51 protein-coding genes and 1 tRNA gene (2 of these 52 only partly in view) are annotated in these 57,671 nt (G+C 72.7%); 39 read left to right on the forward strand and 13 right to left on the reverse strand.

Features of this window, described 5'->3' with window-relative positions; translation table 11 throughout:
- Window positions 1-399 carry the start of a RecB family exonuclease gene (locus EDF34_RS00525; protein WP_370450012.1) on the reverse strand. Its footprint begins 567 nt before the window's first position, so 399 of the gene's 966 nt are visible here — the first part of the coding sequence; the start codon lies at window positions 397-399; its stop codon lies off the left edge, out of view.
- 49 nt (window positions 400-448) lie between these two features.
- Between EDF34_RS00525 and EDF34_RS00530 the strand changes: the two genes are divergently transcribed.
- The 8 genes from EDF34_RS00530 (at window position 449) to pafA (ending at window position 9,351) form a co-directional block, all read left to right on the forward strand.
- Window positions 449-1,582, forward strand: coding sequence for a site-2 protease family protein (locus EDF34_RS00530; protein WP_123369449.1), 1,134 nt, complete (start codon window positions 449-451; stop codon window positions 1,580-1,582).
- A gap of 56 nt (window positions 1,583-1,638) precedes the next feature.
- The gene (locus EDF34_RS00535; protein ID WP_233575110.1) at window positions 1,639-2,670 is read left to right on the forward strand and encodes a tRNA (adenine-N1)-methyltransferase; all 1,032 of its coding nucleotides are present in this window, start codon (window positions 1,639-1,641) and stop codon (window positions 2,668-2,670) included.
- Window positions 2,671-2,763: 93 nt separating this feature from the next.
- Window positions 2,764-4,395, forward strand: a complete 1,632-nt coding sequence (gene arc / locus EDF34_RS00540; protein WP_123369450.1) for a proteasome ATPase — start codon at window positions 2,764-2,766, stop codon at window positions 4,393-4,395.
- A 77-nt stretch (window positions 4,396-4,472) separates the two neighbouring features.
- Window positions 4,473-6,080 (forward strand): depupylase/deamidase Dop, encoded by a 1,608-nt coding sequence (dop, locus tag EDF34_RS00545; protein WP_123370584.1) that lies wholly within the window; start codon window positions 4,473-4,475, stop codon window positions 6,078-6,080.
- A gap of 99 nt (window positions 6,081-6,179) precedes the next feature.
- Window positions 6,180-6,371, forward strand: a complete 192-nt coding sequence (locus EDF34_RS00550; protein ID WP_118768366.1) for a ubiquitin-like protein Pup — start codon at window positions 6,180-6,182, stop codon at window positions 6,369-6,371.
- A gap of 6 nt (window positions 6,372-6,377) precedes the next feature.
- On the forward strand, window positions 6,378-7,217 hold the full coding sequence (gene prcB / locus EDF34_RS00555) for a proteasome subunit beta (protein ID WP_123369451.1): 840 nt from the start codon (window positions 6,378-6,380) through the stop codon (window positions 7,215-7,217).
- Window positions 7,214-7,912 (forward strand): proteasome subunit alpha, encoded by a 699-nt coding sequence (prcA, locus tag EDF34_RS00560; RefSeq protein ID WP_123369452.1) that lies wholly within the window; start codon window positions 7,214-7,216, stop codon window positions 7,910-7,912. Before prcB ends, prcA begins: the two co-directional genes overlap by 4 nt.
- Window positions 7,913-7,989: 77 nt before the next feature.
- A complete protein-coding gene (pafA, locus tag EDF34_RS00565) occupies window positions 7,990-9,351 on the forward strand; it encodes a Pup--protein ligase (protein WP_123369453.1) in 1,362 nt (453 codons plus the stop codon).
- Between the two features lie 103 nt (window positions 9,352-9,454).
- On the opposite strand, the gene EDF34_RS17475 is transcribed toward pafA, so the two are convergent.
- Window positions 9,455-9,613, reverse strand: a complete 159-nt coding sequence (locus EDF34_RS17475; protein ID WP_158615023.1) for a hypothetical protein — start codon at window positions 9,611-9,613, stop codon at window positions 9,455-9,457.
- On the reverse strand, window positions 9,610-10,869 hold the full coding sequence (locus EDF34_RS00570) for an HNH endonuclease signature motif containing protein (RefSeq protein ID WP_148076543.1): 1,260 nt from the start codon (window positions 10,867-10,869) through the stop codon (window positions 9,610-9,612). Before EDF34_RS00570 ends, EDF34_RS17475 begins: the two co-directional genes overlap by 4 nt.
- 288 nt (window positions 10,870-11,157) lie before the next feature.
- Here EDF34_RS00570 and EDF34_RS00575 point away from each other — a divergent pair, with 288 nt between their 5' ends.
- Both EDF34_RS00575 and hisF read left to right on the forward strand, forming a co-directional pair.
- Window positions 11,158-12,036, forward strand: coding sequence for an FKBP-type peptidyl-prolyl cis-trans isomerase (locus EDF34_RS00575; RefSeq protein WP_233575111.1), 879 nt, complete (start codon window positions 11,158-11,160; stop codon window positions 12,034-12,036).
- The gene (hisF, locus tag EDF34_RS00580) at window positions 12,033-12,803 is read left to right on the forward strand and encodes an imidazole glycerol phosphate synthase subunit HisF (RefSeq protein WP_123369455.1); all 771 of its coding nucleotides are present in this window, start codon (window positions 12,033-12,035) and stop codon (window positions 12,801-12,803) included. Before EDF34_RS00575 ends, hisF begins: the two co-directional genes overlap by 4 nt.
- A 3-nt stretch (window positions 12,804-12,806) precedes the next feature.
- Here hisF and EDF34_RS00585 read toward each other — a convergent pair whose 3' ends face one another.
- A complete protein-coding gene (locus EDF34_RS00585; protein WP_123369456.1) occupies window positions 12,807-13,454 on the reverse strand; it encodes a TIGR03085 family metal-binding protein in 648 nt (215 codons plus the stop codon).
- A gap of 84 nt (window positions 13,455-13,538) precedes the next feature.
- On the opposite strand from EDF34_RS00585, the gene EDF34_RS00590 reads away from it, so the two are divergent.
- The 15 genes from EDF34_RS00590 to pyk all read left to right on the forward strand — a co-directional run bounded on the left by EDF34_RS00590 (window position 13,539) and on the right by pyk (window position 32,931).
- On the forward strand, window positions 13,539-15,413 hold the full coding sequence (locus EDF34_RS00590; protein ID WP_123369457.1) for an ABC transporter ATP-binding protein: 1,875 nt from the start codon (window positions 13,539-13,541) through the stop codon (window positions 15,411-15,413).
- Window positions 15,410-17,203 (forward strand): ABC transporter ATP-binding protein, encoded by a 1,794-nt coding sequence (locus tag EDF34_RS00595; protein ID WP_123369458.1) that lies wholly within the window; start codon window positions 15,410-15,412, stop codon window positions 17,201-17,203. Before EDF34_RS00590 ends, EDF34_RS00595 begins: the two co-directional genes overlap by 4 nt.
- A gap of 60 nt (window positions 17,204-17,263) precedes the next feature.
- Window positions 17,264-17,662 (forward strand): phosphoribosyl-AMP cyclohydrolase, encoded by a 399-nt coding sequence (gene hisI, locus EDF34_RS00600; protein WP_123369459.1) that lies wholly within the window; start codon window positions 17,264-17,266, stop codon window positions 17,660-17,662.
- Complete coding sequence (locus EDF34_RS00605) at window positions 17,659-19,221, forward strand: anthranilate synthase component I (RefSeq protein ID WP_123369460.1); 1,563 nt, start codon at window positions 17,659-17,661, stop codon at window positions 19,219-19,221. Before hisI ends, EDF34_RS00605 begins: the two co-directional genes overlap by 4 nt.
- The gene (locus EDF34_RS00610; protein WP_123369461.1) at window positions 19,218-19,829 is read left to right on the forward strand and encodes a Trp biosynthesis-associated membrane protein; all 612 of its coding nucleotides are present in this window, start codon (window positions 19,218-19,220) and stop codon (window positions 19,827-19,829) included. The genes EDF34_RS00605 and EDF34_RS00610 overlap by 4 nt, the downstream gene beginning before the upstream one ends.
- 67 nt (window positions 19,830-19,896) lie before the next feature.
- A complete protein-coding gene (locus tag EDF34_RS00615) occupies window positions 19,897-20,202 on the forward strand; it encodes an HGxxPAAW family protein (protein WP_123369462.1) in 306 nt (101 codons plus the stop codon).
- A 129-nt stretch (window positions 20,203-20,331) separates the two neighbouring features.
- Window positions 20,332-20,826 (forward strand): CD225/dispanin family protein, encoded by a 495-nt coding sequence (locus EDF34_RS00620; protein WP_123369463.1) that lies wholly within the window; start codon window positions 20,332-20,334, stop codon window positions 20,824-20,826.
- An 8-nt stretch (window positions 20,827-20,834) separates the two neighbouring features.
- On the forward strand, window positions 20,835-21,302 hold the full coding sequence (locus tag EDF34_RS00625; RefSeq protein ID WP_123369464.1) for a DUF2752 domain-containing protein: 468 nt from the start codon (window positions 20,835-20,837) through the stop codon (window positions 21,300-21,302).
- A gap of 127 nt (window positions 21,303-21,429) precedes the next feature.
- Window positions 21,430-22,242 carry an indole-3-glycerol phosphate synthase TrpC gene (gene trpC, locus EDF34_RS00630; RefSeq protein ID WP_123369465.1) on the forward strand — a complete coding sequence of 271 codons (813 nt, stop codon included), beginning with the start codon at window positions 21,430-21,432 and terminating at the stop codon, window positions 22,240-22,242.
- A complete protein-coding gene (gene trpB / locus EDF34_RS00635) occupies window positions 22,239-23,537 on the forward strand; it encodes a tryptophan synthase subunit beta (protein WP_123369466.1) in 1,299 nt (432 codons plus the stop codon). The genes trpC and trpB overlap by 4 nt, the downstream gene beginning before the upstream one ends.
- Window positions 23,534-24,361 (forward strand): tryptophan synthase subunit alpha, encoded by an 828-nt coding sequence (gene trpA, locus EDF34_RS00640; protein WP_123369467.1) that lies wholly within the window; start codon window positions 23,534-23,536, stop codon window positions 24,359-24,361. The genes trpB and trpA overlap by 4 nt, the downstream gene beginning before the upstream one ends.
- Window positions 24,358-25,239, forward strand: a complete 882-nt coding sequence (lgt, locus tag EDF34_RS00645) for a prolipoprotein diacylglyceryl transferase (RefSeq protein ID WP_123369468.1) — start codon at window positions 24,358-24,360, stop codon at window positions 25,237-25,239. Before trpA ends, lgt begins: the two co-directional genes overlap by 4 nt.
- 155 nt (window positions 25,240-25,394) lie before the next feature.
- Window positions 25,395-29,957 carry a glutamate synthase large subunit gene (gene gltB / locus EDF34_RS00650; protein ID WP_123369469.1) on the forward strand — a complete coding sequence of 1,521 codons (4,563 nt, stop codon included), beginning with the start codon at window positions 25,395-25,397 and terminating at the stop codon, window positions 29,955-29,957.
- The gene (locus tag EDF34_RS00655) at window positions 29,950-31,410 is read left to right on the forward strand and encodes a glutamate synthase subunit beta (protein WP_123369470.1); all 1,461 of its coding nucleotides are present in this window, start codon (window positions 29,950-29,952) and stop codon (window positions 31,408-31,410) included. Before gltB ends, EDF34_RS00655 begins: the two co-directional genes overlap by 8 nt.
- Before the next feature lie 90 nt (window positions 31,411-31,500).
- Window positions 31,501-32,931, forward strand: a complete 1,431-nt coding sequence (gene pyk, locus EDF34_RS00660; protein ID WP_118766620.1) for a pyruvate kinase — start codon at window positions 31,501-31,503, stop codon at window positions 32,929-32,931.
- A 59-nt stretch (window positions 32,932-32,990) separates the two neighbouring features.
- On the opposite strand, the gene EDF34_RS00665 is transcribed toward pyk, so the two are convergent.
- From EDF34_RS00665 to EDF34_RS00675, 3 genes are read right to left on the reverse strand one after another with little or no spacing between them, the layout of a single operon-like run.
- Window positions 32,991-33,887 carry an ABC transporter permease gene (locus EDF34_RS00665; RefSeq protein WP_123369471.1) on the reverse strand — a complete coding sequence of 299 codons (897 nt, stop codon included), beginning with the start codon at window positions 33,885-33,887 and terminating at the stop codon, window positions 32,991-32,993.
- Window positions 33,877-34,602 (reverse strand): ABC transporter ATP-binding protein, encoded by a 726-nt coding sequence (locus EDF34_RS00670; protein WP_233575231.1) that lies wholly within the window; start codon window positions 34,600-34,602, stop codon window positions 33,877-33,879. The genes EDF34_RS00665 and EDF34_RS00670 overlap by 11 nt, the downstream gene beginning before the upstream one ends.
- Window positions 34,603-34,661: 59 nt before the next feature.
- Window positions 34,662-35,771, reverse strand: a complete 1,110-nt coding sequence (locus EDF34_RS00675) for an ABC transporter substrate-binding protein (protein ID WP_123369473.1) — start codon at window positions 35,769-35,771, stop codon at window positions 34,662-34,664.
- 518 nt (window positions 35,772-36,289) lie between these two features.
- On the opposite strand from EDF34_RS00675, the gene EDF34_RS00680 reads away from it, so the two are divergent.
- Genes EDF34_RS00680 through EDF34_RS00690 form a run of 3 tightly spaced genes read left to right on the forward strand, consistent with a single transcriptional unit; the run spans window position 36,290 to window position 37,606 of the window.
- Window positions 36,290-36,706 (forward strand): DapH/DapD/GlmU-related protein, encoded by a 417-nt coding sequence (locus EDF34_RS00680; protein ID WP_233575112.1) that lies wholly within the window; start codon window positions 36,290-36,292, stop codon window positions 36,704-36,706.
- A gap of 37 nt (window positions 36,707-36,743) precedes the next feature.
- A complete protein-coding gene (locus EDF34_RS00685; RefSeq protein ID WP_123369475.1) occupies window positions 36,744-37,139 on the forward strand; it encodes a Fur family transcriptional regulator in 396 nt (131 codons plus the stop codon).
- Window positions 37,136-37,606: a GNAT family N-acetyltransferase gene (locus EDF34_RS00690; RefSeq protein WP_123370586.1), complete on the forward strand. Its 471-nt coding sequence runs from the start codon at window positions 37,136-37,138 to the stop codon at window positions 37,604-37,606. The genes EDF34_RS00685 and EDF34_RS00690 overlap by 4 nt, the downstream gene beginning before the upstream one ends.
- Here the strand turns inward: EDF34_RS00690 and EDF34_RS00695 are convergent.
- Window positions 37,595-38,530: a hypothetical protein gene (locus EDF34_RS00695; RefSeq protein WP_123369476.1), complete on the reverse strand. Its 936-nt coding sequence runs from the start codon at window positions 38,528-38,530 to the stop codon at window positions 37,595-37,597. The genes EDF34_RS00690 and EDF34_RS00695 overlap by 12 nt on opposite strands.
- A 182-nt stretch (window positions 38,531-38,712) precedes the next feature.
- On the opposite strand from EDF34_RS00695, the gene EDF34_RS00700 reads away from it, so the two are divergent.
- From EDF34_RS00700 to EDF34_RS00710, 3 genes are all read left to right on the forward strand, one after another.
- On the forward strand, window positions 38,713-40,875 hold the full coding sequence (locus EDF34_RS00700) for an Ig-like domain-containing protein (RefSeq protein WP_148076544.1): 2,163 nt from the start codon (window positions 38,713-38,715) through the stop codon (window positions 40,873-40,875).
- 145 nt (window positions 40,876-41,020) lie between these two features.
- Window positions 41,021-43,798 (forward strand): cation-transporting P-type ATPase, encoded by a 2,778-nt coding sequence (locus EDF34_RS00705; protein WP_123369478.1) that lies wholly within the window; start codon window positions 41,021-41,023, stop codon window positions 43,796-43,798.
- Between the two features lie 91 nt (window positions 43,799-43,889).
- Window positions 43,890-44,093, forward strand: coding sequence for a BldC family transcriptional regulator (locus EDF34_RS00710; RefSeq protein ID WP_123369479.1), 204 nt, complete (start codon window positions 43,890-43,892; stop codon window positions 44,091-44,093).
- A gap of 3 nt (window positions 44,094-44,096) precedes the next feature.
- Here EDF34_RS00710 and EDF34_RS00715 read toward each other — a convergent pair whose 3' ends face one another.
- Entirely contained in the window at window positions 44,097-45,023 is a 927-nt protein-coding gene (locus EDF34_RS00715; RefSeq protein WP_123369480.1) for an NADP-dependent oxidoreductase, read from the reverse strand.
- 61 nt (window positions 45,024-45,084) lie between these two features.
- Between EDF34_RS00715 and EDF34_RS00720 the strand changes: the two genes are divergently transcribed.
- The 5 genes from EDF34_RS00720 to EDF34_RS00740 are packed head-to-tail and all read left to right on the forward strand — an operon-like array spanning window position 45,085 to window position 49,520.
- On the forward strand, window positions 45,085-45,621 hold the full coding sequence (locus tag EDF34_RS00720) for a YqgE/AlgH family protein (RefSeq protein WP_123369481.1): 537 nt from the start codon (window positions 45,085-45,087) through the stop codon (window positions 45,619-45,621).
- A 27-nt stretch (window positions 45,622-45,648) separates the two neighbouring features.
- Window positions 45,649-46,002, forward strand: a complete 354-nt coding sequence (locus tag EDF34_RS00725; RefSeq protein WP_123369482.1) for a VOC family protein — start codon at window positions 45,649-45,651, stop codon at window positions 46,000-46,002.
- A gap of 58 nt (window positions 46,003-46,060) precedes the next feature.
- The gene (locus EDF34_RS00730; protein ID WP_233575113.1) at window positions 46,061-46,438 is read left to right on the forward strand and encodes a hypothetical protein; all 378 of its coding nucleotides are present in this window, start codon (window positions 46,061-46,063) and stop codon (window positions 46,436-46,438) included.
- Window positions 46,435-47,892, forward strand: coding sequence for a DUF2252 domain-containing protein (locus EDF34_RS00735; RefSeq protein ID WP_123369483.1), 1,458 nt, complete (start codon window positions 46,435-46,437; stop codon window positions 47,890-47,892). The genes EDF34_RS00730 and EDF34_RS00735 overlap by 4 nt, the downstream gene beginning before the upstream one ends.
- 5 nt (window positions 47,893-47,897) lie before the next feature.
- Window positions 47,898-49,520 carry an MFS transporter gene (locus EDF34_RS00740; RefSeq protein ID WP_123369484.1) on the forward strand — a complete coding sequence of 541 codons (1,623 nt, stop codon included), beginning with the start codon at window positions 47,898-47,900 and terminating at the stop codon, window positions 49,518-49,520.
- Window positions 49,521-49,528: 8 nt separating this feature from the next.
- Here the strand turns inward: EDF34_RS00740 and EDF34_RS00745 are convergent, their stop codons facing one another.
- Both EDF34_RS00745 and EDF34_RS00750 read right to left on the reverse strand, forming a co-directional pair.
- Window positions 49,529-51,967: a lysylphosphatidylglycerol synthase transmembrane domain-containing protein gene (locus EDF34_RS00745; protein ID WP_123369485.1), complete on the reverse strand. Its 2,439-nt coding sequence runs from the start codon at window positions 51,965-51,967 to the stop codon at window positions 49,529-49,531.
- A 113-nt stretch (window positions 51,968-52,080) separates the two neighbouring features.
- A tRNA-Leu gene (locus EDF34_RS00750) sits at window positions 52,081-52,154 on the reverse strand.
- A gap of 96 nt (window positions 52,155-52,250) precedes the next feature.
- On the opposite strand from EDF34_RS00750, the gene EDF34_RS00755 reads away from it, so the two are divergent.
- Window positions 52,251-52,925 (forward strand): ANTAR domain-containing response regulator, encoded by a 675-nt coding sequence (locus EDF34_RS00755; RefSeq protein ID WP_123370588.1) that lies wholly within the window; start codon window positions 52,251-52,253, stop codon window positions 52,923-52,925.
- A gap of 49 nt (window positions 52,926-52,974) precedes the next feature.
- Here the strand turns inward: EDF34_RS00755 and EDF34_RS00760 are convergent, their stop codons facing one another.
- On the reverse strand, window positions 52,975-53,733 hold the full coding sequence (locus EDF34_RS00760) for an endonuclease/exonuclease/phosphatase family protein (protein ID WP_123369486.1): 759 nt from the start codon (window positions 53,731-53,733) through the stop codon (window positions 52,975-52,977).
- Between the two features lie 233 nt (window positions 53,734-53,966).
- Here EDF34_RS00760 and EDF34_RS00765 point away from each other — a divergent pair, with 233 nt between their 5' ends.
- Entirely contained in the window at window positions 53,967-54,644 is a 678-nt protein-coding gene (locus EDF34_RS00765; protein WP_123369487.1) for a GNAT family N-acetyltransferase, read from the forward strand.
- Here the strand turns inward: EDF34_RS00765 and EDF34_RS00770 are convergent.
- A complete protein-coding gene (locus tag EDF34_RS00770; protein WP_123369488.1) occupies window positions 54,560-54,973 on the reverse strand; it encodes a PaaI family thioesterase in 414 nt (137 codons plus the stop codon). The two genes, EDF34_RS00765 and EDF34_RS00770, sit on opposite strands and share 85 nt — an antisense overlap.
- Here EDF34_RS00770 and polA point away from each other — a divergent pair.
- Window positions 54,972-57,671 carry the 5' portion of a DNA polymerase I gene (polA, locus tag EDF34_RS00775; protein WP_123369489.1) on the forward strand. Its footprint extends 30 nt past the window's final position, so 2,700 of the gene's 2,730 nt are visible here — the first part of the coding sequence; the start codon lies at window positions 54,972-54,974; its stop codon lies beyond the right edge, outside the window. The genes EDF34_RS00770 and polA overlap by 2 nt on opposite strands.

Genomic DNA, 57,671 nt, shown 5'->3' on the forward strand with positions numbered 1-57,671 from the left:
CGCGTCCGGGAACATCTCGGTGACCTGCGGCGAGTGCTCGCGCAGCTCGTCCCACTGGGACGGGACCAGGCCGTGCGCGGCCTCGAGCGTGCGCTCCGGGGCGGGGAGGTCGAACAGCCGCTCCAGCACCGAGTGGACCAGGGTCCCGCGAGCGGCGGCGGGGCTCGGCGGCTCGGGCAGCCGGTCGATGACGCGGAAGCGGAACATCTGCGGGCACTGCAGGAAGTCGTTCGCGCGGGACGGCGAGAGGCCCGGCTTCGACGGCGGACGGACCGGGGTCGCCTCCGCATCCACGGTCGCATCCACGGTCGCGTCCGCGATCGCGTCGTCGACGGCCTCCTCCACGACGTCGTCGACGGCGGTCTCGGCGACGGGGATCTCCTCCTGCTGCTGGCTCACACGACGAACAGTAGGCGGACCCACCCACACGGCCACCTACGCTGGGCCGATGAGCACCCCCCGACCCTCGCCGCCCCGCACGAGGGGCTGGGTGGTCGGCCACGTCGTCGGCGCTCCGATCATCCTGGCGCCGAGCTGGCTGGTCGCGGCCCTCGTCCTGACGCTCGTGTTCGCCCCGAGCGTGCGCGCGCGGTCGGGCGAGTCCGGTCCCGCGGTGTACCTGGTCGCGCTGGCGTTCGTCGTCCTGCTGTTCGGGTCGGTGCTCGTGCACGAGCTCGCCCACGGCCTGGTGGCTCGCGCACGGGGCCAGCAGCCGCACGAGTTCGTCCTGACCCTGTGGGGCGGGCACACCTCGTTCGGCGGTGCGGCGCCGACCCCCGCCACCAGCGCGCTCGTCGCGGCCGTGGGACCGCTGGCCAACCTCGTCCTCGCCGCAGGCTTCCTCGTCGCGGCGCGAGGCGTCGACGAGTGGTCGATCGGCGGCCTGCTGCTCTACTCGGGCGCCATCTCCAACGGCTTCGTCGCGGTGTTCAACCTCATCCCCGGCCTGCCCCTGGACGGCGGCCGCGTGCTCGAGGCGGCGGTGTGGGCCGTCACGAAGAACCGGCACACGGGCACCGTCGCCGCCGGGTGGAGCGGGCGCGTGGTCGCGGTCCTGCTGTTCGCGTGGGCGCTGGTGTGGCCGCTCGTGCAGGGCGTGCAGCCGGACCTGGTCAACGTCGTGTGGACCGTGTTCATCGCCGCGTTCCTCTGGGCCGGCGCGACCGCCTCGGTGCGCAGCGGGCGCACGCAACGCGCCGTGCACGGCCTGACGGTCCAGGCCGTCGCGAGCCCGGCCGTCGGCGTGCCCTACACGGACTCCGTCGCGCACGCGGGCGCGACGGCCGCTGCGGTCGGCGCGCACGAGGTCGTGCTGCTGTCGCCCGACGGGCGTCCCGCGGCGTACGTCGACCGAGCCGCTGCCGCGGCCGTGCCCGCCGAGGTCGCGGGCACGACGCCGGTGACGTCGGTCGCCGTCACGCTGCCGTTCGGAGCGGTCGTCGACGGCTCGCTGGCCGGCGGCCCGCTGATCGCGGCCCTGAGCGAGGCGACCCGCACGTCGCCGGTCGTCGCGGCGATGGTCGACGGACGCGTCGTCGGCCTCATCCGGGCGGCGGACGTCGTCGCCGCCATCCGCGCCTGACCTCACCGCGGTCCGAGGGCACCGGCCCACCTGGCCGGCGCCTAGACTCGTCGCCCGTGACCCACGACGAGACGCCCACGCCCGCCGGACCCACGGGACCGACGGGGGCCACCCGACGCCGCGGGCTCCTCCGCGTGGGTGACCGCGTGCAGCTGACTGACCCCCGCGGCCGGCTGAACACCATCACGCTGGCCGAGGGCGAGTCCTTCCACACCCACCGCGGCTACTTCCGCCACGACTACCTCATCGGGCAGCCCGAGGGCACGGTGGTGCGCAACTCCGGCGGCATCGAGTACCTGGCGCTGCGCCCGCTGCTCGCTGACTACGTGCTGTCCATGCCGCGCGGCGCCGCGGTGGTCTACCCCAAGGACGCCGGCCAGATCGTCACGATGGCCGACATCTACCCCGGCGCGCGCGTCATCGAGGCAGGCGTCGGGTCCGGCGCGCTGACGATGTCGCTCCTGCGGGCCGTCGGCGACGGTGGGTCGGTGCACTCCATCGAGCGGCGCGAGGACTTCGCGGCGATCGCGCGCGGCAACGTCGAGGACTTCTTCGGCGGCCCGCACCCGGCGTGGGAGCTGTCGATCGGCGACCTGGCCGACGTGCTGCCGACCGTGGCCGAGCCCGGCACGGTGGACCGCGTGGTGCTGGACATGCTCGCGCCGTGGGAGAACGTCGACGTCGTGGCCGGTGCGCTCGCGCCCGGCGGCGTGCTGGTCTGCTACGTCGCGACCACCACCCAGCTGTCCCGGCTGGCGGAGGACGTGCGCGCAGACGGCCGCTACACCGAGCCGCAGGCGTGGGAGTCGATGGTGCGCGGCTGGCACCTCGAGGGCCTTGCCGTGCGGCCCGAGCACCGGATGATCGGCCACACGGGCTTCCTGCTGACCACGCGCCGACTGGCCGACGGGGTCGACGCCCCGCTGCGTCGTCGTCGGCCCGCCAAGGGCGCGTACCCCGTGGCTCCCGACGGAGCGCCCGTGGACGACGCCGAGCTGTGGACGCCCGAGGCCCTCGGCGAGCGCGAGGTCTCCGACAAGAAGATCCGCAAGGTCCGGCGCGACATCGAGGCGCGCCCCGAGCTCTGACGTCACGGTCCGGACACAAACGCGTGCGGCACAGGTCCCATGTTTGACTTGCATGGTTAGGGTGCAAGACCTGCAACGGGACGGAGGCCTTCCATGACCGAATCCACGCCCGGCCGAGAGCTGCACCGCGAGCTCGCGGTGCTTGCTGCCAAGAACGAACGGCTCAGCGACGCGCTGCTGGCTGCGCGCGAGCAGATCGTCGAGCTCAAGCGGCAGGTCGACGACCTGGCCAAGCCCCCGGGGACCTACGCCACGTTCCTCACGTCGCGCGAGGACGGCTCGGTCGACATCGTCTCCGCGGGTCGCAAGATGCACGTCGGCGCGAGCCCGACGCTCGACGTCGCGCGGCTCCGCCCGGGCCAGGAGGTCATGCTCAACGAGGCCCTCACGGTCGTCGAGGCCGGCGGGTACGAGAAGGTCGGCGAGATCGTCACGGTCAAGGAGATGCTCGACGAGGACCGCGCGCTCGTCGTCGGGCGCGGGGACGAGGAGCGCGTCGTGCGCTTCGCCGGTCAGGTCCACGACCGTGGCGTGCGCGTCGGCGACGCGCTGACCATCGACTCGCGCAGCGGCTTCGTGTTCGAGGTCATCCCGCGCGCCGAGGTCGAGGACCTCGTGCTCGAAGAGGTGCCGGACATCCAGTACGAGGACATCGGTGGGCTCGGCCCGCAGATCGAGGCGATCCGCGACGCCGTCGAGCTGCCGTTCCTGCACCCGGAGCTGTTCCGCGAGCACGGGCTCAAGCCGCCGAAGGGCGTGCTGCTGTACGGCCCGCCGGGGTGCGGCAAGACGCTCATCGCCAAGGCCGTCGCGCACTCGCTCGCGGCCACCGCGGCCGCGGCCCGTGGCGACGACGCGGCCGACGTGCGCAGCTTCTTCCTCAACGTCAAGGGTCCCGAGCTGCTCAACAAGTACGTCGGCGAGACCGAGCGGCACATCCGCCTGATCTTCGCCCGTGCCCGCGAGAAGGCGTCGCAGGGGCACCCGGTCGTCGTGTTCTTCGACGAGATGGAGTCGCTGTTCCGCACGCGCGGGACCGGTGTCTCCAGCGACGTCGAGACGACCATCGTGCCGCAGCTGCTCGCCGAGATCGACGGCGTCGAGCGGCTCGAGAACGTCATCGTGATCGGCGCCTCGAACCGCGAGGACATGATCGACCCGGCCATCCTGCGGCCCGGCCGCCTGGACGTGAAGATCAAGATCGAGCGGCCGGACGCCGAGGGCGCGCGCGAGATCTTCGGCAAGTACCTCACGCCCGACCTGCCGATCCACGGCGACGACATCGCGGAGAACGGCGGCTCGGCGGTCGCGGCCGTCGAGGCGATGGTCACGCGGGTGGTCGAGCGGATGTACACCGAGAGCGAGGAGAACCGCTTCCTCGAGGTGACCTACGCGAGCGGCGACAAGGAGGTCCTGTACTTCAAGGACTTCAACTCGGGCGCGATGATCCAGAACGTCGTCGACCGGGCCAAGAAGTCCGCGATCAAGGACCTGCTCGCCACCGGCCAGCGCGGCATCCGCGTCGACCACCTGCTGACGGCGTGCGTGGACGAGTTCAAGGAGAACGAGGACCTGCCCAACACCACCAACCCCGACGACTGGGCGCGCATCTCCGGCAAGAAGGGGGAGCGCATCGTGTTCATCCGCACGATCGTCCAGGGCAAGAAGGGCACGGAGGGCTCGCGCACGATCGAGAACGTGACGAGCACGGGCCAGTACCTCTAGGTCTGTTTGCGACGAGCGGGCGTCCCGAGCACGGGACGCCCGCTCATCGCTTCCACGGCGCGGCCTAGGGTGTGGGCGTGACCGTGCGCCGCGTGATGGGGATCGAGACCGAGTACGGCATCCTCCAGCCCGGGCGGCCCATGGCGAACCCGATGCTGCTGTCGAGCCACGTGGTCGCCGTGCACGCCGCTGCGCGCGAGGGTGCGCGCGCGAAGGCGCGCTGGGACTACGACGACGAGGACCCGCTGCACGACGCGCGCGGATTCCACCTGCAGCGCGCGTCGGCCCACCCGTCCCTGCTGACCGACGACCCGGCGCGCCCGGCGCCGTCCGGCGACGGCCCGCAGGAGCTCGAGCGCCCCGCCGTCGAGGAGTACGAGGACCCGGGCGCCGCGAACGTCATCCTCACGAACGGCGCGCGGCTGTACGTCGACCACGCGCACCCCGAGTACTCCTCGCCGGAGGTCACCAACCCGCTCGACGCGGTGCGCTGGGACCGGGCGGGGGAGCAGGTCATGCTCGCGTCCGTGCGGACGCTGATGTCGAACCCCGCCCTGCCGGACGTGACGCTCTACAAGAACAACGTCGACGGCAAGGGCGCGACCTACGGGACGCACGAGAACTACCTCGTCGACCGTGCCGTGCCGTTCGGCGACCTCGCGGCGCGGATCATCCCGTTCTTCGTCACCCGCCAGGTGTTCACGGGTGCGGGCAGGGTCGGGATCGGGCAGCGGGGCGAGCACGCCGGCTTCCAGCTCTCGCAGCGGGCCGACTACGTCGAGGCGGAGATCGGCCTCGAGACGACCCTGCGCCGGCCGCTGGTCAACACGCGCGACGAGCCGCATGCCGACCCCACACGCTGGCGCCGGCTGCACGTGATCGTCGGCGACGCCACGATGCTCGAGGTCGCCACGTACCTGCGGCTCGGGACCGCGTCCCTCGTGCTCTGGCTCATCGAGCGCGCGGTCGCCGAGGGGGGAGCGGGCGGCGCGCTCGGCGCGATCGACCGGCTCACGCTGCGTGACCCGGTGCAGGCCACGCGGCAGGTCAGCCACGACCTCACGCTCACGACCCGGCTCGAGCTGGCCGACGGCCGGTTCATGACCGCGCTCGAGATCCAGCACGCGTACCTGGACGCGGTGCGGTCCGCGCTCACGCACGTCGGCGGCGCGCTCGACGAGCAGACGTCCGACGTGCTCGACCGCTGGGAGTCGCTGCTGGACCGGCTCGCGGTCGACCCCGCGTCGTGTGCGCGCGAGGTCGAGTGGCTGGCGAAGCTGCGCCTCCTGGAGGGCATGCGGCGGCGCGACCACCTCGCGTGGGACCACCCGCGCCTCGCGGCCGTCGACCTGCAGTGGTCGGACCTGCGTCCCGAGCGCGGCCTCTACCACCGGCTGGTCGCCGCCGGCGCGGTCGAGCTGCTCGTCACGCCCGAGGAGGTCGCCGAGGCCGTCGTGCACCCGCCGCGCGACACGCGTGCCTACTTCCGCGGCGAGGCGGTCGCGCGGTACGGGTCCGAGATCTCGGCGGCGTCGTGGGACTCGGTGGTCTTCGACGTCCCGGGTGCCGCGACGTTGCAGCGCGTCCCCATGCGCGACCCCCTGCGCGGGACGCACGCGCACGTCGGGGCGCTGCTGGAGGCGAGCCCGGACGCGGCGACGCTGCTCGAGGCGCTCGGCGCCTGAGGACCGGCTGTCCGCCTCGCGGGCACCTGACGTGGGACTGCCACCAGATGGGCCTAGGGTGGTGACCTGCAGGTCCGTGGGCGACATCAGGAGGTCGTGATGGCTGGTCAGGAACGTGTGCACTCGCGTCGGGACGACGAGGAGCCCGGGGACGACGCCGCTGCTCCGGTCGCGCCGGCGGCACAGGCTCGCGACGCCGAGGTCGACGCGCTCCTCGACGAGATCGACGACGTGCTGGAGTCCAACGCCGAGCAGTTCGTGCGCGGCTTCGTCCAGAAGGGCGGTCAGTGAGCGCCGATGACGCACGCTGATCCGACCGCTTCCGGGCGGCTCCCGCTGGCGTTCACCACGCCCGGCTCGTCGTCCTTCGTCGACTTCCTCGCCTCCCACGCGCCGTCGCTCCTGCCGGGCAACCGCCCGCTGCCGATCGGCGACGTCGTGGCGCCCCACGGCACCACGATCGTCTCGCTCGCGTTCGACGGCGGGATCGTCATGGCGGGGGACCGCCGCGCGACCATGGGCTCGATGATCGCGAGCCGCGAGATCGAGAAGGTCTTCCCGGCCGACGAGTACTCCGCGGTCGGGATCGCCGGCACGGCCGGGCTCGCCGTCGAGCTGGTGCGGCTGTTCCAGCTCGAGCTCGAGCACTACGAGAAGATCGAGGGCAGCCTGCTGTCGCTCGACGGCAAGGCCAACCGGCTCGCGACGATGATCCGCGGCAACCTCGGGCTCGCGATGCAGGGCCTCGCGGTCGTGCCGCTGTTCGGCGGCTTCGACCTCGACCGGCGCATCGGGCGGATCTTCTCCTACGACATCACCGGCGGACGCTACGAGGAGCACGACCACCACGCGGTCGGCTCGGGCTCGGTGTTCGCCCGGGGCTCGCTGAAGAAGCTGTGGCGCCCCGGGCTGGGCGCGGCCGACGCGGTGCGGGTGGCCGTCGAGGCACTCGTCGACGCCGCCGACGACGACTCGGCGACCGGTGGTCCCGACAGCACCCGGCGCATCTGGCCCGTCGTCGCGACGGTGACCGAGGCCGGCTACCTCCGGGTGCCCGACGACGAGCTCGCCGCAGTGGCCGCGGCCTCCGACGAGGTGCGTCGCGCGACGCACGCCGACCGCGGAGGTGCCCGATGAGCATGCCGTTCTACGTCTCGCCCGAGCAGCTGATGAAGGACCGGGCGGACTACGCCCGCAAGGGGATCGCCCGGGGCCGGTCGGTCGTGGTGCTGCAGTACGACGACGGCATCGCTTTCGCCACCGAGAACGCCTCCCGCGCGCTGCACAAGGTCTCGGAGATCTACGACCGGATCGCGTTCGCGGCCGTCGGCAAGTACAACGAGTTCGAGAACCTGCGGGTCGCCGGTGTCCGCTACGCCGACCTGCGGGGCTACTCCTACGACCGCGTCGACGTCACCGCCCGCGGCCTGGCCAACGCCTACGCCCAGACGCTCGGCACGGTGTTCACCACGGAGTCCAAGCCGCTCGAGGTCGAGATCGTCGTCGCCGAGGTCGGGCACGCACCCGAGGGCGACCAGATCTACCGGCTCGCGTACGACGGCTCGGTGACCGACGAGCACGGCTGGGTCGTCATGGGTGGCCAGGCGGAGCGGCTCGACGGCGTGGTGAGCGCGGGCTGGACTGCGGGGATGACCCTGCCGGCCGTGCTCGGGCTCGCGGTGCGCGCGCTTGGCAGCCCGGCCGACGACGGCGGCACGCAGCGCGAGATCCCCGCATCCCAGCTCGAGGTCGCGGTGCTGGACCGGACCCGCCCGAGGCGCACGTTCCGCCGGCTGTCGGGCCCGCTGCTGGAGGACCTGCTGGGGGCGTGACCCCGACGTCCCGGGAGGACGTCGCGACGGACGGCCGGGGGACCGGTGGGTCGACGAGGGAGAACGAGGCGAGAGACATGGACAAGCGGATCTTCGGGCTCGAGACCGAGTACGGCGTGACGTGCGCGGCCCAGGACGGCCGCGGGCTGTCGGCCGACGAGGTGGCGCGCTACCTGTTCCGCAAGGTCGTGGCCTGGGGCCGCTCGTCGAACGTGTTCCTGCGCAACGGCTCGCGGCTGTACCTCGACGTCGGCTCGCACCCCGAGTACGCGACCGCCGAGTGCGACGACGTGCGCCAGCTCATCACGCACGACCGGGCCGGCGAGCGGATCCTCGAGGGCCTCGTCGCCGACGCGCAGCAGCGCCTCGAGCACGAGGGTCTGCCCGGCAAGATCCACCTGTTCAAGAACAACACGGACTCCGCGGGCAACTCCTACGGCTGCCACGAGAACTACCTCGTGCGGCGCCAGGGCGACTTCACGCGCCTCTCGGACGTGCTCGTCCCCTTCCTCATCACGCGGCAGATCCTCACCGGCGCCGGCAAGGTCCTGACCACCCCGCGTGGCGCGGTCTACTGCCTCTCGCAGCGCGCGGACCACATCTGGGAGGCGGTCTCGAGCGCGACGACCCGCTCGCGCCCCATCATCAACACGCGCGACGAGCCGCACGCCGACGCCGAGCACTACCGGCGCCTGCACGTCATCGTCGGCGACTCCTCGATGGCGGAGCCGACGACCATGCTCAAGGTCGGCGCGACCGACCTGCTCCTGCGCATGATCGAGGCCGGTGTCCCGATGCGGGACATGACGCTCGAGAACCCGATCCGGGCGATCCGCGAGATCAGCCACGACATGACCGGCAAGCACCCGGTCACGATGGCCAACGGCCGCACGGCCACCGCGATCGAGCTGCAGGAGGAGTACCTCGGGCGGGTCGTCGACTTCGTCGACGCGCACGGCGGGCCGACGCCCGAGACCAAGCAGGTCCTCGACCTGTGGGAGCGCGGGCTGCTGGCCCTCTCGACCGACAACCTCTCGCTCGTCGACCGCGAGCTCGACTGGGTGATCAAGTACCGGCTCATCGAGCGGTACCGGGCCAAGCACGGCCTCGAGCTCGGGGACGTCCGGGTCCAGCGCCTCGACCTGGCCTACCACGACATCTCGCGGACCGAGGGCCTCTACAACCTGCTCGCCGCCAAGGGCCTCGTCGAGCGGCTGACCACCGACCTCGAGATCTTCGAGGCGACGGCGGTCCCGCCGCAGACGACCCGTGCCAAGCTGCGCGGCGACTTCGTGCGTGCCGCCCAGGACGCCCGGCGCGACTACACCGTCGACTGGGTGCACCTCAAGCTCAACGACCAAGCCCAGCGGACCGTGCTGTGCAAGGACCCGTTCCGCAGCGTCGACGACCGCGTGGATCGGCTCATCGAGTCGATGTGACGGCGCGTGCGCGCCAACGGCCCGACGGTCCGAGGCGCGCTGACAGCGGACCAGAAGGGTGGGTTCGGGGCGCAGGGTGGGTTCGAGGCGCGCTGACGGCGGCCTAGAAGGGTGGGTCGCCGTCGTAGTCGGGTGGTGGTTTGCGGTGCTTGGTGGGGTCGAACATCTTGGGGCTGATGTGGACCGGGATGGGTGAGCGGTAGTACGTGATCCCGAGCGGGCTGGTCCAGACGGTGTTCCCGGTGGCCCTGTCCCGTTTCACGTTCCAGATCTTCTTCGTCTTGGCCTGATGGTGTCTCTTGCACAACGCGTGCAGGTCGCCTCGGTGGTCTGCTGCTCGCCGGCCCGGGCAGTGTCGAACGGGATGATGTGGTCGATCTCGGTGCGCATGGCGGGTTGCCGGCAGCCGGGGTAGGTGCAGGTCACGTCTCTGGTCTGGATGGTGCGGGTGAGGTCGGCTCCGGGGCGGTAGGTGCGTGTCCCGCAGCCGAGGAATGCGTCGGTGGCGGGGTCGGTGAAGATCCGCCGCCAGGTCGCGTCCTGCGCCAGGACCCGCACGACCGATGCGGGGATGGGTCCGTATCCGGCGAGCTCACCGGGGAGTTCGTCCAACCCGAGCAGGGTGGTGGCGGCTGCGGTGACGTGCAACGCTGCCCGCTGCCCGTGGCGTTGCGGGACCAGGTCGCCGCCGGGGGTGTGCTGGGTGTCGATGATCGACCCGAAGACGTCAGCGAACGCGTCCGCGCGGCGCTGGTGGATGGTCCGTCCGGCGCAGGTGTCGTCGGTGGTGCCGGCGAGGGCGTCGATGACGGTGAACGCGGCGACGGCGTCCTCGGCGGGCAGGAACGCGATCAACCTCGCCATCGAGTCGTTCGCCCACGCCAGCTCGACACCGCGGTCCTCGCGGGCGGCCTTGCGTCGTTTCTCGGCGACCTGCGGGTCGATCATCAGCACGTGGCGCCGCAACCACCTCACCAGCTGGGTCGGGGTCAGCCCGCGCGCGACCTCGGTGGCCTCGGCGACGAGCCGGTCCCGGGCGTCGCCGAGGCCCAACGCGAGGGTGCCGTCGAGGATGACGTCGACCTTGCGGACATCGATGAACCCCGCGAGCAGGGCGTCGGCCAGGCAGGGGTGGGCGTGGATCCCCGCGGCGCGGCCGATCAGGACCTCGACCGACGCGGTCGTGGTGACCATCGCGCACGCCAGCTCGTCGGTGACGAAGTCACCCATCGGGGTCCGCCGGGCCATCACCTCCGAGATCGCGGCGGCCTGGTGCGCGGCGACCATCGACGCCGCCTGCTGCCAGCCAGTGACGACCTCGACGAGCTCGGCGGGTGTCAGCGCCGAGAGGTCGAGCGATTCCAAGAGGTCCGCGACCTGGGTCAAGGTGGCTGCCACGGGGAACGTCGGCACGACGTGGCCGTCGGTGACGGCGAGAGGCTCGGGCGTCACTGCGGGCAGCGACGAGCCCGCCGCCGCACTGCGGCTGGACTGCACGAACCCCCCGGGCAGTGCCACCGCGCCTCCCTCGTCGCCCGAACCTGACTCGAACAACTGTACGAGAGACCACCGACACGACCCGAACACCCTGTGGACGACGGCCGCCGGAGGGGACCCACGTGCGCCGACGAACGACTCGACGACCCGCCGCACGCCCACCGCGACGGACCCGCGCTGCACGGACTCGACCGACACCGGACCGGATGGACCCTGGGCCACGGCCTCAGCGCGGGGTCGTACAGTGTCCGGCGGACCGGCGCCGCCACCATGGCGCGGACGGCCGCAGGACGACGAGGAAGGGACGACGTGCGACGACTGCAGGGCGCCATCGCGCTCGCGCTGGCCGGCATCCTCGTCCTCGCGGGCTGCTCCGACGAGCCCGACCTGCCGCCGGACGTCACCGTCTCGGGCGAGCCCGGTGAGGCCCCGACGATCACCTACCTCACGCCGCTGTCGGTCAGCTCGACGTACCGCACGCAGATCTGGCCCGGCACGGGCGCGCGGGTGGTCGACGAGAAGCCGATCCTGGTCAACTTCTGGATCGAGGACGCCACCGACGCCTCCCTGGTCAAGGAGAGCTACTCGACGAGCCCGGTCGCCCGCTTCCTCACCGAGGCCGACCTGGGTCGGGACCTCTACCGGACCATCGCGGGCCAGAAGGCCGGCGCGCGGATGCTGCAGGTCAGCCCGGGAACCGATCAAGGTGCCTCCTCGGACCCCACCGTCACGGTCGTCGACGTCCTGCCGGTCCGTGCCTCGGGCGTGCCTGTCCCGGCCCGCAGCGACGTGCCCAAGGTGACCCTGAAGGCGAACGGCGCTCCCAAGATCAAGGCGACCGGCGAGGACCCGCCGACGGACCTCGTGACGAGGCCGCTGATCCGGGGGACCGGCAAGCAGGTCACCGCGACGGACACGATCACGGTGCAGTACACCGGCTTCTCGTGGAAGACCGGCGAGGCGTTCGACTCCACGTGGTCGCAGGGCGTGCCCGTCTCGTTCTCGCTGCAGGACGTGCCGACGTGGGCCGAAGGGCTCGTCGACCAGCCGGCCGGCAGCCAGGTGATGCTCGTCGTGCCTCCGACCTATGCGCTCGGTGCGACCGAGAGCAAGGCCCTCGAGGGCCAGACGGTCGTCTTCGTCATCGACATCCTCGCCACCGGAACCCCTCAGGGAGCGGACTCGTGACCCTCGCACTGCGCGTCATCCCGTGCCTCGACGTCGACGCCGGTCGTGTCGTCAAGGGCGTGAACTTCGAGAACCTGCGCGACGCGGGCGACCCGGTCGAGCTCGCCCACCGCTACGACGCGGAGGGCGCCGACGAGCTGACGTTCCTGGACGTGTCGGCGTCGTCGGGCAACCGGGCGACCACGTACGAGGTCGTCCGCCGCACCGCCGAGGAGGTCTTCGTCCCGCTCACGGTCGGCGGGGGCGTCCGCACGGCCGACGACGTGGACCTGCTGCTGCGCGCCGGCGCCGACAAGGTCGGAGTGAACACCGCGGCGATCGCCCGGCCCGAGCTGATCGAGGAGATCGCGCAGCGGTTCGGCAGCCAGGTGCTGGTGCTGTCGGTCGACGCGCGGCGCGTGACTGGCGAGACCCGCACGGACTCGGGCTACGAGGTCACCACGCACGGGGGTCGTCAGGGCACGGGGATCGACGCGGTCGAGTGGGCCGCGCGTGCCGCGCGGCTCGGCGCCGGCGAGATCCTGCTCAACTCCATGGACGCCGACGGCACCAAGGACGGCTTCGACCTCCAGATGCTGCGCGACGTGCGCGCCGAGGTCGCCGTCCCGCTCATCGCTAGCGGCGGAGCGGGCACGCCGGAGCACTTCGTCGAGGCAGCACGGGCCGGGGCGGACGCGGTCCTCGCGGCCAGCGTCTTCCACTTCGGCACGCTCACCGTCGGCGACGTGAAGGCCGCGCTGAGGGACGCCGGCATCACCGTCCGCTGACGCTCAGGCCACGGGCAGCCGTGCGCTGAGCAGGGCGACGTCCGCGGGGTCTCCCTCGAGCCGGACGTCCGCGGCAGGCCCGCGTCCGAGCGCCCACAGCACGATCTCGGGCACCGCGCCGCGGACCACGACGGTGCCGTGCGCACCGCGCGGCTTGCGGGCCTGGTGGCGGATCCCGTCGTCACGGACGAGGACGACGCCCACGGGCGCCCGGCGCAGCGAGAGCCCGCTGGCGCGCACCGTCTGGCGCCACAGCGCCTCGACCAGCTCCGGCTCCACCTCGGGCGGCGGGACCGGTCCGGACCCGCGTCGGACGTCCTCCGCGTGGACGAAGAACTCGACCACGTTGGCCGCCTCGCCCGCCCACGACATCGGGTGCCAGCGCGCCGGGTCCTCGCCGACGCGTGCGACGAGGTCGCGGTAGGCGCCCTCCGTGCGGGCGGTGTCCGCGAGCGTGTCGATCGCACTGTCCGCGCGCGACGACATGCCCGGCACGACGAGCCCCGCGCCGACGACGAGCGACGACTCCCGCAGCACGACGTGCGCCGCGAGGTGCCGCGCCTCCCAGCCCTCGCACAGCGTCGGGGCGTCGGGCGGCACCTCGAGCAGGACGTCGGTGAGCCGTGCGCGCAGGATCTGGTGCCAGGTCATCCCCGCATGCTCGCACGGCCGGGTGTCAGTGGCGCGTGAGACGATGTGGACTTCCCAGGAACCCGCTGTGCAGAAGGATTCGTCGTGCCCGCCACCGCCACGCAGTCCCGTCGACCCGCCGCGTTGCAGGGGTCTCCGGCGACCCGTGGCGTGCGGCTCGTCGGCCGCGCGCTGCGCGCGCACCCGTGGGTCTACACGGCTGCCATCAGCATCTCCGCGGTGTTCGGCATCGCGACCGTGGCGGTCAGCCGCGTGCTGGGCTGGGCGACCGACGAGGTCGTCGTCCCCGCGCTCGACGGCGACGAAGCCGCCCGGGACCGGATCTGGCTCGCAGGCCTGATCGTCGTCGCGGTCGCCGTCACGCTGGCCGTGGCCGTCGCGCTGCGCCGGGTCTTCGCGGGGCTCGGGTTCGCGCTCCTGCAGGAGGACCACCGCCTCGCGGTGACCCGCCAGTACCTGCGCCTGCCGCTGGCGTGGCACCGCCGCCACCCCGCGGGCCAGCTGCTGTCCAACGCGGGCGCGGACGTCGAGGCGTCGACCTCGGTGTTCAACCCGCTGCCCTTCGCGCTCGGCGTGCTCGCGATGATCCTCGTCGCGGCCGTGCAGCTGTTCCGCACGGACGTGTACCTCGCGATCGCCGCACTGGCCGCGCTCCCGCTGACCCTCGTCGCGAACGTGGTGTTCCAGCGCCACATGTCCCCGGCGATCACGCGCGCCCAGCAGCTGCGCGCCGAGGTGGCCGACGTCGCGCACGAGAGCTTCGAGGCCGCGGTGCTGGTCAAGTCGCTCGGCACCGAGGCGCGCGAGGAGGAGCGGTTCACCGCGAAGGCGGCCGAGCTCGCCGCCGCCAACGTCCGCGTGGGCACCGTCCGGGCGTTCTTCGACCCGGTCATCGACCTGCTGCCGAGCATCGGGACGCTCGCGGTCCTCGTCGTGGGGACGTCCCGCGTGCTGCACGGCGACATCGACACCGGCGACGTCGTCGCGGCCGCCTACCTGCTCACCCTGCTCGCATTCCCGGTCCGGGCCTTCGGCTGGGTGCTGGGCGAGATGCCCCGCGCGCTGGTCGGCTACGGCCGCGTGGCCCGGGTGCTCGACGCCCGCGCGGACCTCCCCCCGGGGGACCGGCCCTGGCGGCCGACGGCGTCCGGCGCGCGCGTGGAGCTCGACGGCGTGACGCGCACGGTCGCGACCCCGCAGGGCGACCTCGACCTCGTGCGCGACGTCCACCTCGACATCGCGGCGGGACGGACGGTCGCGATCGTGGGCTCGACCGGCGCCGGCAAGACGAGCCTCGTCGGTCTCGTCGCGCGGCTCGCCGACCCCAGCGCGGGCGCCGTGCGCGTCGACGGCCTCGACCTGCGCGACGTCGTCCCCGCCGACCTCAGCGCCCACATCGCGTTCGTCGCGCAGCAGGCCTTCGTGTTCGAGGACACCGTCCGCGGCAACGTCGCCCTCGCCGACCCCGGCGACCCGGGCGCCGCGAGCGACGACGAGGTCTGGGACGCCCTGCGCCTGGCGCGCGTCGACGACGTCGTCAGCGCCCTGCCCGACGGCCTCGACGCGCCCCTCGGCGAGCGGGGTGCCAACCTCTCCGGCGGCCAGCGCCAGCGCCTCGCCCTGGCTCGCGCGCTCGTGCGACGCCCCAAGGTGCTCGTGCTCGACGACGCGACCTCCGCGGTCGACCCGCGCATCGAGCAGGCGATCCTCACGGGCCTGCGCAGCGCGGGAGGATCGCCGACCGTCCTGCTCGTCGCCTACCGCATGTCCTCGGTCCTGCTGGCCGACGAGGTCGTGCACGTCGAGGGCGGCCGGGTCGTCGACCGTGGCACGCACGACGAGCTCCTCGCGCGCGACCCCGGGTACCGCGAGCTGGCCACGGCCTACGAGCAGGAGACCGAGCGGCGGCGCAGCGAGGCGGCCGACGAGGACGCCCTCGAGATCGAGGTGGCCCGATGAGCGACACCGACCACCGCATGGCCCCGGCGAGCACGCTCGGCGTGTTCGCCACCCTGCGCCGCGGCACGCAGGTCTCGCCGCAGCTCCTCGACGGGCTCGTCATCACGGTGCTGCTCGCCGTCGTCGCGGCCGTCGGGCGCGTGGTCGTCCCGATCGCCGTGCAGCAGACGGTCGACACCGGGATCCTCGCCCCCGGCGGCCCGCAGGTCGAGCGCGTCGTCTGGCTCGCCGCCGTGGCGACGCTCGTCCTGCTCGTCGGCGCGGTCTGCTCCGCCTACGTCAACGTGCGGCTGTTCCGCTCGAGCGAGGCGGGCCTGCTCGCGCTGCGCACGCGCGCGTTCCGGCACGTCCACGACCTGTCGGTCCTTACGCAGAACACCGAGCGGCGCGGCTCTCTCGTCTCCCGGGTCACCTCGGACGTCGACACGATCTCCCTGTTCGTCCAGTGGGGCGGCATCATGCTGCTCGTCTCCGGCCTGCAGATCGTGGTCGCGACCGTTCTGATGGCGTTCTACTCCTGGCAGCTCACGCTGCTCGTGTGGCTGTGCTTCGTCCCGCTGGTGGTCGTGCTCCAGCCGCTGCAGAAGCGGGTCAACGCTCGGTACACGGCGGTGCGTGAGCGGTACGGCGCGATGCTCGGCGCTGTCTCCGAGGCCGTCGTCGGCGCCGAGACGATCCGTGCGTACGGTGTCGCCGACCGGACGCAGCGCAAGATCGACGCCTCGATCGGCGGCACCCGACGCGCGATGGTGCGTGCGCAGAACCTCGTGGCGACGGTCTTCGCGTCGGGCGTGCTGGTCGCCAACCTCGTGCTCGCGGTCGTCGTGGTCGTCGGCACCCACCTCGGCGTCACGGGCGAGGTGACCGCCGGCCAGCTGCTCGCCTTCCTGTTCCTCGTCCAGCTGTTCACCGGCCCCGTGCAGATGGCCACCGAGGTGCTCAACGAGCTGCAGAACGCGATCGCCGGCTGGCGGCGCGTGCTCGGCGTCATCGAGACGCCCGTGACGGTCGTCGACCCGGGCGCGGACGGCGTCCCGTCGCCGCGCGGTCCGGCGCGCGTCGAGCTCGTCGGCGTCGACTTCTCCTACCCGGACGGGCCGCCCGTGCTGCAGGACGTGCACCTCGCCGTCCCCGCCGGGTCGTCGGTCGCGGTCGTCGGCGCGACCGGGTCCGGCAAGACGACGATCGCTCGGCTCGTCGCCCGCTTCATGGACCCCTCCGCGGGAACGGTTCTGCTCGACGGCGCCGACCTGCGCGACGTCGAGCTCGCGACCCTGCGCGAGCGCGTCGTGCTCGTCCCGCAGGAGGGCTTCCTGTTCGACGGCACCCTCGCGCAGAACATGGCGTACGGCCTGCGCGACGAGGGCGACGACGAGGCCCGCGTGCGCGAGGCAGTTGACGCGCTCGGGCTCGACACCTGGGTCGACGAGCTCGCGGCCGGCCTCGACACCCCGGTCGGCCAGCGCGGCGAGTCGTTGTCGGCGGGGGAGCGCCAGCTCGTCGCGCTCGTGCGCGCGCACCTCGCGTCGCCCGACCTGTTGCTGCTCGACGAGGCCACCTCGGCCGTCGACCCTGCGACCGAGGTGCGGATCGCCCGCGCGCTCGCCTCGCTCACCCAGGGCCGCAGCACGCTGACCATCGCGCACCGCCTGTCGACCGCCGAGGCCGCCGACGCGGTCGTCGTGGTCGAGGACGGGGTCGTCGTCGAGCACGGGCACCACCACGACCTCGTCGCGCTCGACGGCATCTACGCGGCGATGCACCGCGCGTGGGTGTCGCAGACCCGCTGACGTCGGACGTGCGCGCGGACCGGACCACGGAGGCACGCGCGCGCGTGGCAGGATCGGCACGTGCCTGAGCTCGACACCCCCCTGGACCCCGCCGTCGCCGCGCGTCTCAAGCGCGACGAGCACGGCCTCGTCGCCGCCGTCGTGCAGCAGCACGACTCGCGCGAGGTGCTCATGCTCGGCTGGATGGACGACGAGGCGCTGCGGCGCACCCTGACGTCGGGGCGCGTGACGTTCTGGAGCCGCTCGCGCCAGGAGTACTGGCGCAAGGGGGACACCTCGGGCCACCGGCAGCACGTGAGGTCCGTGAGCATCGACTGCGACGGCGACGCGCTGCTGGTCGAGGTCGACCAGGTCGGCGCGGCTTGCCACACGGGCGCCCGCACCTGCTTCGAGGCCGGGGGCGCGCTCCCCGCCGTCGTCGGCGACCGTTCCGAGACCACCCCCGGAGGACAGGCATGACCGCGCCCACCCAGCAGACCCCGCACGTCGAGGTCGCCTGGGGCGGCACGTGGCCGTCCGTCGAGGGGTTCCGCGAGCTCGCGACCGACCGGCGCGTCATCCCCGTGGTGCGCCGGCTCCTGGCCGACGACACGACGCCGGTCGGGCTCTACCGCGCGTTGTGCGCGGGCCGCCCGGGGACGTTCATCCTCGAGTCCGCCGAGAGCGACGGCACGTGGGGCCGGTACTCCTTCGTCGGTGTCCGCTCGCGCGCGACGCTGAGCGTGCGCGACGGGCAGGCGGCCTGGTCCGGCGACGTGCCCGTCGGGGTACCCGCGGAGGGCGACGTCCTCGACGTGCTCGCCCAGACCCTCGACGTGCTGCGCACTCCCGCGCTGCCCGGCCTGCCCCCGCTGACCGGCGGCCTGGTCGGAGCGCTCGGCTGGGACGTCGTGCACCACTGGGAGCCGACGCTGCCCCGGAAGGCTCCCGAGGAGCTGGACGTGCCCGAGCTCACGCTCCTGCTCGCGACCGACCTGGCCGTCGTCGACCACCACGACGGCTCGGTCTGGCTGATCGCCAACGCGATCAACTTCGACGGCACCGACGCGCACGTCGACGAGGCGCACGCCGACGCGGTGGCTCGCCTCGACGCGATGCAGGCGACGCTCGTGCGCCCCACGGACCCGGGCCTGGCCGTGCTGGTCGACGTCCCGGAGCCCGAGCTGCGGTTCCGCTCGACCCGCGAGGAGTTCGAGCAGCAGGTGCGGTTCGGCAAGGAGGCGATCCGTGACGGCGAGGTGTTCCAGGTCGTCATCTCCCAGCGCCTCGACCTCGACTGCCCGGCCGACCCGCTCGACGTGTACCGCGTGCTGCGCACGATCAACCCGAGCCCGTACATGTACTACGTGCAGCTGCAGGACCCGGACGGCCGTGACTTCGCGGTGGTCGGCTCGAGCCCCGAGACGCTGGTGAAGGTGAGCGACGGGCACGTCACGACGTTCCCCATCGCGGGTTCCCGCCCGCGCGGCGCCACGCCGGAGGAGGACAGGGCCCTGGCCGACGAGGTCCTCGCCGACCCCAAGGAGCGCGCCGAGCACATCATGCTCGTCGACCTGTCGCGCAACGACCTCGTCAAGGTCTGCGAGCCGAGCAGCGTCGAGGTCGTCGACTTCATGGCCATCAGCCGCTACTCGCACATCATGCACATCACCTCGACCGTCGTCGGCCGGCTCCGCCAGGGCGCGACGGCGCTGCAGACGCTCACCGCGACCTTCCCGGCCGGCACCCTCTCCGGCGCCCCGAAGCCGCGCGCGATCGCCCTGATCGACGAGGTCGAGCCCGCGCGCCGCGGCATCTACGGCGGCACGGTCGGCTACTTCGACTTCGCCGGCGACATGGACATGGCCATCGCGATCCGCACGGCCCTGATCCGCGACGGCCGGGCCAGCGTCCAGGCGGGCGGCGGGATCGTCGCCGACTCCGTCCCGGCGCTGGAGTACGAGGAGTCCCGGAACAAGGCTGCCGCCGCGGTGCGCGCGGTCCAGATCGCCTCGCGGCTGCGCCGGGCGGGCGCGTGACCGAGCCCGCCGCCGTCTCCGCCCCGTCCACCCGCCGGGCTGCGGGTCGAGGCCGCGCGGCCGGCGTCCTGCTGCTGCTCGCCGCCCTCACCGGCCTCGTCTCGCTGCCCACCTGGTTCACGACGACCGCCGCGACCGCCCTCGACCCGAGGGTCGTGGTCACGGCGAGCGGCGCGGACGTGGCACCCGCCGTGCCCGCGGCGGCGCTCGTCCTGCTGGCGTGCGCCGCGGCGATCGCGCTGGTCGGCCGCGTCGCGCGCTGGGTCGTCCTGGCGGTCGTGGCGGGTGCCGGCGTCCTGGTCGTGGCCGCCGCGCTCCAGGCGATCGGCGACCCGTGGGCATCGGGCCTGCACCAGCAGGTGGTCGACGCGACGAGCGTGGGGGAGGACCGGTCGCCCGTGACCGTCTCCGTGTGGCCGTACCTCGCGGTCGGCGTCGGCGCGGTCGTGGTCCTCGTGGCGCTCTGGCTCGCGCGCGCCTCGCGGTCCTGGGCCGGGCCCTCGCGCCGGCACGAGGGGACCACCGCGGCGACGACCGAGCCCCGTCCTCAGGTCGAGGACGAGCGCAGCGCGTGGGACGCCCTGTCCCGTGGCGACGACCCGTCGTGACGTGCGGGTCCGTCGCCCCGCGGTCCGCTAGGGTGAAGGTCGAACTTCGCACGAAGGGCACCACCTGATGGCTGACAACACCCTTGCGCACCGCGCGCAGCACGCGACCACGACCGAGGCCGTGCACCTGCCGCCCACCGCGGCGCCCACCAACCACGGCAAGACGCTCGCCGCCTGGGTCACCTCCTGGGTGATCGTCGCCGGTGGCACGGTCGCCGGCTTGGCCGTCGCGTTCGCCGTCGTGTGGCTCTTCTGGGTCGGTCTCGGCATCGTCGTCGCAGGTCTCGTCGCCGGCTGGGTGCTGAAGTCGATGGGCTACGGCCAGGGCGGTGCGGCGACGATCGCACGCCAGAAGGAGCATGGCGGGCACTGACCCGTCGGGCGCTCGGCCCGGACGGGCAGGCGCCACCCGCAGGACCGCACGACCGAGGTAACACCGCCGTTCCCACGACGACCACCCGGCCACGTCCCGGGGTGGCCGCACCGCGATCCAGGAGGACCGATGTCGACGCCGAACGAGCCCCAGAACCCCTACGGCGAGCAGCCGCAGAATCCCGAAGACCCGTTCCGCAAGGCCGACCCCAGCGGTCAGCCGCCGGCGGCGCCGCAGTACGGCGCGCCGGGCTACGGCGCACCCCAGGCGCCCCAGTACGGCGCGCCGCAGTACCCCGGCACGCCGCAGTACCCGGGCGGCCCGCAGTACCCGGCGGCACCGCCCTACCAGGGTGGCTACGGACCGACGCCGCCGCCGAACTACCTCGTGTGGGCGATCCTCACGACGGTCCTGTGCTGCCTCCCGCTCGGCATCGCGTCGATCGTCTTCTCCTCGCAGGTGAACTCGAAGTTCGCGCAGGGCGACTACGCCGGCGCGGCGAACTCGTCGAACAAGGCCAAGCAGTTCGCGCTCTGGGGCGCGATCATCGGTCTCGTCCTCGGCGTGGGCTGGGCCATCGTCGTCGGCGTGACCGGCAGCTTCTCGAGCTCGACGTCGTACTGAGCCGGACCGTGAGCGACGTGGTGCCGACCGAGCAGGTCGCGGTCGGCACCACGCCCACGTCCGACGCACCACGACGGCGCGGTGCGTCCGCCCTCGCGGGTCCTGCCGCGGTCGCTCTGGCCGCTGGGGGAGCCCTCGTCGTCCTCGCGAAGGTCGACCCGAGCCAGCCCGGCCACTACCCGACGTGCCCGTTCCTCTTCCTCACCGGCCTGTACTGCCCCGGCTGCGGCTCGCTGCGCGCCCTGCACGACCTGGCGCACCTCGACGTCGTCGGCGCCTGGGGGATGAACCCGCTGCTGGTCGTCGTCGTCCCGGTCCTGCTCGCGTTCTGGGTCGCGTGGATCGTGCGGAGCTGGCGCGGAGCGCCGCGCCAGAGGGTCATCCCCGCGCTGTGGATCAACGTCTTCCTGGGCCTCGTGCTCGCGTTCTGGGTCGCGCGGAACATCCCCGCGCTCGCTCCCTGGCTGGCGCCCTGAGGACCTCGGTCCCACGTGTCGACCTGTGGTCGGGGTCACGCGCGCGCCCCCGTACGATGTCCGATGGATCCCGCCCCGGTCGTCGGCTGAGCGGGAGACGTGACCCGGGGGAAGGGGTGAGGCCTCGATGACCGTGCTGGACGACATCGTCGCCGGTGTTCGTGAGGACCTGGCAGCAAGGCAAGCGACCACGTCTCTCGACGTGCTGAAGGCGGCCGCGCTCAAGCGGCCCTCGGCCATCGAGTGCATCAACCGGCTCCGCGTCGAGGACGCGGTCACGGTGATCGCCGAGGTCAAGCGGTCGAGCCCGAGCAAGGGTGCTCTCGCGAAGATCGCCGACCCGGCCGCGCTCGCCGCGGAGTACGAGAAGGGCGGCGCGACCGCCATCTCCGTGCTCACCGAGCAGCGCCGGTTCCACGGCTCCCTGGCCGACCTGGACGCCGTGCGCGCCAAGGTCGACATCCCGGTCCTGCGCAAGGACTTCGTCGTCACGCCCTACCAGGTGTGGGAGGCGCGGGCGCACGGCGCCGACCTCTGCCTGCTCATCGTCGCCGCCCTCGAGCAGACCGTGCTCGAGTCGCTCGTCGAGCGCGTCCACTCGCTCGGCATGACGGCGCTCGTCGAGGTGCACGACACCGAGGAGGTGGCGCGTGCGGTCGACGCCGGCGCCCGGGTGATCGGCGTCAACGCGCGCAACCTCAAGTCGCTCGAGGTGGACCGCACCACGTTCTCGCGGGTCGCGCCGTCGATCCCGTCGGGCATCGTGAAGATCGCCGAGTCCGGCGTCCGTGGTCCGCACGACGTCATGGACTACGCCCGCGCGGGCGCGGACACCGTGCTCGTCGGTGAGGCGCTCGTGACCGACGACGCTCCCCGTGAGTCCGTCGCGGACCTCGTCGCCGCCGGATCGCACCCGTCCCTGCGGGCGGTGCGGCAATGACTGAAACCGCGTCGACCGGCCGTCCATATATCCAGCCCGAGCCGTCGACGGGCCCCCTGGCGACCCACGCCGGCCCGTACTTCGGCGACTTCGGCGGACGCTTCGTCCCCGAGGCGTTGATCGCGGCCCTCGACGAGCTCGACACGGCCTACCACAAGGCCCAGGCGGACCCGGCGTTCGGCGCGGAGCTCGCACGCCTGCACCGCACCTACACGGGCCGGCCGAGCCCGCTGACCGAGGTGCCGCGGTTCGCCGCGCACGTCGGCGAAGGCGTGCGCGTGTTCCTCAAGCGCGAGGACCTCAACCACACGGGCTCGCACAAGATCAACAACGTCCTGGGCCAGGCGCTGCTGGTCAAGCGGATGGGCAAGACGCGCCTCATCGCCGAGACCGGCGCCGGCCAGCACGGCGTCGCCACGGCGACCGCGGCCGCGCTCATGGACCTCGAGTGCGTCGTGTACATGGGCGAGGAGGACACCCAGCGCCAGGCGCTGAACGTCGCCCGGATGGAGCTCCTCGGCGCGACGGTCGTTCCCGTGAAGGTCGGCACGCGGACGCTCAAGGACGCGATCAACGAGGCGCTGCGCGACTGGGTGGCGAACGTCGAGACGACGCACTACCTGCTCGGCACCGTCACGGGACCGCACCCGTTCCCCGAGATGGTGCGCGACTTCCACAAGATCATCGGCGAGGAGGCCCGCGCGCAGCTGGCCACCGAGATCGGTCGCCTGCCGGACGCCGTCGTGGCGTGCGTCGGTGGCGGGTCGAACGCGATGGGCATCTTCAACGCGTTCCTCGACGACCCCGAGGTCCGGCTGTTCGGCTTCGAGGCGGGCGGCCACGGCATCTCGTCGGGCAAGCACGCGGCGCGCTTCTCCGGCGGTGAGCCCGGCGTGCTGCACGGCTCGCGCTCCTACCTGCTGCAGGACGAGGACGGGCAGACGCTGCCCAGCCACTCGGTCTCGGCCGGCCTGGACTACCCGAGCGTCGGTCCCGAGCACGCGTGGCTGCACGACATCGGCCGCGCGCAGTACCGCCCCGTCGGCGACGACGAGGCGATGGAGGCGTTCCGCGTGCTGTGCCGCACGGAGGGCATCATCCCGGCCATCGAGTCCGCGCACGCGCTCGCCGGTGCCATCCAGCTGGGCCGCGAGGCCCGCGAGTGGTCCGACGAGCCCGTGCTGCTGATCAACCTGTCGGGGCGCGGGGACAAGGACGTGGCGACCGCCGCCGCGTGGTTCGACCTCATCGAGGACGAGCCCGTGGTGAAGGCCGACGAGGGAGAGCAGCTATGACGGTAGGCGTCGCATCGAAGGTCGGTGCGCACCTCGACGGGCTCCGGGCCCAGGGACGCGCGGCACTGATCGGCTACCTGCCGGTCGGGTTCCCGAGCGTCCCGGGCTCGATCACGGCGGTCCGCACGATGATCGACGCCGGAGTGGACGTCGTCGAGCTCGGCATGCCGTACAGCGACCCCGTGATGGACGGCCCGATCATCCAGCAGGCCGCGGACGCCGCCCTCCGCGGCGGCACGCGCGTGCGTGACACCATCACGGCCGTCGAGCAGATCGCCGGCCGGGGCGCACCCGTGCTCGTCATGACGTACTGGAACCTCGTGCTGCGCTACGGCGTGGAGGCCTACGCCCGCGACCTCGCGTCCGCGGGCGGCGCCGGTCTCATCACGCCCGACCTCATCCCCGACGAGGCGGCCGAGTGGCTCGCGTCGTCGGATGCGCACGGCCTCGACCGCGTGTTCCTGGTCGCCCCGAGTTCGACGCCCGAACGCCTCGCCTCCACGGCGGCCGCCTCGCGCGGCTTCGTCTACGCGGCGTCGACCATGGGCGTCACGGGCGAGCGGACGACGGTCGGCGACCGCGCCGAGCGGCTCGTCGCGGACACCCGCGCGGCAGGCGCCGAGCGCGTGTGCGTCGGCGTGGGGGTCTCGACGCCCGACCAGGCCACGCAGGTCGCCTCCTACGCGGACGGTGTCATCGTCGGCTCGGCGCTGGTGCGCACGCTGGTCGACGCGCCCGACGAGGCGTCCGGCCTCGACGCCCTCGCCACGGCGACCGCCGGCCTCGCCGCGGGCGTGGCCGCAGCGGCGTCCGTCGCCCGATGATCGCGTCCATCCCGAGCCCGTCCCAGGGAGTCTGGGAGCTGGGCCCGATCCCGCTCCGCGCGTACGCGCTGGCCATCCTCGTCGGCATCGTCGCGGCGGTCTTCATCGCCCGGCGGCGGTGGGCCGCGCGCGGCGGAGACCCGGACACGATCCTCGAGATCGCGTTCTGGGCGGTTCCCTTCGGCATCGTGGGCGGCCGGATCTACCACCTGGTCACCTCCCCGGAGAAGTACTTCGGCGAGGGCGGTCACCCGTGGGACGCGCTGAAGATCTGGGAGGGCGGCCTCGGCATCTGGGGCGCGATCGCGTTCGGCGCGGTGGGCGCCTGGATCGGTGCGCGGCGCCAGGGCGTCAAGCTCGCGCCGTTCGCCGACTCGGTGGCGCCCGGGCTGCTCGTCGCGCAGGCCATCGGGCGCCTCGGCAACTGGTTCAACCAGGAGCTGTTCGGCAGCCCGACGACCTTGCCGTGGGGTCTCGAGGTCTCGGACGCGAAGGCGATCGAGGCCGGCTACGAGCCCGGCACGCTGTTCCACCCGACGTTTCTGTACGAGCTGGTCTGGAACCTCGGCGGGGCCGCCGTGCTCGTGTGGGCCGACCGCAAGTTCAGGCTCGGGTACGGCCGGGTGTTCTGGCTGTACGTGATGATCTACACGAGCGGCCGGTTCTGGATCGAGCTGCTGCGGATCGACGACCAGGCCTCGACGTTCCACGTCCTCGGGCTGCGGATCAACGTCTGGACGTCGATCGTGGCGTTCGTCGGCGCGCTGGTAGCGTTCATCCTGGTCGGGCGCCGCCACCCCGGACGTGAGACGACCCTCTTGCTGGAACCCCCGACCACGCAGGACGACGAGGACGAGGCTGCAGACCTGAGCCGCTGACCAGCGGCAGGGTGTGAGCCACCTCACAACGGGCGGTGCGCTCGGGTTTGTTTCCGAGTTGTATCGTCGCCACACGTCTGGGCCGACGACGTCCCGCGTTCCCCCCATGCTCGTGCTATGCCCCGATGTCGTCGGGGTCCGTGAGGACGGTACTGATGTCGACGTCGCCCGTGAGTCCCGCCATGGCGGCTCCGCCGGGCCAGGGTCTGTACGACCCGGCCGCTGAGCACGACGCCTGTGGCTTCGCGTTCGTCGCGACGCTGCGAGGGACACCTGGCCGCGACATCGTCGACGCCGGCCTGACCGCCCTGCTGAACCTCGACCACCGCGGCGCCGTGGGCGCCGAGGAGGACAGCGGGGACGGCGCCGGCATCCTCACCCAGATCCCGGACGCGTTCCTGCGCGACGTGGTCGACGCCGAGCTGCCCGCCGCCGGCTTCTACGCCATCGGGATGGCGTTCCTGCCCCGCGACGCCGACGAGCGCGCGCGCGCCGAGTCCGGCATCGAGGCGATCGCCGCCGAGGAGAAGCTCGACGTCCTGGCGTGGCGCGACGTCGTTGTCACGGCGGACCTCGTCGGCCCGACGGCCCGTGCGTCGATGCCCTACTTCCGCCAGCTCGTCGTGGCCGACCCGTCCCGCGAGCTGTCGGGCGTCGCGCTCGACCGCCGGACCTACCGCCTGCGCAAGCGCGCCGAGCGCGAGCTCGGCACCTACTTCGCGTCGCTGTCGGCGCGCACGCTCGCGTACAAGGGCATGCTGACGACCGGACAGCTCGAGCCGTTCTTCGCCGACCTGTCCGACCCGCGCTACGCGAGCGAGATCGCGCTGGTCCACTCGCGCTTCTCGACGAACACCTTCCCGTCGTGGCCGCTGGCCCAGCCCTTCCGGCTCGTGGCGCACAACGGCGAGATCAACACCGTCCGCGGCAACCGGAACTGGGTCGCCGCGCGTGAGGGGATGCTGTCGAGCGAGCTCATCGGTGACCTCGCGCCGCTGCTGCCCGTCTGCACCCCGGGCGGCTCGGACTCCGGCAGCTTCGACGAGGTGCTCGAGCTCCTGCACCTCGCGGGTCGTCCCCTGCCGCACGCGGTCATGATGATGATCCCGGAGGCGTGGGAGAACCACGCCCAGATGGACCCCGCCCGCCGTGCGTTCTACGAGTACCACTCCACGCTCATGGAGCCGTGGGACGGGCCGGCCGCGATGACGTTCACGGACGGCACGCTGATCGGCTCGGTGCAGGACCGCAACGGCCTGCGCCCCGGCCGCTACTGGGTCACCGAGGACGGGCTCGTCGTCTGCGCCTCCGAGGCCGGAGTCCTGGACATCGACCCCGCGTCGATCGTCGCGAAGGGCCGTCTCGAGCCGGGCCGCATGTTCCTGGTGGACACCGGCCAGGGCCGGATCATCGAGGACGACGAGATCAAGGGGCAGCTCGCCGCGCAGCGCCCCTACGCCGAGTGGGTCAGCCAGAACTCGGCGTACCTCGAGCAGCTGCCCGAGCGTGAGCACGTCGCGCACTCGGCCGCCTCGGTGCGCCGCCGCCAGCGGGCGTTCGGGTACACCGAGGAGGAGCTGAAGATCCTGCTCGCGCCCATGGCCTCGGCCGGCGCCGAGCCGCTCGGTGCGATGGGCTCGGACACCCCGGTGGCCGTGCTCTCGACCCGGCCGCGGATGCTGTTCGACTACTTCACGCAGATGTTCGCGCAGGTCACCAACCCGCCGCTGGACGCCATCCGCGAGGAGCTCGTCACCTCGATCGGCGGTGCGATCGGCCCCGAGCCGAACCTGCTGGTCGACGGTCCCGGGCACGCTCGCAAGCTGATCCTGCCGTTCCCCGTGATCGACAACGACCAGCTCGCCAAGATCGTGCACGTGGCGAAGGAGCCGTCGCTGGGCTTCCGGGCGACGACGATCCGCGGCCTGTACCGCGCGGCCGGCGGGGGAGAGGCGCTCGAGGAGCGCCTCGAGGAGATCTTCGCCGAGGTCGACCGCGCGGTGGCCGACGGCGTCAGCTTCCTGGTGCTCTCGGACCGCAACTCCGACGCCGAGCTCGCGCCGATCCCCTCGCTGCTGCTGCTCTCCGCGGTGCACCACCACACGCTGCGCCGCCACACGCGCACGCAGATCTCGCTCGTCGTCGAGGCCGGCGACGTGCGCGAGGTGCACCACGTCGCGCTGCTGATCGGCTACGGGGCCGCCGCGGTGAACCCGTACCTGGCGATGGAGACCGTCGAGGAGATGGCCCGCTCGGGCTACCTCGGCGGCGTCGCACCCGAGAAGGCCGTCGCGAACCTCATCAAGGCGCTCGGCAAGGGCGTCCTGAAGGTCATGTCCAAGATGGGCATCTCGACGATCGCGTCCTACCGCGGCGCGCAGGTGTTCGAGGCCATCGGCCTGTCCCACGCGCTCGTCGACCGGTACTTCACCGGCACGACGAGCCGCCTGGGCGGCATCGGGCTCGACGTCATCGCCGCCGAGGTGGCCGCGCGCCACGCCGACGCGTACCCCGCGAGCGGCAACCGGCAGGCGCACCAGCGCCTCGCGGTGGGTGGCGAGTACCAGTGGCGCCGCGACGGCGAGGACCACCTGTTCGACCCCGAGACGGTCTTCCGCCTGCAGCACGCGACCCGCACGCGCCAGTACGACATCTTCCGCCAGTACACGCACCGGGTCGACGAGCAGAGCTCGCGCCTGATGACGCTGCGCGGCCTGCTCGCCTTCAAGGACGGCGTGCGCGAGCCGATCGACATCGACGAGGTCGAGCCGGTCAGCGAGATCGTCAAGCGGTTCAACACGGGCGCGATGTCCTACGGCTCGATCTCCGCCGAGGCGCACGAGACCCTCGCGGTCGCCATGAACCGGCTGGGCGCCAAGTCCAACACCGGCGAGGGCGGCGAGGACCCCGAGCGCCTGCACGACCCCGTGCGGCGCTCCGCGATCAAGCAGATCGCCTCGGGCCGGTTCGGCGTGACCAGCGAGTACCTGACGAACGCCGACGACATCCAGATCAAGCTCGCGCAGGGGGCCAAGCCCGGCGAGGGCGGTCAGCTGCCCGGGCACAAGGTGTACCCCTGGGTCGCCAAGACGCGGCACTCGACGCCCGGCGTGGGCCTCATCTCGCCGCCGCCGCACCACGACATCTACTCGATCGAGGACCTGGCGCAGCTGATCCACGACGCCAAGAACGCCAACCCGAGCGCGCGCATCCACACCAAGCTCGTCTCGGAGTTCGGCGTGGGCACGATCGCGGCCGGCGTGGCCAAGGCCCACTCGGACGTGGTCCTCATCTCGGGCCACGACGGCGGCACGGGCGCGAGCCCCCTGACCTCGCTCAAGCACGCGGGCACCCCGTGGGAGATCGGCCTGGCCGAGACCCAGCAGACGCTCGTGCTCAACAACCTGCGTGACCGCGTGGTCGTCCAGGTCGACGGGCAGCTCAAGACCGGCCGCGACGTGCTCGTCGGCGCGCTGCTCGGTGCCGAGGAGTTCGGCTTCGCGACGGCTCCGCTCGTCGTGAGCGGCTGCATCATGATGCGCGTCTGCCACCTCGACACCTGCCCGGTGGGCGTCGCGACGCAGAACCCCGAGCTGCGGGCCCGGTTCACCGGCAAGCCCGAGTTCGTCGTGACCTTCATGGAGTTCATCGCGCAGGAGGTCCGCGAGCTGCTCGCGCAGCTGGGCTTCCGGACGCTGCTGGACGCCGTCGGCCACGTCGAGCTGCTCGACACCCGCGCCGCGATCGACCACTGGAAGGCCGAGGGCCTGGACCTGGCGCCCGTGCTGGCCCAGCCCGAGCTCGTCGAGGGCTCGTCGCTGCACCGCACGCAGAGCCAGGACCACGGGCTCTCGCGCGCGCTCGACAACCAGCTCATCGCGCTGGCCGCCGACGCGCTCGAGCGGCGCGAGCCGGTCCGCATCGACCTGCCGGTCCGCAACGTCAACCGCACGGTCGGCACGATGCTCGGCCACGAGGTGACCAAGCGCTACGGCGGTGCGGGCCTCGCCGACGACACCATCGACGTGACCCTCACGGGCTCGGGCGGCCAGTCGTTCGGCGCGTTCCTGCCGCGCGGTATCACGATGCGCCTGTTCGGCGACGCGAACGACTACGTCGGCAAGGGCCTGTCCGGCGGCCGCATCATCGTGCGGCCCGACCGCAAGGCCGTGCTGTCCGGCGCCCACAACGTGGTCGCCGGCAACGTGATCGGCTACGGCGCCACGTCGGGCCAGATCTTCCTGCGCGGCCTGGTCGGCGAGCGGTTCGGCGTCCGGAACTCCGGCGCGACGCTCGTCGTCGAGGGCGTGGGCGACCACGGCTGCGAGTACATGACGGGTGGCACCGTGCTGGTGCTCGGCCGCACGGGCCGCAACTTCGGCGCCGGCATGTCCGGCGGTACCGCCTACGTGCTCGACCTGCGCACCGCGCTGGTCAACACCGACGCCGTCCGCACCGGCGAGATCTCGCTCGACCCGCTGGACGACGAGGACTTCGCCCTCGTCGAGCAGCTGATCCGCGCGCACCACGAGGAGACGGGCTCGCCCGTGGCGGCCCAGCTCCTCGACGACCCCGCGGCGACACGTGCCCGCTTCACGCGCCTGCTGCCCACCGAGTACGCCCGCGTCCGACGCGCGCTGGCCAAGGCCGAGGCCGAGGGCCTCGACCCGGCAGCGCCCGGCGTGTGGGACCAGATCCTGGAGGTGGCCCGTGGCTGACCCCCGCGGCTTCCTGAAGGTTCGCGACCGCGAGCTGCCGCCCAACCGTCCCGTCGAGGTCCGCCTGCGCGACTGGAAGGACGTGCACGCCCACCTCGAGCAGGGCCAGCCGTTCCTCAAGGAGCAGGCCGGGCGCTGCATGGACTGCGGCATCCCGTTCTGCCACAACGGCTGCCCCCTGGGGAACCTCATCCCCGAGTGGAACGACCTGGTGTGGCGCGGGCAGTGGGGCGACGCGATCGACCGGCTGCACGCGACGAACAACTTCCCGGAGTTCACGGGTCGCATCTGCCCGGCCCCGTGCGAGTCGTCCTGCGTGCTCGGCATCAACCAGCCGGCCGTGACGATCAAGAACGTCGAGGTCTCGATCATCGACGAGGCGTTCGACCGTGGCCTGGTCACGCCGCACGTGCCGCAGCGCCTCACGGGCCACACGGTCGCAGTCGTCGGCTCGGGTCCCGCGGGACTCGCCGCCGCCCAGCAGCTCACGCGCGCCGGGCACACCGTCGCGGTGTACGAGCGCGACGACGCCGTCGGTGGCCTGCTGCGCTACGGCGTGCCGGACTTCAAGCTCGAGAAGGTCCACATCGACCGCCGCCTCGAGCAGATGTCCGCCGAGGGCACGCGCTTCCGACCGGGCGTCGAGGTCGGCCGCGACGTGACCTGGGCCCAGCTCCAGGCACGCTACGACGCGATCGTCATCGCCACCGGCGCGACGATCCCGCGCGAGCTGCAGGTGCCCGGCAAGGAGCTGGCCGGCGTGCACCCCGCGATGGAGTACCTGCACCAGGCGAACGCCGTGGCCGCGGGCAAGGCCGTCGAGGACCAGATCTCGGCCGAGGGCCGCCACGTCATCATCATCGGCGGCGGCGACACCGGCTCGGACTGCCTCGGCACCGCGCTGCGCCAGGGTGCCGCGTCGGTCACGACGCTCGCCATCGGCAAGAAGCCGCCGACGGACCGCCCGGAGCACCAGCCGTGGCCGACCGACCCGATCACGTTCGAGGTCTCGTCCTCGCACGAGGAGGGCGGCGAGCGCGCGTACCTGGCCTCGACCGTCGAGTTCGTCGGCGAGGAGCGCGTCGAGCGCCTGCGCCTGGCGACCACCGAGTACCTGTCCGACGGCCGCCGGGTGCCCACGCCCGGCACCGAGCGGGACATCCCCGCCGACCTCGTGCTCGTCGCGATGGGCTTCACCGGCCCCGAGACGACACCGCTGACCGACCAGCTCGGCATCGAGCTGACCCGCCGCGGGCTCGTCGCGCGCGGCGAGGACTTCGGCACGACCGTGCCCGGCGTCTTCGTCGCCGGCGACGCGGGCCGCGGCCAGTCCCTGGTCGTGTGGGCCATCGCGGAGGGTCGCGCCGCGGCCGCCGCGGTGGACACCTATCTGTCGGGTGCCACCGAGCTGCCCAGCCCGGTCACCGCCTCCACGGTGGCGTTGCGCCCCTGACCTCACCCGGACCGCGTACCGCCCGGGGTTCCCGGTCGGGCAGGACGTTCGGTCCGACCATCAGAACCCGAAAGGCATAGGCTCGCTTTCATGCGTAGAGCAAAGATCGTCTGCACCCTTGGTCCCGCGACCGAGTCCCTCGAGCAGATCCAGGCCCTGGTTGACGCCGGCATGGACGTGGCTCGGATCAACCGCAGCCACGGCGAGGCCAGCGAGCACGCGAAGGTCATCGCGAACGTCCGGGCCGCCGCCCAGGCGTCCGGCCGCTCGGTCGCCGTCCTCGTCGACCTGCAGGGCCCGAAGATCCGCCTCGGCCGCTTCGTCGAGGGCAAGCACGACCTCGCGGTCGGCGACACCTTCACCATCACGACCGACGACGTCGACGGCACCAAGGAGCGCGTCTCGACGACGTTCAAGGGCCTGACCGGTGACGTGAACCCCGGCGACCCGATCCTCATCGACGACGGCAAGGTGCTCGTCCGCGTCATCAGCGTCGAGGGCAGCGACGTCGTCACGCGCGTCGAGGTCCCCGGCACGGTCTCCAACAACAAGGGCCTGAACCTGCCGGGCGTCGCGGTCTCCGTGCCCGCGATGAGCGACAAGGACGAGGCCGACCTGCGCTGGGGCCTGGCCCAGGGCGCGGACTTCATCGCCCTGTCGTTCGTGCGCAACGCGGCCGACTACGACGGCGTGCGCCGGATCATGGACGAGGAGAACCGGGTCGTCCCGGTCATCGCCAAGATCGAGAAGCCGCAGGCCGTGGACAACCTGGCCGAGATCATCGCCGCGTTCGACGGCATCATGGTCGCCCGCGGCGACCTGGGCGTCGAGCTGCCGCTCGAGCAGGTGCCGCTGGTGCAGAAGCGGGCCGTCGAGCTCGCGCGCCGCAGCGCCAAGCCCGTCATCGTGGCCACGCAGGTCCTCGAGTCCATGACGACCAACCCCCGCCCGACGCGCGCCGAGACCTCGGACTGCGCCAACGCGGTGCTCGACGGTGCGGACGCGGTCATGCTCTCGGGCGAGACGAGCGTCGGCGACTACCCGATCGAGACGGTCCGCACGATGGCCCGCATCATCGAGGCGACCGAGGAGCTGGGTCGCGAGCGCATCGCGCCCCTGGGCTCCACGCCGCACACGCGCGGTGGCGCGATCACCCGCGCCGCGGCCGAGATCGGCGAGACGGTGGGCGTGAAGTACCTCGTCACGTTCACCCAGTCCGGTGACTCGGCGCGTCGCATGTCGCGCCTGCGCTCGGCGATCCCGCTGCTCGCGTTCACGCCCGAGCACGCGGTGCGCAACGTCCTGTCGCTGTCGTGGGGCGTGCAGACGTACCAGGTGCCGTCGGTCGGCAGCACGGACGAGATGGTGCACCAGGTCGACCAGACCCTGCGTGCCAACGGTCTGGCGGAGGACGGCGACTACGTCGTCGTCGTCTCGGGCGCGCCGGTGGGCGTCGCGGGCTCGACCAACTCGATCGTCGTGCACAAGATCGGCGACGAGGCCGGCGGCCGCATCGCCTGACGCATGAACGAGTGAAGGGCGGCCCCGCTGGTGCGGGGCCGCCCTTCTCGTGTGCGAGCTCAGCTCGTCGAGACGCGCCCGGTCAGGCCGCGGGCGCGCAGCACGTGCCGCTCGATCGGCGCGAACACGAGCAGCTCGACGGTGATGCCGACGAGGAAGATCAGCGAGATCGCGGCGACGACGAGCGGCATGTCGCTGGTCTCACGGCCGATGTCGAGCACCTGCCCGAGCCCGATGCCCAGCTTGGCGGAGTAGGTGATGAGCTCGGCGGCCATGAGCGAGCGCCAGGCGAAGGCCCAGCCCTGCTTGAGGCCCCCCAGGAAGCCGGGCAGCGCGGCGGGGAGCAGCACGTACCGGATGCGGGTCCAGCCGCGCGCACCGAGCACCTGGCCGACGCGGAGGTAGAGCGGCGGGATCTGGTCGGTGCCCGCGAGCAGCCCGTTGACGATCGAAGGCACCGCACCGAGCAGGATGACCGCGTAGATCGCCTGGTTGGTCAGCTGGAACCAGATGATCGCCGCGGGCACCCACGCGACCGACGGCAGGGTCTGCAGACCGGTGATGATCGGCCCGAACGCGCGGCGCAGGAGATTCGACGCGGCGAGCGCGACCCCGATCGCGACACCGAGCACGACCGACATGGCGAAGCCGACCGCCGCGCGCTGCAGGCTCAGGCTCACGGCGCGGCCGGCGGTGCCGTCGGCGACCGACGAGACGAAGGCGGACCAGGTGTCGGCCGGGCTGGGCAGGGCGTAGCTCGGCTTGAGCTCGAGCAGGTAGGCGACCTGCCAGACGGCGACGATCGCGGCGAGCGCGGCCAGCACGGGCCACACGGAGTGCCACGCGTCGCGCCACCAGGGTCGCTGCTCGACGACGACCGGGCTCTCGAGCGCGTCGAGGCCCGCGGCGAGGTCGCCGGCGCGGGACTCCTTCAGGGCGGGCGTCTCAGTGGCCATGGCGGGCGATCTCGTTTCGCAGGTGCTCGGTGATCTCGAGGCTGAGCGCGGACACGTCCGGGTCCTCGATGCGCCGCGGCTGGGGGATGTCGATGTGCCACTCACGGGCGATGCGGCCGGGACGTGAGGACAGGAGCACGACGCGCTGGCCGAGGCGGACCGCCTCGCGGACGTTGTGGGTCACGAACAGCACGGCCCGGCCGGTGTCGCTCCAGATCCGGGTCAGCTCGTCGTGCAGGACGTCGCGCGTGATGGCGTCGAGCGCCGCGAACGGCTCGTCCATGAGCAGCAGGTCGCCCTCCTGGGCGAGCGCCCGAGCGAGCGCCACCCGCTGCCGCATGCCGCCGGAGAGCTCGTGCACCCGCTTGCCGTGCGCACCCTCGAGGCGCACGAGGTCGAGGAGCCGGACGGACTCGGTCCGGCGCTCCGAGCGCCCGACGCCGCGCAGGCGCAGCGCGAGCTCGACGTTCTCCCCGGCGGTCAGCCACGGGTAGAGCGCGGGCTCCTGGAACATCAGGGCCGGGCGCCCGGTGGGGACCTCGACCGTGCCGGAGGTCGGCTTGTCGAGGCCTGCGACGAGCGACAGGAGCGTCGACTTGCCGCAGCCCGAGGCGCCGAGCAGGCAGACGAACTCGCCGGGCGCGACGGTGAGGTCGATCCCGTCGAGCACCGGCGGTCGCGTCGTCTCGCCGAAGTGGTGCGAGACGCCGGTCAGGCGTGCCGCGACGGCGGCCGGGGCATCGGTGCCCGGGCCGCCGGCCGCCGTCGCGGTGGTCACGTGGACTGCCCCAGCCCAGCGTCGGAGACGGCCTCCTGGCCGTTGTCCTTCAGCACCTCGTTGAGCAGGGTCAGGTCGTAGATGCCGTGCAGGTCGGTCTTGTCGGCGACGCCCGCGGCGACGCCGTGGTCCGCCGAGGTCTGCAGGCTCGAGGCGATCGGGTCGAGCGTGACGCGCAGGTTGCCCCAGGCCCGGTCGAGCACCTCGGGGGACAGCGACTTCCCGCTGAGCTTGTCCAGCGCCGCGTTGGCCGCGGTCTTGGCCTCGTCGTCGTTCTTCGAGATCCAGTCAGCCGTCTGGTACTCGGCCTCGATGAGCTCCTTGACGGTGGCCGGGTACTTGTCGAGGAAGTCGGTCGAGACGATCAGGTGGGTCGTGACGAAGTCCCCGTTCGGCCACAGGTCCTTCTCGTCGACCAGGACGTGCGCGCCGCCGTCGATCACGAGGCGCGAGGCCCAGGGCTCGGGCAGCCACGCGCCGTCGAGCTCGCCGGCCTTGAACAGGTCGAGGGTCTGGGAGTTGTCCTGGGGTGCGATGTCCACGTCGCTGTCGCCGCCGGTCAGGCTCGTCTTCAGGCCCTGGTCGGACAGCCAGGCGCGCAGCGCGACGTCCTGGGTGTTGCCCAGCTGGGGCGTGGCCAGCGTCGTGCCCTTGAGGTCGGCCGGCGTGTCGATGCCGTCGCGGACGACGAGCTGCGCACCGCCCGACGTCGCGCCGGACACGATCCGGATCGCCTTGCCGTCGGACTTCGAGAAGGCGTTGATCGCCGGGTTGGGGCCGACGAAGGCCGCGTCGATCGCGCCCCCGAAGAGGGCCTCGACGGCCTCAGGGCCGGCGTTGAAGATCTGCGTCGTCAGCTTCGTCGTGCCCAGGTCCTTCTGGAACGTGCCGTCGTCGACGCCAACCAGCGCGACGGCGTGCGTGAGGTTGGCGAAGTAGCCGAGCCGCAGCTCGGGGGCATGCGCGGTGGCGTCGCTGCCCTGCGGCGAGGCGTCGGCGTCGCCGGACGAGCAGGCGGCGAGGGTGGCGACGAGGCCGGCGGCGGCGATCGCGGCGATGGCGGTGGTGAGGCGGCGGGAGCGTCGTGTGCGTGCTGCGGTGGTCATGGGGTTCCTCGAGGGCAGTGGCGGTGTGAGCCGGGGAGCGACGGTCAGCGGGGCGTCGTCAGCGACATCGGTCGGCGTGCGCGCCGGCGCGCAGGCGTCCGCGGCTGGGGCCGTGGATCGTGGTGGGAACGGGCGCCATGGGGCGCTACCTCCGCGGGGGACGGATGGCGTGTGCGTCGCACCCGGGGCCGTCGTGCAGGACGGCAGAGGCCGGGCGTCGAACGCTCGGCCAAGGTGGGGGACTGGGGCCGGGAGCTCAGACGTTCCGCGGACAACAGGTGCTCGCGGCAGGCACGACGTGGCGACACGTCATGGCTGCGCGGCTCGTCTGCATGGGTCGAGGATGTCGGTTCGTCCCGCTCGTCGGGAGGGGTGTCTCGATATCTGGACTATTCCGCTAGGGATTGGTGAGAAACGGGTTGGAATCTTGTGGGGCCCTCGCCCGTTATGTCAGCTGAGAACCGTTCCGACGGGCCGGCGCGAGCCGGTCACGGAGCATGACGAGCACAGGAGGCGGCGTGGCACGCGTGGCAGCACGGGTCGAGTTCGAGGCGGACAACGGCGAGGTCGTCCGTTACGTCCGGCACGCGAACGGCGGCGGGTTGGTCTCACCCCAGGCGCGGGTCGACCAGGACGCGTACGTCGCCGCGAACGCCTACGTCGAGGCGGGCGCGCACGTGGGCGCCCGGACGAGGGTCGGTGCGGGCAGCTGGCTGGACTCCGGCGTCGTGGTCGGCGCCGACGCCCTCATCGGGCGCAACGTCCACATCGGGCCGGCGACGCGGGTGGGCAACCGCGCCCAGGTCGGCGCTAACGCGCGGGTCGGCCGGGCCGTGGAGATCGGGCAGGGCGCTCGCGTCGAGTCCGACGCGATCGTCGCGGACGGCACGTCGGTCGGTGGCCGGGTTGCCCGCCAGGCCGCCCGACCCGCCTAGTCTTGCCCCTGGACCGCTCGACGGGGAGGAGGACGTGATGATCGGACAGCGGGTGACGCGCCAGCGCCTGGCCGTCGGCGCCCTCATGGAGGATCTCGACGACTTCCGCAGCGCGCAGCAGATCCACGCCCTCCTGCAGGCCCGAGGCGACGAGATCGGCCTCGCGACCGTCTACCGCACGCTGAGCGCGATGGCGGCGAACGGCGAGTTCGACGTCCTGCGCACCGAGGGCGGCGAGTCGCTCTACCGCCGCTGCGAGCGCGAGACGCACCACCACCACATCGTCTGCCGCAGCTGCGGTCGCACGGTCGAGGTGCAGGGACCGGACATCGAGGCGTTCGTCGCGTCCGTCGCCGCCAAGAACGGTTTCGTCGACGTCACGCACACCGTCGAGATGTTCGGTACGTGCACGGCGTGCGCGGCGACCGCGTGACCGCACCGCACCTCGTCCCCTGCTCCGGCCAGCGCGAAGTCGACGACGCGCGTGCGCTCCTCGCGGCCTCGGACCTGACGCTCAGCGGCCTGGGGGAGGCGGGGGTCCACCTCTGGCTCGCGCGTGACGACGGTGGTGCCGTGGTCGCGACGACGGGCTACGAGGCGAGCGAGGACGGTCATGACGTCCTGGTCCGCAGCGTCGCGGTCACCCCCGGCCTCCGGGGCCGGGGCCTGGGGCTCGGGCTGGCGTCGTGGGCGCTGGAGCGCGCCGTCGAGGCCGGCGCTGCACGGGCCTGGCTCTTCAGCCGGCGGTCGGGTCCGTTCTGGGAGCGGGCCGGCTTCACCCCGGGCGACCGAGACGAGATGGCCCGGCGCCTCGCGTCGACCCACCAGGTCCGCCAGTTCGTGGCCACCGGCCAGCTCGGCCGCGAGGTGGCGTGGACGCGCCGGCTGTCAGGCGCCTGAGCCCCACCAGTCCAGGACCCGCAGCGCGCGCAGCGTGTTCCACCGGCTCGGCTCGCCGACGGTCTCGAGATCGAGGTGGACCGCACCGCGCGGCACACGGTCCAGCAGCCACCGTCCGTCGTCCTGCCGGCGGGAGCGCACGTGCTCGACCGCCTCGGCCATCCGCGGGTCGGGTGCGACGCCTGCGGCGCGGAAGTGGTCGAGGGCCCGCAGGACGTCGTACTGCCAGTAGTACGGGAAGGCGAGCTCGAGGTAGGTCGGGTCGGCGACCTCTCCCGTGCTCCTGCGCCGGAACAGCCCGCGCTCGAGCAGGTATGCCTGGCCACCGTGGATCGCCTCGCGGACCTCGTCGGAGCCCCCGGTCGCGTGCTCGAACGCGAGCAGCCCGTCCAGGACGTTGATCGTCGTGTCGAACGACGACACGACGGACCCGTTCTCGACCTCGCAGTTCCACCCGCCGTCCGCCAGGCGCTCGCCCAGCACCCGGCCGACGAGCGGTGAGACGTCGACCCCGAAGTACGCGCCCGTCTCGATGGTCCGGCCGTTGATGCACGGTTCGACCTCGCCGTCGAAGTAGCGCTGCCCGTCGTGCTCCCAGCGGCCGTTCTCGGCGACGAGCGTCACGGCCCGCCGGGCCGACGCCGACGCGGGGTCGAGGCCGAGCAGCTGAAGGGTCTGGAGCGTGTGCATGGTGGCGGTCCAGGGCTGCCCCTCGCCGTCCGGGACGGGCTCGCGCGGGAAGCACGCGCCGCCCGCCCACAGCCCGTCGGCGTCCTCGAGCGCGAGGAGCCGGGCGCCCCAGCCCTCGTGCTCGACACGTGTGCGCTCCGCGGCGACCTCGCCCGGAGGAGCGTCCGTGAGGTCGCGCAGGGTCTGCCACCGGATGGCCGGGTCGCCCTCGAGGAGCCAGTCGATCGTGCTCATCGCGCCAGGCTAGACCGGCCCTCCGACAAGGTTCCCGGGGCACGGGCCGGCGCGTACCCCTTCCCTGCGCGATCTCGTCCGACGTTCACACGAATGCCGCTCCCGAACTGCCTACGACGGTGGGTCCGAGTTGGTACGTTCCGCTCGGATCGAGCAGGACACACCAGGGGGAGACGATGACGATGTCCACCAGGCGCGACGCGCGTCCGACGTGGCGCACGCTCGGGGTGGTCGGTCTCGTGGTGACCCTGGTCGCCACGACGCTGGCCGGCATCGGCGGTCCGGCAGCAGCGACGACGGCGCAGAGCGGGCGCGCGACGGCTTGGACGACGATCAGCTCGGCCGGCGACGCGACCCCGCAGTTCGCGGACGCGCAGAGGATCGGGCTGTGCGACCCCGCAGCGACCCCCGCGTGCACCGTCGAGACCGTTCGCCGTGCCGAGTGGACCTTCGGCGACCTGCCCGTCCTCGGCGAGCTCGCACCGTCCGACGTCACGAGCGCCGTCCTGGTCGTCCGCACGTCGGACGGCCCCAGCTGCGGGGCGAGCACCGTCGAGGTCTACGCACTGCCCGAGCAGGGGGCCGACTGGGGGAGCGCCTCGGCGTGGACGACCGAGCGGAAGGTCGACGAGCGCGCCCCCTCCTACGGCGACCCGTGCCCGAGCGTGACGCCCCGCTACGCCGAGTACGACGTGACGGCCGCTGTGCGTGCTGCGGCTGACGCCCGCACGCCCCTCGTCGTGGGTCTGAAGATCGCCGATGAGACCTGCTCCTCGTGCGCCCGCGACGTCACGCCGGGCGCGACGATCTCGGTGCGGTACAACCGCGCACCGGACACCCCGACCGGCCTCGTGACCGCTGGCCGGTCGTGCCTTCCCGGGCAGCCTGTCTGGGTGCGCGACGCGCCGATGCTCTCGGCCTCGGTCAGCGATCCGGACGGCGGCGGTCAGGCGCCCAGCGTGACGTTCACGGTCTTCGGGCTGGCAGACCCTGCGACGCCCGTGTGGACATCGACTCAGCCGCCGGGATCGCACACCGTGCAGGTACCGGACGGCATCGCCGTCGACGGCCAGGCGTATCGGTGGACCGTGGTCGCCGTGGACAGCGACGGGCTCTCGAGCCGCGGTGCGTCGTGCGACTTCCGCGCCGACTTCACGCCGCCGAGGTCGCCGGTGATCATCACGCCCGTTCTCGGTGAGCCGGCTCTGTACCTCGAGGACGGGTGGGGCGGGGGAGGCGGCATGCGCGGGTCGTTCGAGCTCGCTGCCGACCCGGCCGACGACGTGGTCCGGTTCCTCTACGACTTCGACGACACCGCACTGTTCACCTCCGTTCCGGCGGGGCGGGACGCCGTCGTGTCCTACACCCCGCCGAGCAGCTCGATGCCGCACACGCTGACCGCGCAGGCCGTCGATGCAGCAGGCAACGTCGGTCCCACCGTCACGTACCGGTTCTTCGTCGCCGGCTCGCAGGCCCCACCGGCGCCGATCACGGTCGCACCCGTCGCGACGCGGACCTACGGCAGCACGATGCCGGTCGACGTCCGGATCTCCGACATCGACCCGACCCCGTCCGGCACGCTCCTGCTCCGCGAGGGCAGCACGCGGCTCGGAGCGGCGACCATCACCGGCCGGACCACGCGCCTCACGATCCCTGCCCGGGCTCTCGCGGCCGGACGCCACACGCTCCAGGTGACGTTCCAGGCGCATCCCCAGACGGGTGCGTCGAGCATCCCGGTCACCGTCTCGGTGGCCAAGGCGGCTGCGTCCGTCGTCGCGTCGACGCCGTCGCGCAGCACCTACGGCGGCACGCGGACCGTCAGCGTGCGAGTGGAGGCGCAGGCCGGATCGGGCACGCCCACGGGCAGGGTCTCGGTGCTCTGGGGCACGCGCACGCTCGCCGCGGCCACGCTCACCGCCGGTCGTGCCACCGTGACCCTGCCACGCGCGTCCGTCCCTGCGGGCAAGCACGTGCTCACGGTGCGCTACGGCGGCACGTCCAGCGTCGCACCCGCCGCTCGGAAGGTCGCCATCACGGTCCTGAAGGCCCGCGCGTCCACGACCGGGCGCCTGGTCGATGGGCACATCGCCGCTGGCACGCACGGTCGCATGGTCGTGCGGGTCAGCGCCGCGCACGTCACGCCGACCGGCACGGTCGAGATCCTCGAGCACGGACGCCTGGTCGCGAAGGCGAAGCTGCACCGGGAGGACAGCGGTCGGGTGTCTGTTCGTCTGCCCGTGCTGTCCGCGGGTTCGCATCGGCTCACCGTTCGGTACCGCGGGACGACGAGCATCGCCGCAGACGCGGCACCGGCGCGCACGCTGGTGGTGAGGCGAGCCACCTAGCGGCTCCTCGAGTCGGGGCGCGGCGGGAGCGACGGCGGGCGGACGAGGCTGGACAAACTTCTCGCCACGACTGCCCCCACGGCGCATCCCGTCGCGCTAGCGTTGCAGGCCAGAGGGCCCGAACGCGCAGTCGAGAGGAACTCTTGTGACATCGACGTCTGCCCCGCCGGAGGTTGCGACCGAGGACCAGCCCACGCGGTGGTGGGCCCAGGACGTGGGCGCGGCCGCCGGCGCCCTGGGCAGCGACCTGTCCAGCGGCCTGAGCTCGGCCGAGGTGGCCGAGCGGCAGGCGCGCTACGGCCCCAACAAGCTGGTCGCCCAGGCACCCCCCTCCCTGTGGGCCGTGGTGCTCCAGCAGGTCCGGGACCCGATGAACATCATGCTCGTCGCGGTCGCGGCCGTGAGCGCCGCGATCGGGCAGGGGTCGACCGCCCTGATCGTGGGGTTCCTCGTCGTCCTGAACGTCCTCATCGGAGCGCGGCAGGAGATGCTCGCGCGCAAGAGCGTCGACGCGCTGGCAACCATGCAGGAGCCGCAGACGCGCGTCCGCCGGGACGGCGTGCTGTCGCTCGTCCCTGCGCACGAGCTCGTACCGGGCGACGTGGTGGAGATGGAGGCGGGCGACATCGTCCCCGCCGACGGCCGGCTCGTCCGGACCGCGACGATGGAGACCCAGGAAGCGGCGCTGACGGGCGAGAGCACGCCGATCGGCAAGGACGTCGCCACGCTCCCGGACGACGAGGTGCCGCTGGGCGACCGCGCGAACATGGCGTTCCAGAACACGTCCGTCACCCGGGGGAACGGGACGATGCTCGTCACCGCGACGGGGATGAGCACCCAGATCGGCGCGATCGCGACGCTGCTGTCGTCGGTGCAGAAGACGAAGTCGCCGCTGCAGCGGGAGCTCGACAAGCTCACGAAGGTCCTCGGGGTGATCGCGTGGAGCGCGGTCGCCGTCATCGTGCTCATCGGGATCCTGCGCGGCGAGTCGGTGAGCGACCTGCTGTTCCTCGCGACCGCGGTCGCGATCTCGGCGATCCCCACGGGCCTGCCGACGTTCGTCCAGGCGATGCTCGCGTACGGGGCCCGGCAGCTCGCCGAGGCGAAGGCCGTCGTGGCGAACCTCAACGACGTCGAGACGCTCGGGGCGACGAGCTCGATCAACTCGGACAAGACCGGGACGCTCACGCTCAACGAGATGACGGTGACCTCGCTGTACGCGCTCGGCCGGCGGTTCACCGTCGAGGGCACCGGGTACGGCAAGACGGGCCGCGTGCTGCACGCGGCCGGAGGCGAGGTGCCCGACCTGACGCCGCTCGCGTACGGCCTGTGCCTCGCCAGCGACGCCACGGTGTCCGACGCCGGCGACGTCATCGGCGATCCCACGGAGGCCGCGCTCGTCGTCCTCGCCGCCAAGCTCGGCATCGACGCGGTGGAGAGCCGCCGCACGTACCCGCGGGTCGCCGAGGTGCCGTTCGACTCCGCCTACAAGTTCATGGCGACCGCGCACTGGTTGCCCTGGCGCGGAGACCGCACGCTCGTCGAGGTCGTCAAGGGCGGCCCCGACGTGGTGCTGCAGCGGTGCACGCACGCGCTCGCCGGTCCGGGGGAGGTCGTCGACCTCGAGACCGTGCGAGCCGAGATCGAGGCGGAGCAGGAGCGGCTCTCCGCCCAGGGCCTGCGCACGCTGGCGTTCGCGACGCGCTTCCTGGTGCCGGCGGACGAGGCGGGGATCGTCGCCGACCCGATGTCGTACGTCGAGCAGCTGATCTTCGTCGGGCTCGTGGGGATCGTCGACCCGCTGCGGCCCACGGCCAAGGTGGCCGTGGAGGTCGCGCTCCGCGCGGGCATCGAGGTCCGCATGATCACGGGCGACCACGCCGTGACCGCGAGCGCGATCGGCGCGCAGCTGGGGCTGGGGCCCGGCGCGATCAGCGGCCCGGAGCTCGCGCGTCTCACCGACGAGGAGCTGCTCGAGCAGCTGCCGCGCCTGCACGTCTTCGGTCGGGTCACCCCCGAGGACAAGCTCCGGCTGGTGCGACTCATGCAGCGCTCCGGGCAGGTCGTCGCCATGACCGGTGACGCCGTCAACGACGCCGCCGCCATCAAGCAGGCGGACATCGGCGTGGCGATGGGATCCGGCAGCGAGGTGACGAAGCAGGCCGCGCGGCTCGTGCTGACCGACGACAACTTCAGCACCCTGGTGCATGCGGTCGAGCTGGGTCGCAGCATCTACCAGAAGATCACGGCGTACATCCGGTTCCAGATGAGCCAGCTGATCGGCCTCGTCGTGCTGTTCCTGGCGGCGAGCGTCTTCGACATCGCGGACGGCGTGGCCATGACGCCGATGATGGTGCTGTTCCTCAACTTCTTCGTGTGCGTCTTCCCGGTGATCGCGATCATGCTCGACCCGGTCGGGCCGGGGATCATGGAGCGTGCGCCGCGTGACCCGAAGCAGGGGATCAGCAACGGCCACGCGGTGCGGCGGTGGATCCTCTACGGCGCCATCCTGTGCCTCTCGTCGGGCGCGCCGCTGGTGCTCGGCCCCGACACCCCGACGCCCGACCACGCGACCGCGTCGATGACGATGGCCTTCGTCGTCATGGGCCTGGGCTCGGTGCTGTCCGGGCTGGTGCTGCGGCGTGAGCCCGAGTCGGGGCTGGCGGCACCGCTGCTGTCCGCGGTCAAGGTGCTGTCGGTGCCGGCGATCCTCGTCGTGCTGGCCACCGAGCTCGACTTCCTGCAGGGCTGGCTGACGACGCAGTCGCTGTCCGGTCCGCAGTGGCTCATCTGCCTCGGCCTCGCGCTCGTCCTCCCGGTCGTCGCGGAGCTGGACAAGGTGCTCGCCCGGCGTCGCAGTGCGGCGCCGCGGCAACCCCTCGGGGCGCAGGACGCACTCGTCCCGGCGCGGGCCAGGCGGTGATGCGGGGGGCTGCCTGAGTGGGCGGAACGGTTGCCGAGGGCATACGGTCGAGGTTCGAGCGGGACACCGACGACAGCAGGAGGCGTTCTCCGTGACGGCTGACCGAGGCGACGACGACGAGCTGCTGACCCCGCGTGAGGTCGCGCACCTGTTCGGCGTGGACCCGAAGACCGTGACCCGCTGGGCGCGCGCCGGCCGGCTCACGACGGTCCGGACGCTCGGGGGGCACCGCCGCTACCTCCACTCGGAGATCGACGCCCTGCGCATCCCCGAGCAGCCCGGCGCACCGGAGTAGGGGTCAGTCGACCCGGACGACCACCTTGCCGCGCACGTGGCCGCCCTCGCTGAGCCGGTGCGCCGCGGCCGAGTCGGCCAGCTCGAAGACCTCGGCCACGTCGACGCGGATGCTGCCCGCCTCGATCAGCGCGGTGAGCGCGTCGAGGTCGGCCGACGACGGCCGCACCCAGACGTAGTGGCCGCCGAGCTCGTCGCGAGCCGCGGCCTCGACGATCGACGCGACGGTCCCGCCCGGCGCGAGCAGCGCTCGCGTGGTCTCGACGAGGTCCGGTGTCCCGTAGTCCAGGACCACGTCCACACCGTCGGGCGCGATACCGCGCACACGGTCGACGAGACCGTCGCCGTACTCGACGGGCTCGGCACCGAGCGACCTCAGGTGCTCGTGGTTCGTCGTGCTCGCCGTGCCGATCACGCGCGCGCCCCGAGCCACGGCGATCTGCACGGCGAACTGCCCGACGCCGCCAGCGGCGGCGTGCACGAGGACCGTCTGGCCGGACGTGACGCCGGAGCGCTCGATCGTCTGGAACGCCGTGAGTCCCGCGAGCGGGACGGCGGCCGCCTCCTCGAACGACAGCGACGCGGGCTTGCGGGCCAGGGTGCGCACGGGTGCCGCGACGTACTCGGCGAGCGTGCCGCCGTGCATCCAGTCCTTGCGCACGTAGCCGTAGACCTCGTCGCCGACGGCGAGCTCGGGCGTGTCGAGGCCGGCACGCTCGACCACGCCGGCCACGTCCCAGCCGGGGACGACCGGGAAGTCGGCGTCCATGAGCGGGTCGAGGTAACCCTGACGGACCTTCCAGTCGACCGGGTTGACCGACGAGGCGCGCACGCGGACGAGCACGCTGTCCGGTCCGACCTTCGGGGTGGGCTGCTCGGTGAGCTCGAGGACGTCGGCGCCGCCGTAACGGGAGTAGGTGATGGCTCGCATGCCTCGACGCTAGCTCGCCGTGCGCGGCGCGGCCTCCCGACCAACGTCCCATGATGGAGGCATGGACTCGCTGCGCGGGCAGCTGCTGGTCGCGACGAACCGGCTGCAGGACCCGAACTTCCGCCGCACCGTCGTGCTGCTCCTCGAGCACAACGAGGACGGCGCGTTCGGTGTGGTGCTCAACCGCCCGCTCGAGGTCGAGGTCGACGACGTGCTGCCCGGCTGGAGCGAGGTCGTCGACGGGCCGAGCCTGGTGTTCCAGGGCGGACCCGTGGGCCTCGACGGCGCGATCGGGGTCGCCACGGGCGGCCCGACGCTCGACCTCATGGCCGCGCCGTTCGGGCTGGCCGACCTGGACGCCGATCCGCAGGAGGTCGTCGGATCCTGGACGGGTCTGCGGATCTTCGCCGGTCACGCGGGCTGGGGCGGCGGGCAGCTCGAGGCGGAGATCGACGAGCGCTCGTGGTTCGTCGTCGGCGCACTGGTCTCCGACGCCTTCACCCCGGCACCCGACCAGCTGTGGCGCAGCGTGCTCCGGCGGCAGGGCCGTGACCTGGCGATCGTCGCCAACTTCCCGGACGACGCACGGTGGAACTGACGTCGGCGCCCGTGGCAGGGTGACGGCATGGAACGCGTGCTCGGCATCGGTGGCTACTTCCTGCGCGCGGCCGACCCGACTGCGCTGGGAGCCTGGTACCGCGACGTCCTGGGCCTCGACGCCGACGAGCACGGCCAGTGGCAGCAGGCGGAGGGGCCGACCGTCGTCGCCGCCTTCGAGCACGACACGGACTACTTCGGCTCGCGGGACCAGCGCACGATGCTCAACTTCCGCGTGCGCGACCTCGACGCGATGCTCGCCCAGCTGCGCGAGCACGGCGCACAGGTCACGTCCGAGACCCAGGACATGGACGGCGTCGGCCGGTTCGGCTGGGTGACCGACCCTGAGGGCAACCGGATCGAGCTCTGGGAGCCGGCCTGACGGGCTTCATGCGTTCTGCGTGACGACGACGCGGCGCGCACCCGCGAGTGTGGGTCCCGTGGACAGCTTCATGCAGTGGTTCTGGCTCCTGGTGTGGTGGTTCGTGCTCCTCACGTACCTCGTCGTGATCTTCCACATCGTCACCGACCTGTTCCGGGACCACGAGCTCAGCGGCTGGTGGAAGGCGCTGTGGCTGATCGGCCTGGTCGCCGTGCCGTTCCTCGTCGCGCTCGCCTACGTGATCGCTCGGGGGTGGGGGATGAGCGAACGCGAGGGGGCGCGGCTGGTGAGCGCCGGCACGGGCACCGCGACCTACGTCCGCGAGGTCCCGGGTCCGTCCCCGACCGCCGATCTCGCGAAGGCGAAGGCTCTGCTGGACGCCGGGGTGATCGACTCCGGGGAGTTCGCGACCCTCAGGGCGAAGGCGCTGGCGTGACGGGGGGAGCGACGAGCGACGCCACCGCCGACGGGCACGACGGGGTCGAGGGTCGCCGTGCCGCCGGGCGGGCACTGCGAGAGCGGGCCCCGTTGGCCGCACACGCCCTGTGGTCGACGGATGACGGCGCGCGGCACGATCCCGTCGCGCTGCTCGAGGAGCAGGACGCCGCCAGGGAGTCCGACCTGGTCCCGGTGCGGCACGGTCGCATGCTCGTCTCGCCCTTCACCTTCTACCGCGGGGCCGCCAGGATCATGGCGGCCGACCTGGCCGGCACTCCGACCTCCGGGCTGACCGTGCAGCTGTGCGGCGACGCGCACCTGTCCAACTTCGGCCTGTTCGCGTCACCAGAGCGCGTGCTCCTGTTCGACCTCAACGACTTCGACGAGACGCTGCCCGGGCCGTTCGAGTACGACGTCAAGCGCATGGCCGCCAGCTTCACCGTCGCGGCCGGGCACAACGGCTTCGACCCCTCGGAGTGCCGCGAGATCACCCGTGCCGCGGTCCGCGCCTACCGCGAGGCGATGCGCGAGTTCGCCCTGATGCGCACGATGGACATCTGGTACGCGCGACGGGCCGAGGACCAGCTCGTCGCCGCCGTCGAGGAGGCGGCACGCCAGCAGAAGGACCGGGCCAGCAAGGGGATCGCGAAGGACGCCGCGCGCGCGGCCAAGAGGGGCGCGCGCAAGGCGCGGACGCGCGACAGCCTCCAGGCTCTGTCGAAGCTGGCCGAGCGCGTCGACGGCACGTACCGGATCGTCAGCGCACCCCCGATCGTCGTTCCCGCGCGTGACCTGGCCACGGACATCGGCGTCTCGGCGGACGAGCTGCGCGACATGATCGACCAGCAGTTCGCGGCGTACCGGGCCACCCTGCAGGACGACCGCCGGCAGCTGCTCGAGCGGTTCGAGATCGTCGACATGGCACGCAAGGTCGTCGGCGTCGGAAGCGTCGGAACCCTCGCGTTCATCGTCCTCCTGCAGGGACGCGGCGAGGACGACCCCCTCTTCCTGCAGGTCAAGGAGGCGGGCCCGTCGGTCCTGGAGGACCACCTGCCGGCGAGCCGCTACGCCAACCCGGGCGAGCGGGTCGTCCAGGGTCAGCGCTTGATGCAGGCCTCCAGCGACATCTTCCTCGGCTGGAGCCGCGGGGTGCGGGAGGGGCGCACCTTCTACTGGCGTCAGCTGCGGGACATGAAGATGTCCGCGGATGTCGAGGCGATGAACCCGATCTCCATGGACCTGTACGCGCGCGAGTGCGGCTGGACCCTGGCGCGCGCGCACGCCCGCTCGGGCGACCCCGTGGCCATCGCCGGCTACCTCGGCAAGCGGGACGACTTCGACCGGGCCGTGGCCGAATTCTCCCGGAGCTACGCCGACCAGAACCGCAGCGACCACGACGCGTTCGCCGAGGCGGTCCGGACTGGCCGTCTCTCGTCGGTGGACGGGGTGTGAGGGCGATGGGCGCGACCGACGGACGGACGCGGGCGGCTGCCGGCGCGGGGCTCGTGCTGATGACCCTCGCGTCCGGCCAGTTCGTGATGGCGCTGGACACCACCGTGATGAACACGGCGATCGCCACGGTCGCCAAGGACGTCGGGACCACGGTCACCGGCATCCAGACCGCGATCACGCTGTACACGCTCGTGATGGCGTCGCTGATGATCACCGGCGGGAAGGTCGGTGCGATCCTCGGCCGCAAGCGGGCCTTCAGCATCGGCGCGGTCGTGTACGCCTGCGGGTCGCTCACCACCGCGCTCGCACCGAACCTCACGGTCCTGATGCTGGGCTGGTCGGTCCTCGAGGGGATCGGCGCGGTCCTGATCCTGCCGGCGATCGTCGCCCTCGTGGCCTCGAACTTCGCCCAGCCCGACCGCCCGAGGGCCTACGGGCTCGTGGCGGCGGCCGGCGCCGTCGCTGCCGCCCTCGGGCCGCTGATCGGCGGCGCGTTCACCACCTACGCGTCGTGGCGCTGGGTGTTCGCCGCAGAGGTCCTGATCATCCTGGTGATCCTCGTGCTCGCGCGGCGGATCACCGACACCCCCGCCCAGCCGGGGGTGCGCCTCGACCTGGTCGGCACAGGCCTCTCGGCGCTGGGTCTGTGCCTGGTCGTGCTGGGGATCCTGCGCTCGGGGGAGTGGGGCTTCGTCCAGCCCAAGCCGGACGGCCCCCGGTGGTTCGGTCTGTCCCCGGTGATCTGGCTGCTCCTGGCGGGAGCCGCGGTGCTGATCCTGTTCGCGCGTTGGGAGAGCCGCAGGATCGCTGCGGGCAGGAGCGCGCTGTTCGACCCCGCGATGCTCCGCAACGTGCAGCTGCGCAGCGGGGTCGTCGCGTTCCTCTTCATGTACATGGCCCAGAACGGGCTGTTCTTCGTGGTCCCGCTGTTCCTGTCGATCGCGCTCGGTCTGTCGGCCATCGAGACGGGGGTCCGCCTGCTCCCGCTGACTCTGACGCTGCTGCTGTTCGCGGTCGCGATCCCGAAGCTGCGGCCGAACGCGTCCCCACGCCGGGTGGTGAATGCCGGCTTCCTGGCGATCCTGGTCGGGACCCTCGTGCTCATCGCCCTGCTCGGTGTCGGGTCGGGGCCCGAGATCGTGACCTGGCCGCTGCTGCTGGCCGGGGCCGGCCTGGGGGCGCTGGCGTCGCAGCTCGGGAGCGTGACGGTCTCCGCGCTGCCGGACGAGCAGAGCGGCGAGGTCGGCGGGCTGCAGAACACCGGGTCACAGCTGGGTGCGTCGATCGGCACCGCGCTGGCCGGCGCGGTGCTGGTCTCGACGCTGACCACGTCGTTCTTCCTCGGCGTCGAGAACGACGACCGCGTGCCGCCGGAGGTGGCCGCGAGCGCGCAGACCCAGCTCTCGGCCGGCGTCCCGTTCCTCTCGGACCCGGACCTCGAGGCCGCCCTGGCGGAGGCGGACGTCCCGGCGGAGACCGCCGACGCGGTGGTGGCCGCCAACACGGAGAGCCGGGTGGATGGCCTTCGTGCAGCGCTGGCGGTCCTCGCCCTGGTCACGCTGCTCGCCCTGGCCTTCACGCGCGGCATCCCCACCGTCCAGCCGGGCAGGAGGGCCGCTCCGGGCTGACGAGCTCCTCAGACGTACTCGTTGCGGCGCAGCCACCGCATCGCCGCCGCTCCCCAGATCGGGGGGAGGTAGAACGTCACGAGCCGGAACGTGATGGCCGTCGAGACGGCGATCGCACTCGGCACCCCGATGGCCTGCAGGCCCACGGTGAGCCCGGCCTCGGTCACCCCCATGCCGCCGGGGACCGGCATGATGCCGGAGAACAGGCTGACGAAGGTGTTGATGAGGATCAGCTGCGAGAAGTGCGCGGTCTGGCCGAACGCGTGCAGGCACAGCCCGAGGATGACGGCCTGGATGAGCTGCACACCGAGGTTGCCGCCCAGCATCGTCGCCACCTTCGCCGGGCGGCGCAGCACGCTGAGCGCCGACTGGGCCGAGTGGGCCTGCTCGGCCACGACGGAGCGCAGCCTCGGGATCGCGGTGGTGATGCTCCGCCGCACCCGGGGGACCGCCAGGGCGATGACGACACCGAGCACGACGAGCCCGACGAGCAGCGCGATCAGGGGAGTGCTCGACGACCCGTCGTCCGTCGTCGTCCCGGAGCCGGCGAACAGGGGAGAGGAGAAGCCGGGCAGCCCGCTCACGACGATGACCAGCAGCAACGTGACCTGCACGACGAACCCGCTGACGCTGTCGATGACGCCGAACGAGACCGCCGTCGCGGCGGGGATCCCGAACTTCTGGAAGAACCGCACCTGCAGCGCGAGCCGGGCGGCGCTCGCCGGCAGCACGAGCGCGATGAACTGGATCGCGTACTGCAGCATGAGGACCGGGAGGTAGCGCAGGCGCGCGGTGATCGCGCCCAGCGTGGCGGCGGCGGACGACACCTGGATCCACGGCGTCAGCACGAGCGCCGCGAGGAGCCAGCCCCAGTCGGCGGAACCGAGCGCCGCGGCCACGCTCGCCACGTCGATGCCCGCCAGCAGCGTGACCACGACGTACGCGAGCAGCCCGACGACGAGCACGGTCCCGATCGACCGCGGCGTCACGCGGCGCAGGCGCTCCAGCGGGGGCTCCTCGACGCCGGCCAGCTCGACCGCTGCCGCGCGGAGCTCGTCGAGCGACCAGGTGGCGGCGCGGACGCCGGCACGCGTGCTGCGCCCCAGGGCGGCCGGCTGCAGGTACGGCAGCACCTCCGCGAGGCCCTCGGTCCCGACCGCGCCGACCGCCGACGCGAGCGCGCGGTCCGGGCCGACCGCGAGCGCCGTCGCGACGAGCAGCTGGGCGCGGTCCAGGCACAGCTCGCTCTCGTCCGACGTCCGGGTCGCGGCGTCGAAGTCCGCCAGCGCGACGAGGCCGTCCTCGCGGACGACGACCCGGCTGCCGTCGATCCGGCCGTGCGCGATGCCGGCCCGGTTGAGCGCGACCACCGACTGCCACGCGCCGCCGAGCTGGTCGTCGCTCAGGGCCGCGCCGACCTCGCCCAGTGACGTGCGCGGAGCACTCGTCACCAGCAGCGCGTCGCCCTGCTCGGTGATCCCCACCGCCACGACGTCGAGCGTCGGCACGCCCGCCTGCGCGGCCAGCAGGGTGAACAGGGCCTCGTGCTCGACCCGGGACCGCCGGGTGCTCCACACGTGCGCACGCTCGCCGCGGCGGGTCAGCGCGGTCCACAGCGACCCGACGACCTGGCTGTCCCACTCGTCACGGCCGTAGACCGTGACGAGGACCTCCGAGCCGTCGAGCGTGCGGCCCGCGAGCAGGTTGTCGGCGCCCGCTCGGTCGGCCGTCGAGACCATCTCCGACGTCGGCACCTCGAGGTCCAGGAGCGCGACCTGGACCTGGCCGTCGGAGAGGCGCCCGGGCGGCGACCCGAGCGCCAGGTGGACGACCGCCGCTGCCGCGACGCCCACGGCGATCGCCGCGGTCGCGCCGAGCACGTTCGTCGCGTCGAGCCCGACCGCCGCCACCGCACCCAGGGCCAGGACGAACCGGCTCGCGTACCGCCACGGCCGTGCCAGGTGCGGCGACGCCGTGACGACGATCGCCGTGATGACCGCGACCCGGGTCGCGATGTAGACAACCGGCGGCCCGGAGGAGACGAAGGCGTGCACGATGGCCGACGCGTCGGTCCCGGCGGCCGCCCCGACGGCGACCGCCGCGCCGAACGCGACGGCACCGGCGACCACCTGGTCCACCAGGAGCCGGCGGCGTCCCCGGCTGAGCGCCGCGAGCAGGACGACTCCCAGCGCCCACAGCGTCAGGACCGCGTAGATGATCGTCCAGAGCCAGCCGAGCACGGGCTGGAGCCATGCGAGGAGCGTGCCGACCGCCCGGTCGCCCCCGGTCGGCCCGGGGGCGGCGAGCGAGAGCACGGCGAGCACGACGAGCGAGGCGACCAGCAGGAGGATGTCCGTGGGCCGGCGCTGCCGCGGCGCGTCGGCAGCCGAGGACCACATGCGGACGAACCCGCCCGCGTACCGCTGGCCCTCGACCGGCCTGGCCATCTGGTCTCCTGGGAACGTGGTGCGACGTCGCCCGACAGGCGATCTGCCGAGGCTACTGGCCCGGAGCCCTGCCGTGGGCGGAGACGGTGGTCGCGAGCACGGCGGTGTGCGAGTGCCCCGAGTGGGATTCGAACCCACACTGGATCGGGTTTGAGCCGAACGCCTCTGCCGGTTGGGCTATCGGGGCCAGCGAAAAGCATAGGGCCAGCCCGCGCGCGCACGTGTCACCACTCACAGCAGCAACTGATGACGCGCGGAGGCGCTGCACCGTTACGCTGTGCCCGTGACCAAGGACGCCCCCGCCACCCCCACCGATGCCATCGATGTCACCACCGCCGGTGAGCCCGTCGAGCCCGAGGTGGTCCCCGCCGACCGCCCGAAGCGCCGCGCGGTCGTCGTGGAGGACGAGGCCCTCATCCGCATGGACGTCGTCGAGACGCTGCGCGATGCCGGGTTCGACGTCGTCGGCGAGGCGGGCGACGGCGAGCAGGCGGTCGCGCTGGCCACCGAGCTCAAGCCCGACATCATCGTCATGGACGTGAAGATGCCCGTCCTGGACGGCATCTCCGCGGCCGAGCGCATCGGCAAGGCGCACCTCGCCCCGGTCGTCCTGCTCACCGCATTCTCGCAGACCGAGCTCGTCGAGCGGGCCCGCGACGCCGGGGCGATGGCCTACGTCGTCAAGCCGTTCAGCCCCGCGGACCTGCTTCCGGCCGTCGAGATCGCGATCTCGCGCTACGCGCAGATCAGCGCGCTCGAGGCCGAGGTCGCGGACATGGCGGACCGGTTCGAGACCCGCAAGCGCGTGGACCGGGCCAAGGGCCTGCTCATGACGAAGATGGGCCTGTCGGAGCCGGAGTCGTTCCGCTGGATCCAGAAGACGTCGATGGACCGTCGCCTGACGATGCGCGAGGTGGCCGACGCGGTCATCGAGCAGGTCGGCGGCGGCGCGTCCTGACAGCGCTCCCACGCACGCGCCAGGCCCGCTCCGGCGGGCCTCTCGCGTCTCAGGAGCCGAACGCCAGGTCGACGACGAGCGCGCGGTGGTCGGACAGGCCCGTGTCCACGGTTGTCGCCGGGCCGGCGGCCCGGACGGCGCCGCGACCGAGCACGTGGTCGATCTGCCGCACGGGGGTCGACACCGGGTAGGTCGCGCCCGTGGCCAGCGCGGTGAAGCCCGAAGTCGCGGCCGCCTGCGCGGGGAGCATGTTCAGGTCGCCCATCAGCACGGTCGGTCGCGGCCAGCGGCTCGTCGCCTCGACCAGGACGTCGAGCTGGTGCCCGTTCCAGCTCGGCAGCCAGCTCAGGTGCGTCCCGACGACGGTCACCGGTCCGGCGTCGGTCGACACGACGGCGACGACGGCGGCGCGTGGCTCGTCCCGCACGGGCCGGCGGACCCGGCCGGAGCCCACCCACGTGATCCCGGGGCGCCCGGCCAGGTGCACGACGTCCCACTCGAGCACCGGGACGCGCGAGAGGACCGCGATCCCGTAGGCAGGCCGGCCGGCGGGCACCGACCCGGCCGCGCGCCACAGCCCCGGCACGCCCCGCATCGTGGGGACGAACCGGTGCTCCGCGCCGCCCATCGCGTCGGCTGCCACCTCGGTCAGCACCGCGCGGCGTGAGCGACGTTGGTGGTGGTCGACCTCCTGGAGCACGAGCACGTCGACGTCCAGGTCCCGGACGGCGGCCGCGAAACGCTCGACGTCGACGCGCCGGTCGGACTCCGAGCGACCGTGCTGGATGTTGTAGGTGGCGACGCGCATGCGGCGATCATGGCCCGTCGGGCACCGCTCCGCAGCGGGGTCGCACGCAACAGATCGCGCTTCACCCCGTGGAAATCGGTCAGATGTCCAACTTTCGTGTCCATCTCGTGACCTGAGGTGCCCGAACCTCTAGGCAAGACGACCCGGTTGGGCCATGATCGGCAACGGCGCCACCGCGGGCAGAGGCGGTGCCACCCCGACCGGATCCCCCTCGTCCCGTCTGGAGGTTGCCCGTGCGCCCCGGAGTTCACGTCAGTCCCGCAGGACCCGACGATCTCGACACGCTCGTCGAGCTCTGCCTGGCCGCGCGCACCGAGGCCGCGGTCGGTGCGCAGCTCTGCACGGACGACACCGAGCGGCTCCGTGACCAGCTCGGCACGCTGCTGGCCGTCCCGGGCGGCCTCATCCTGGTCGGCACGGTCGACGGCACGCCCGCGGGCATGCTGCTCGCGCGGCTCGTCGGGCCCAGCCTCTTCACCGACGCGGTGAGCCTGAACCTCGAGGCCGTCTACGTGCTGCCCGACGCCCGTCGCCGCGGGCTCGGGCACATGCTGCTGGCCACGGTCGCGCAGCAGGCCGACGAGTCCGGCGCGATCGACGTGTACGCGACGCCGCTGCCCGGCAGCCGCGGCATGCAGCGCTTCCTCGCGCGGCTCGGCTTCGCGCCGGCGGCCGCCCACCGCGTGGTCACGACCTCCGCGCTGCAGCGCCGCCTCGCGCACGAGGGCGCCGGACCCGCGCGCCGCAGCGCGCCGCGCGGGCTCGAGGACCTCATCGCCCGACGGCGCCAGGTGCGCGAGAGCCGCAGCGCGTCCGCCGCGATCGATCAGGCGTCGGTGTCGATCACCATGCAGGTCAACCGCGCGGTGCAGATGCGTCGCCCGTCGGCGTCCTCGACGACCACCTGGTAGGTCGCGAGCGTCCGCCCCAGGTGGAGCGCCGTCGCGGTCCCCGTGACGATCCCGCTGCGTGCGGACCGGTGGTGCGTCGCGCTGAGCTCGATGCCGACGGCCGCCCGGCCCGGGCCGGCGTGCACCTGCGCCGCGTAGGACCCGAGGGTCTCGGCCAGCACCCCGGACGCGCCGCCGTGCAGGAGGCCGTAGGGCTGGATGTTGCCCGCGACGGGCATCGTCCCGACGGCGCGCTCGCGCGTGACCTCGGTGATCTCGATCCCCATCCGCTCGATGAGGGTGCCGGCGGCGGGGGGCAGGGACGCGGTGGCGTCGGTCGTGTCGGTCATGGCAGATAGGTTGGCACCCGTGAGCGACGCACAGCCAGCCCGACTTCTTCTGATCGACGGACACTCCATGGCGTACCGGGCGTTCTTCGCCCTCCCGGTGGACAAGTTCGCGACCTCGTCGGGCCAGCCCACCAACGCCGTGTTCGGGTTCGTCTCGATGCTCGCCAACCTGCTGCGCGACGAGGCACCGACGCACGCGGCCGTCGCGTTCGACCTCGGCCGGACCACGTTCCGCACCGAGGAGTACGAGGCGTACAAGGGCAACCGCGACGCGACGCCCGCTCCGTTCAAGGGCCAGGTCGACGTCATCCGCCGCGTGCTCGAGACGATGCACATCCCCGTGCTGACCAAGGAGCGGTTCGAGGCCGACGACATCCTCGCGACGCTGTCGCGGCAGGCCGACGCGCAGGGGATGCAGGTGCTGATCTGCTCGGGCGACCGCGACTCGTTCCAGCTCGTGACCGACGACGTGACCGTGCTGTACCCGGTCAAGGGTGTCTCCGAGCTCGCACGCATGACTCCGGAGGCGGTCGAGGCCAAGTACGGCGTCGGGCCCGCTCGGTACCCGGACCTCGCGGCCCTCGTCGGCGAGACGAGCGACAACCTGCCCGGCATCCCCGGTGTCGGTCCCAAGACCGCCGCCAAGTGGATCGTGCAGTTCGACGGGCTCGAGAACATCCTCGCGAGCGCGGACCAGGTGCCCGGCAAGGCGGGGGAGTCGCTGCGCGAGAACCTCGAGCAGGTCGCGCTCAACCGTCGGCTCAACGCCCTGATCACCGACCTCGAGCTGCCGCTCGGGCCCGAGGACCTCGCCGCCCGGGCCTGGGACCGCCCGGCGCTGCACGCGATCCTCGACGAGCTCGAGTTCCGCACGCTGCGCGACCGGCTGTTCGCCATGCTGGACGACGAGGAGCAGGCGGCCTCCGTCGATGCCGCCGCGGCGACGCTCGACGTCGCGCAGCTGGCCGAGGGCGAGCTCGCCGACTGGCTCGGGCAGCGCACGGGCCGGCTGCTCGGCGTGGACGTGCGCGGCTCGGGGGCGCCCGCGGCGCCCGACGCGTGGGGCATCGCGATCGCCGACGACGAGGGTCAGGCGGTCGCCCTGGACCTCCAGCAGATCGCCCCGGCCGACGACGCGACGCTCGCCGCCTGGCTCGCCGACGCGGACGCACCGAAGTCGATCCACGGCGCCAAGGTCGCCTGGCACGCCCTCGCCGGTCGCGGCCTCGCGCTGGCGGGAGTCGTCTTCGACACCGAGCTCGCCGCCTACCTGTGCCAGCCGGACCGGCGCGCGTACGACCTGGCCGACCTCGCGATCGGCTACCTGCGCCGCGAGCTGGGCGGCGACGACGGCTCGTCGGACGGTCAGGGCGCCCTGGACCTCGAGCTGGGCGGGTCCGACGAGGGCCGCCGGGCCGCCGTGCGCGCCGCGGCCGTCCGGGACCTGACCGACGTGCTCGACGGCGAGGTCGGCGACCGCGGCCTGACCCACCTGCTCACGGACCTCGAGCTGCCGCTGCAGGACGTGCTCGGCCGCATGGAGCGCACGGGCATCGCGATCGACACCGAGTACCTCTCGAGCCTCGAGCGCTCGTACGACGCCACGGTGCGCGAGGCGGCCGCCGAGGCGTACGCGGTGATCGGCCGCGAGGTCAACCTCGGGTCGCCCAAGCAGCTCCAGGAGGTCCTGTTCGACCAGCTGGGCATGCCCAAGACCAAGAAGATCAAGACCGGCTACACGACCGACGCGGCGGCGCTGACGGACCTGTTCGGCCGCACCCAGCACCCGTTCCTCGAGCACCTGCTCGCGCACCGCGACGCCATCCGGCTGCGGCAGACGGTCGAGGGGCTGCTGCGCTCGGTCGCGCCGGACGGTCGGATCCACACGACGTTCCAGCAGACGATCGCCGCGACGGGCCGCCTGTCCTCCGCCGACCCGAACCTGCAGAACATCCCGATCCGCACCGAGGCGGGCCGCCAGATCCGCCGCGCGTTCGTGGTGGGCGACGGCTACGAGACGCTCGTGACCGCCGACTACTCGCAGATCGAGATGCGGATCATGGCGCACCTGTCGGGCGACGAGGGGCTCATCGAGGCGTTCCGCTCGGGCGAGGACCTGCACAGCTATGTCGGCTCGCGGGTGTTCGGGGTGCCGACGACCGACGTGAGCGCCGCGCAGCGCTCGAAGATCAAGGCGATGAGCTACGGGCTGGCCTACGGGCTCTCGGCCTACGGGCTCTCGCAGCAGCTCTCGATCGCGCCCGCCGAGGCGTCCGCGCTCATGACCGACTACTTCGAGCGGTTCGGCGGCGTGCGCGACTACCTGACGAGCGTCGTCGACGAGGCGCGCAGCACGGGCTACACCGCCACGATCCTCGGTCGCCGGCGCTACCTGCCCGACCTGACCAGCGACAACCGCCAGCGCCGGGAGGTGGCCGAGCGGATGGCGCTCAACGCCCCGATCCAGGGCAGCGCGGCGGACCTCATCAAGGTCGCGATGCTCGGCGTCGACGCCGCGATCAAGGCGGAGGGCCTCGCGTCGCGGCTCCTGCTGCAGGTGCACGACGAGCTCGTCGTCGAGGTGGCCGCGGGGGAGCGGGACGCCGTCGAGGTGCTGCTGCGCGCGCAGATGGCTGCGGCCGGCGACGCCGTCCCCGGCGGGCCGTTGAACGTCCCGCTCGACGTGAGCGTGGGCGTC

The organism is Cellulomonas sp. PhB150 (genome assembly GCF_003755175.1).
Taxonomy (GTDB): Bacteria; Actinomycetota; Actinomycetes; order Actinomycetales; family Cellulomonadaceae; genus Cellulomonas.

Coding starts and splice junctions, on each gene's coding strand:
- EDF34_RS00760 (WP_123369486.1), bottom strand. CDS start 53,733: ATGCGCGTCGCCACCTACAACATCCAGCACGGTCGCTCGGAGTCCGAC.
- EDF34_RS00685 (WP_123369475.1), top strand. CDS start 36,744: ATGATCGGACAGCGGGTGACGCGCCAGCGCCTGGCCGTCGGCGCCCTC.
- gltB (WP_123369469.1), top strand. CDS start 25,395: ATGTCGACGTCGCCCGTGAGTCCCGCCATGGCGGCTCCGCCGGGCCAG.
- prcB (WP_123369451.1), top strand. CDS start 6,378: ATGACGCACGCTGATCCGACCGCTTCCGGGCGGCTCCCGCTGGCGTTC.
- EDF34_RS00550 (WP_118768366.1), top strand. CDS start 6,180: ATGGCTGGTCAGGAACGTGTGCACTCGCGTCGGGACGACGAGGAGCCC.
- prcA (WP_123369452.1), top strand. CDS start 7,214: ATGAGCATGCCGTTCTACGTCTCGCCCGAGCAGCTGATGAAGGACCGG.
- EDF34_RS00695 (WP_123369476.1), bottom strand. CDS start 38,530: ATGAGCACGATCGACTGGCTCCTCGAGGGCGACCCGGCCATCCGGTGG.
- EDF34_RS00745 (WP_123369485.1), bottom strand. CDS start 51,967: ATGGCCAGGCCGGTCGAGGGCCAGCGGTACGCGGGCGGGTTCGTCCGC.
- EDF34_RS00740 (WP_123369484.1), top strand. CDS start 47,898: ATGGGCGCGACCGACGGACGGACGCGGGCGGCTGCCGGCGCGGGGCTC.
- trpA (WP_123369467.1), top strand. CDS start 23,534: ATGACGGTAGGCGTCGCATCGAAGGTCGGTGCGCACCTCGACGGGCTC.
- EDF34_RS00770 (WP_123369488.1), bottom strand. CDS start 54,973: ATGACCGACACGACCGACGCCACCGCGTCCCTGCCCCCCGCCGCCGGC.
- pafA (WP_123369453.1), top strand. CDS start 7,990: ATGGACAAGCGGATCTTCGGGCTCGAGACCGAGTACGGCGTGACGTGC.
- EDF34_RS00700 (WP_148076544.1), top strand. CDS start 38,713: ATGTCCACCAGGCGCGACGCGCGTCCGACGTGGCGCACGCTCGGGGTG.
- trpB (WP_123369466.1), top strand. CDS start 22,239: ATGACTGAAACCGCGTCGACCGGCCGTCCATATATCCAGCCCGAGCCG.
- EDF34_RS00665 (WP_123369471.1), bottom strand. CDS start 33,887: ATGGCCACTGAGACGCCCGCCCTGAAGGAGTCCCGCGCCGGCGACCTC.
- EDF34_RS00530 (WP_123369449.1), top strand. CDS start 449: ATGAGCACCCCCCGACCCTCGCCGCCCCGCACGAGGGGCTGGGTGGTC.
- EDF34_RS00715 (WP_123369480.1), bottom strand. CDS start 45,023: ATGCGAGCCATCACCTACTCCCGTTACGGCGGCGCCGACGTCCTCGAG.
- EDF34_RS00725 (WP_123369482.1), top strand. CDS start 45,649: ATGGAACGCGTGCTCGGCATCGGTGGCTACTTCCTGCGCGCGGCCGAC.
- EDF34_RS00615 (WP_123369462.1), top strand. CDS start 19,897: ATGGCTGACAACACCCTTGCGCACCGCGCGCAGCACGCGACCACGACC.
- trpC (WP_123369465.1), top strand. CDS start 21,430: ATGACCGTGCTGGACGACATCGTCGCCGGTGTTCGTGAGGACCTGGCA.
- EDF34_RS00720 (WP_123369481.1), top strand. CDS start 45,085: ATGGACTCGCTGCGCGGGCAGCTGCTGGTCGCGACGAACCGGCTGCAG.
- EDF34_RS00605 (WP_123369460.1), top strand. CDS start 17,659: ATGACCGCGCCCACCCAGCAGACCCCGCACGTCGAGGTCGCCTGGGGC.
- lgt (WP_123369468.1), top strand. CDS start 24,358: ATGATCGCGTCCATCCCGAGCCCGTCCCAGGGAGTCTGGGAGCTGGGC.
- EDF34_RS00620 (WP_123369463.1), top strand. CDS start 20,332: ATGTCGACGCCGAACGAGCCCCAGAACCCCTACGGCGAGCAGCCGCAG.
- EDF34_RS00585 (WP_123369456.1), bottom strand. CDS start 13,454: ATGACCTGGCACCAGATCCTGCGCGCACGGCTCACCGACGTCCTGCTC.
- pyk (WP_118766620.1), top strand. CDS start 31,501: ATGCGTAGAGCAAAGATCGTCTGCACCCTTGGTCCCGCGACCGAGTCC.
- EDF34_RS00675 (WP_123369473.1), bottom strand. CDS start 35,771: ATGACCACCGCAGCACGCACACGACGCTCCCGCCGCCTCACCACCGCC.
- arc (WP_123369450.1), top strand. CDS start 2,764: ATGACCGAATCCACGCCCGGCCGAGAGCTGCACCGCGAGCTCGCGGTG.
- EDF34_RS00595 (WP_123369458.1), top strand. CDS start 15,410: ATGAGCGACACCGACCACCGCATGGCCCCGGCGAGCACGCTCGGCGTG.